This window comes from Pontibacillus chungwhensis BH030062, assembly GCF_000770675.1.
Classification (GTDB): domain Bacteria; phylum Bacillota; class Bacilli; order Bacillales; family BH030062; genus Pontibacillus; species Pontibacillus chungwhensis.
Window position 1 is genome coordinate 1 of record NZ_AVBG01000007.1, and the last position, 57,671, is coordinate 57,671.

Genomic DNA, 57,671 nt, shown 5'->3' on the forward strand with positions numbered 1-57,671 from the left:
ACTTTTTTCTCAACTAGAGCCGGTTTTCATCCTCTTGAGCCATTTGCACCCAACTTGAGCCGATTTCTTGGCTTCTTGAGTCAATTTTTGCTTAGCTTGTGTCACTTTCTCTAAACTTGAGCCGGTTCCGCGGAGCTCGAGCCACTTCCGGGCGGGCTTGAGCCACTTCCGGGCCAACTTGAGTCGCTTTACACCTTCTTGAGCCACCACCGCCCTTACTAGAGCCACTTTTTTCTCAACTAGAGCCGGTTTTCATCCTCTTGAGCCATTTGCACCCAACTTGAGCCGATTTCTTGGCTTCTTGAGTCAATTTTTGCTTAGCTTGTGTCACTTTCTCTAAACTTGAGCCGGTTCCGCGGAGCTCGAGCCACTTCCGGGCGGGCTTGAGCCGGTTCCGGCCCAGCTTGAGTCGCTTTACACCTTCTTAAGCCATTCTCCTCGCCCCAAACAAAAAACTGCCCAAACCAAGTTTGGGCAGTCCACCTAACAAACATTTAATTAATCAAAGCCTGCAACGGTGCAGGGATACGTCCGCCACGGTTCACGAAGCCTTCGCTGCTGTATGGATTGACGCCCATAACTGGAGCGCGGCCAAGGAGTCCGCCGAATTCGATCATTTCGCCTTCTTCTCTTCCTGGAACCGGAATGACGCGTACGGCTGTTGTTTTCTTATTGATCATGCCGATTGCGGCTTCATCAGCAATGATGCCAGATAATGTTGCAGGTGATGCGTCACCGGTTAGGGCGATCATATCAAGACCCACAGAACATACGCATGTCATCGCTTCAAGTTTTGACAGGGAAAGGGACCCTTCTGTTACCCCTTCGATCATGCCTTCATCCTCACTCACCGGGATAAACGCACCGCTCAAGCCGCCAACGTACGAGCTCGCCATAGCCCCGCCTTTTTTCACGGCGTCATTCATAAGAGCGAGCGCAGCGATTGTGCCGTGTGTTCCGACGCGTTCAAGTCCGATCTCTTCTAAAATACGGGCGACACTGTCGTTTAGCGCATTCGTTGGTGCAAGGGATAGGTCAAGGATACCGAATGGAACGCCGATTCGTTCAGCTACCTGACGTCCAACGAGTTCACCAGCGCGAGTGATTTTGAAAACAGTATTTTTAATAACTTCAGATACTTCTCCAAGATCCGCTTCTGGGTAACGCTTGAGTGCGCTCAATACAACACCAGGCCCACTAACCCCAACGTTCAGGACCGCTTCGCCTTCACCTGTTCCATGGAAAGCGCCGGCCATAAATGGGTTGTCTTCTACTGGATTACTGAAGATGACGAGCTTGGCACAAGCGATTCCGTTTTGATCCTTCGTTCGTTCTGCAGCGTCACTGATAACGTATCCCATTTGTTTGACTACGTCCATGTTGATTCCGGTGCGAGTGGTCGCTACAGATACAGAACCACACACGCGCTCAGTTACGCTTAGGGCTTCAGGAAGAGAGTCGATTAGAGTTTGATCGCCTTTTGTTACGCCTTTATGCGTAAGGGCGGAATAGCCTCCGATGAAATCAACGCCCAGGTCTTTTGCTGCTTGGTCTAATGATTTTGCGACTTCAACTGCTTCTGCGACCGTTGCATTACCGAGAATCTCAGATACAGGCGTAATCGAGATTCGCTTATTGATGATTGGTACGCCGTATTCTTTCTCAACCTGCTCTGCTACGGTCGTTAAGTCTTTTGCGTAGGTTGTGATTTTGTTGTAGACATTTTCTTTTAGCTTTTCAATATCTGAATCGGCGCAGTCGCGCAGGCTAATGCCGATTGTAACGGTACGGATATCAAGGTTCTCCATTTGGACCATACGTATGGTTTCTGTTATTTCATTAAATGCAATATTCATGGGGAGGCCTCCTTAAATGCGGTGCATCGACTGGAAGACTTCTTCTAGCTGCAGACTAATTTGCACGCCTAAGTTCTCGCCAGTTTCTTGTAGTACTTTTCTGATTTCATCTAAATCATGCGCTTCTTTCACATCGATAATCATGATCATAGTGAAGTATTCTTCCACAATCGTTTGGCTGATATCGAGTACGTTTAATTTATATTCTGCGAGTACGTTTGTCACGTTCGCGATAATGCCGACTTGGTCTTTTCCGATGACGCTTACTACTGCTTTACGTTTTTCCATGATGATCCACCTCTGACTTTATTTTCTGTGAACAAAAAAAGAGATCAGCTCTCGCCGATCTCAGACAAACGTACCCATACACGTATTCTGTATGTAAGTTCGTTCCTGTCCGGTTGCCTGAGATCATGAACCCTTCGGCGTCGCTTTAAAAGCGATCTCTCCAGGATTGGCTCCAGTTATAGTGTTACCCATAACCTTCACAGCCACTATTCTTTTGAATAAATGTAATGGTACCAATATGCGTATCGTTGGTCAAGGACTATGTTTCACTTACCCCGTTAGCACATCTTCTTTCGGGTATTTCACCCGGTCAATCCGGTGTTTGGCAAAAGCGAATGCGAAGGTAAGCGGACCTAGTTTTCCAACGAGCATCGTTAAGATAATCGTTATTTTGCCAATGATCGTCAAGCTACCGGTTAAGCCCATCGACAAGCCAACTGTCCCAAAGGCAGAGACGCCTTCAAATACAATATCTAAAAATGGGGCGTCTTCGGTTAAATTGAGTATGAATATGGCGACCAGGACCACGAGTACACTCCCCATCGCAAGAGACAAGGCTCTTAGTACTAATGAATAAGGAAGGCTCCGCTTAAACGTCACGACTTCCTCTCTCTGTTTATAAAACGTAAACGTGGCTAGCACAATTAAAATTGCAGTTGTTAACTTAATACCACCTGCCGTCGAGGCGCTTCCTCCGCCAATAAACATCAAGATTATCATATAAAAAAGAGACGCGTGCTCCATTGAGCCAATGTCTAGTGTGTTAAACCCTGCCGTCCTCGGGGTTACCGCCTGAAAATAAGCCGATTGAATCTGATCTGGTGTCGACATCGATGCCAATGTGTTAGGGTTGTTGTATTCAAGGACAAAAATCATAAGAAAGCTAAAGATATTAATCGCAAGCGTACCTATAATCATGAGCTTAGAATGTAAGGATACCTGGCGAAATTCTTTACTTTGCCACATATCGAACACGACGGTAAACCCAATTCCCCCAATGATAAATAAAATGGTAATAACGATGTTTATGACAGGATCCCCTACATAGCCAGATAAACTATCGGACCATATCGAGAAACCGGCATTATTAAACGCTGATATCGCATGGAAGACACTTGCATAGAGCCCTTGCCCCCACCCGAGTTCTGGTACCCAAACAAGTGAGAGGAACACAATAGCCATCGCTTCCATGATCAAACTGAAAATTAACAATCGCTTAGCCAAAGCGATGACGCCACCAATTGTATTTTGATTTAGTGCTTGTTTGATTAATAAACGCTCGCGAATGCCGATCTTTCTCCCCAAAGCAAGGTAAATGAGGACCGCGAACGTCATAATTCCTAACCCGCCGAGCTGAATTAACATCATAATGACGATTTCCCCGAAATACGTAAAAGCTGTACCTGTATCAACTACCACAAGTCCTGTAACAGTCATGGCTGATGTAGATGTGAAAAGAGCGTCAATAAAGGAAATTCCATCTGTTGTCGAAATCGGCAGAAGAAGAATCAAAGTTCCTAATAGAATAAGGCTAAGAAATGTTGTGATTAAAATCTGGGGCGGATTCCACTCCATTCGCTTCTCTCTTCGTTTCATCCTCACCCTCCCCTTCCCAAAAAACCATTATAAAAAATTCTATATAGTATACCTTATTTAACTCCTGCTCCCCCAAAAAAGCAACCCCTATAAAACTCTTTCTCACTATAAAGCACGGACGCGTGTCAGACACTCTTTATCGCTCTAAAGCACTTCCGTGTGCCTGACACCCTTTCACACTTCGCATCACTAAAGTTATGTAGTTATAAAAAACGTGAGCGCTGTTACTTGGCGCTCACGTTTTCTTTCATTTCATTTACGATTTCGTATTAGTAAAGCCACCATCAATGCGAATAACATCCCCATTAATATATTGAGCTTTAGATGTTAGTAAAAACGCCACGGTTTCTGCTACTTCTTCTGGTGTGCCTAGACGTTTTTGCGGGATGCCATTTTCGGCACTTTCTTTCATGTTCGGGTTATTCTCAAAGAATTCTTTTACCATTGGTGTTTCAGTTGGGCCTGGGGCAATCGCATTTACACGAAGGCCGTCTTTTGCGTATTCGGCTACTAAACTTTTCGTTAAGCCGATCATGGCGTGTTTTGTTGCGGAATAAGTCACAACGGAATCTTGTCCAATCACACCTGCACTTGAGGATGTATTCACAATCGCGCCTCCACCATTTTTGACCATTACTTCAGCTACGTATCGAACGCCATATAATGCACCCATTAAGTTAATGTCTACAATCTTTTCGATTTCGCTTACTTCTGTATCTAAGAAATAGCCACCACTGCCTGAGATACCAGCATTATTAAAGAAATAATCAATAGTACCAAAGTGATTGACCGTCTCATCTACATAATTCTTTACTTCATCAGGTTTTGAGACGTCTGCCTTAATAAAAATCGCGTCAACACCAGCTTCTTTTAACTGCTTGACTGTTTCATTACCGCCCTCTTCATCTATATCTACAACAGAGATATTCACATCTTCTTCTGCGAGGCGTAATGCTGTAGAGCGACCTAACCCACTACCTGCACCTGTAATTACTGCAACTTTACTCATCTCTAAAACCTCCTTAAGTAGTATCACATCATTACACTTTCCCAAAAGACCTAATACTATAAACCTGGCAACATTACCCAACCTTTCGCACTCTAAAGTAAAGACGCGTGCCAGACACCCTTTCACGCTCTAAAGCACTACCAGGTGTCTGGCACCCTTCACTTCTCTAAAGCATAAAAAAGCAAGTAGCTGGTACCAGCTACTTGCTTTTTGAGCCTCTATTTTTGGTGGTAAACGACGGCTTCGTACGGGCGAAGGGTGATGCCTTCTTTAGATGCGTCAGGTGACTCGTTGTAGTTGTGAATCATAACGGAAGCTCCATCAAAGCTTACGTCTTCTGGCCATGGACGTTTAATGGTTTCTCCTGTCCAGTTCGTTACTACAACTAGCGTTTCTCCTTCATGTTCACGCTTATAGGCATACACTTCTTCATCTTCTGGCCAAATGAGGGTGTGATCGCCGTTCACAATGACCTCATGTTCTTTTCGAAGAGCGATTAGCTTCTTATAGTAATGAAAGATCGAATCTGGGTTCTCGCGCTCTTTCTCAACATTAATCTGGTCGTAATTCGGATTGACTTTCAGCCAAGGAGTACCTGATGTGAATCCGGCGTTCTCAGAAGCATCCCACTGCATCGGTGTGCGGGCATTGTCACGGCCTTTTTCATGGATGGCTTTTAAGATTTTGTCAGGGTCATGCCCTTTTTCAACGACCATATCCTGCCACAGGTTACGGATCTCAACGTCTTCATAATCATCGATGGACGGGAAGTGCACGTTTGTCATTCCAATTTCCTGACCCTGGTATACATATGGCGTGCCTTGCATCATATGAAGCCAGGTCGCGAGCATTTTGGCGCTTTCAGAATGGTACTCTCCATCATCACCGAAGCGAGAAACCGAACGAGGCTGGTCATGGTTCTCAAGGTAAAGAGAGTTCCACCCCTTATTAAAGAGCTCAACCTGCCATTTTGACATAATCTCTTTTAACTCAGTGAGCTTCCAGTCTTTTTCTTCCCATTTCCCCATCTGACCACCAGGCTGCGCATCAACATCCATGTGCTGGAACTGGAATAACATCGATAGTACGCCTGAATCTTCATTCGTAAACTGCTTTCCTTCCTCAGGCGTTACAAATCCAGTTTCTCCAACGGTCAGAATATCGTAATGGTCAAGCACTTCTTCTTTCATCTCCTGCATAAATTCCATGAAACGAGGGCCGTTTGCGAAATAGTCGCTGCCCCACTGGAATTCATCATCAGGCTTCGTGACTGGCGCATCCGGTAGCCCTTCCACTTTTGAAATTAAGTTAATGACGTCCATGCGGAAACCATCGACACCGCGATCTAGCCACCAGCGCATCATTTCGTACACTTTCTGACGCACGTCCGGATTCTCCCAGTTCAAGTCTGGCTGCTTCTTCGTAAATAAATGAAGATAGTACTCTCCCGTTGGCTCATGATACTCCCACGCTGAACCGCTGAAGAAAGATAGCCAGTTGTTTGGCTCTTTCCCCTCTTCATTAGGTGGGCGCCAAATATAAAAGTCGCGATATGGGTTGTCTTTAGACTTCTTCGCCTCCTGGAACCAAGGATGTTCATCAGACGTGTGATTGACGACAAGGTCCATCACAAGCTTAAGCCCTTTCTCGTGCATCGTTGTAATTAACCGATCCCACGTTTCAAGGTCACCGAACTCTGTCATAATGTCCTGATAATCACTAATATCATAGCCGTTATCATCATTAGGGGACTTATAGATCGGTGAGAGCCAGATGACATCAATCCCAAGCTCAACAAGATAGTCAAGCTTTTCGATAATGCCTTCTAAATCTCCAATACCATCGCCGTTGCTGTCATTAAAGCTTCTCGGATAAATTTGATAGACGACCGAGTTCTTCCACCATTGCGTTGATTGTTCCATTTCTTAAATCCCCCTCGTTTATTCTTTTACAGCACCTGAAGTCAGACCAGATACGATTCGACGCTGGAATAACAGCACCATAATGACAAGTGGCACGGTTACAATAACCGTTGCCGCAGTGATCTCTCCCCAAGGAATCGTGTACTGTCCCTGGAACATGCCAATACCAACCGGCACCGTCTTATGACTTTCCGCTGTATTAATCGTTAAAGCAAATAGAAACTCATTCCATGCTGCTATGAACACTAAGATTGCTGTCGTAAAAATTCCCGGCACAGCAAGTGGCAAAATAATCTTGAAATACGTCTGCATCATAGACGCACCGTCCATTTTCGCTGACTCTTCTAAATCGAACGGGATCTTACGGAAAAACGTAACGAGTAACCAGATCGATAAAGGTAGTGCAAATGTCGTATATGGGATAATTAACCCGAGATAACTATTCGTTAAACCCAAATTCTTCATAAAAATATAGATCGGTGAAATCGTTGCAATTTGCGGAAACATAGAAACGGATAACACGACGCCTAGAATTACGGTTTTCCCAGGGAATTCAAGACGGGCTATCGCATAAGCTGCAAAAGCCGCTACAAAAACGGTATAAACCGTTGTAATCGTCGCTACGACAGTACTATTCCATAGGTACTTCAAAAATGGATAATTCACAAAGACAGACACATAGTTCTCAACTGTTGGATTGTTTGTAAACCAATTAAATGCTTCATCACCAAACAATTCAGCTACCGGCTTGACGGAGCTCAATAAGATCCACAGAAACGGGAACATGATGATGAATATAAACACCGCTAAGAATAGGTAGAAGCCTACCCCTGCTTTTTTCTGCATCTAGATCACTCCTTATTTTTTCGCTCCGTCTCCAAGTAAGTCTGAGCCTAAGAATTTAATGTAAATCATTGAGATAATCGCTACACAGATAAACACGATAACCGCAAGCGCCGAACCTTCTCCAAAGTTCGTTTGCCCAAACATAACTTTATAAGAAAACAGCGAGATTGTTTCAGTTGCGTTCGCTGGCCCACCGCCTGTTAACACGTAAATTAAATCAAACACACGGAAGGCATCGAGTGTACGGAACAACAAGGCAACAAGAAGACTCGATTTAAGAAGCGGAAGAGTAATTTGGGTGAACTGCTTCCATTTGCTTGCTCCATCAATTGAAGAAGCCTCATACAATGAACTCGGAATCGTCTGCAACCCTGCTAGTAAAAGAAGAGCCATATACGGGGTTGTTTTCCATACGTCTGTTAAAATAACCGCTGCCATCGAGCCAAATGGAGTGGTGAGAAGGGTACTCATTTGATCGATAATGCCTATATCAGCAAAGAATTTGGCAATGATCCCGTTCTGACCATCATACAGAAAGCTCCACATTTTAGCAGATACAGCCGTTGGAATCGCCCATGGTATTAAGATAGCAGCCCGCACCATACCGCGACCGAAGAACGCTTTATTAATAAGGAGCGCGATTGCCATACCAAGAACAAGCTCGAGTCCTACTGAGATGACTGTGAAGACCCCCGTATTCATAAGGGAAACCCACATTCTCTTCTCCGTTAAGCTATTCTTATAGTGGTCTAGCCCTATAAAGTTTGACTCGACGACCGTTTGGAGTAAGGCGTTTGAGAGACCGGTTAGCTTGTCTCCCTGTTGAAGCACTCCCTCCGCTTGCAGCGTGTTTAACTCTTCATTAATGGATTCGAACTCTTCATCAAACTCTTCACCAAATGATCGGTCAATTTCAACAAACTTAAGATCCTCACTCGGAACTTCGAAGTTAAAGAGGAGTTCGTCTACTTCCTCATAAGGTCCAGCCACGCCGTCCTGTTCTCGTAACTTCTCATCAAACTCCGTTAATTCTTCCTTCATATCTTGGAGCTGACCTTGAACCTCTGGTGGTGCATCATCGATCTCTTGGTCGAGCGCTGTGACTAAGAATGGTTGATTATTTAAGTATCGCTCAAGGTCGAGGGTATAATCTAAATGAATACTAGACTTGGTGGGTTCATTTAATCTGTAGTCAAATAAACTAAAATAAAAAGATTGCAAAACTGGCCAAATGGCAATCACCAAAATGAGGATTAACGATGGAGCAACTAAAAGAAAACCAGTTCTTCTCTCTTTCTTCTTTGCATCATTTACCTTTGTGGTGACGTCTTGCTTTGAACTCTTCAGCCGAGTCGACACGACAACCTCCTCCTTTATTGCCCTAAAGGGTCAAAAGAGTAGAAAAAGGGCACTCCTCTCCCCACGATATAAACGAATGTCATTTATAAAGTTGGAAAAAAGAGTCGCCCTTATCTTCATCTCTCTAAAAAGAACTTATTGCATCACTTCTTGTAATTCTTTTTCCATATTCGCCGCTGCTTCTTCTGGAGTAAGCTCACCAGCGATGGCTTTTGATACATTGATTTGAATAATCTCAGAAACTTCTGGATAGTTTGGTGCTACAGGGCGTGAAACCGCTGCTTCAAGACCTTCTTGGAAACCTTCTTGTTTGAAGAAAGGATTTGCCTCAAGCACTTCTTCGTCTTCAAACAATGCTGGAAGTGTCGGCGCTAATCCGCCGTGGATCGCAGAGATCTTCTGACCTTCTGGACCTGTCATGAATTTAACGAACTCCCACGCTTCTTGAGGATGCTCTGAATATTTGTTAATCGCTGTCATCCAGCCACCAAGTGCTGCTGCAGAACCTGCATCACCTGCTGGAAGTGGAGCAACTCCGATATTACCTACAATGTTTGATTCACTCTCATCATTTGCTAGATTCCATTGGTAAGGCCAGTTACGAATGAATGGAGACTGTCCTTCAATAAATGCTGTGTGAGATTCTACTTCCGTAAACGTTGTGATGTTACCAGGAACGAAGTCAGACGTTGCAACTTCAACCATTTTGGAGAGTCCTTTGATGGTTTCCGGGCTATTGACGACGATCTCTCCATCTTCGTTTAGAATAGCACCACCGTAAGAAGCGATGTATTCAATAGCGTTTGTCACTAAACCTTCGTATTGTTTCGCTTGCATTAAGTAGCCAAATTCAGTTCCTTCTGCACCTTTGTTCTCTTTAGCAGAGGCAATAAGCTCATCCCAAGTCGTTGGTACTTGATCCTCTGAGATGATATCGGTGCGATAGAATAATAGGCCTGTATCAATAAACTTCGGCAAGGCCCACTGTTTCCCGTTAAAGGTAGCAGCTGACAAGGCACCCTGGTTGTAATCATCTGTATTGATGCCATCTTTCTGAAGGAAACGATCAAGCGGTAACACGTAACCAGCTTGAGCGAATTCAGCCGGCCAGATTACGTCTAGGTCCATCACATCAATTTCAGAAGACTCAGCGTTAAGGATCGTTACGTATTGGTCATGCTGTTGGCCTGAGTCAGAAGGCATTTCACGAAATTCAACTTGAATGTTTGGATGTTGCTCATTAAAGGCTTCTACAATTTTATTTGTGCCTTCTGTGGAGTCTGCACCACGGGCATAAACTAGTGTGACAACCTCATCAGATCCCTCAGCTTCTTCTCCACTATTGTCTGATGATGTATCTGTTTCTTCTGTTGTAGAATCATCTTCATTATCCGTAGAGGATGTTGGATCATCATCTCCACTACAAGCTGCAAGAGCTAACACGAACACCAACATAAACGACAACAACCAGTGCTTCATTTTCATTAAAAGACCTCCCCTTAATTTTGAATCCGCTTTCATTAAAGCGATTTATTCAACAGCCCGGATTGGACTGACTGTTGACTCTCTGATAATTAACTCTAATGGATACTCATACACTTCTTCGTCGTTCCCTTTGTGATGAATACGGTCAACCATAACCTCAACTGCCCTCTTGGCTAAGAAGGGAATCGGTTGTTCTACAGTTGAGATCTTCGGGTCCATCAGTTTCGTAATCACCTGATTGTCAAAACCAATTACAGCTAACGCTTCAGGCACTTTCACCCCGTATTCCTTCGCCCCTGTAATGATCCCTGCTGCCACTTCATCACTTCCTGTAAAAACAGCGGTAGGTGGGTCAGGCATCTGATTGATCTGTTTAAAAATCCGGATGCCATCTTCAATGGAAAACGCATCATAGAACCCATGGCGCTCATCAAAGGATAAGTGAAATTCTTCTAAAGCAAGATCAAATCCCCTTCGCCTATGCTGCCCCACGTTACTTTTCTGGCCCCCTGTACAGTACGCAATCTTCGTATGTCCCTGTCGAATTAAATGTTTCGTCGCCACATAGCCCCCATGAACTTGATCAAACTTAACGGTCGGGATCGTTGCCTCTTCTTCAAACTCATTACAAAGAATCATCGGACCATAAGATAAATACTCTTTCACTACGTCCCATTCGTTCTCGATTGACGTTAAGATCATTCCATCAACTTGCTTCATTTTTAAAAGCTCCAGATGCTTAAGCTCCGTTTCTTTTGAGTACATCGTCTGACAGATTAATAGTTGATAGCCATGCTTCGCTGCTTGTAATTCCATCGATTCTGCCAGTTGACCGAAGAATGGATTCATGATTCGAGGAATAAGTACTGCAATCATTTGTGTTTTCTTATTTCGAAGACTCCTCGCCGATGAATTAGGAACGTATCCAAGTTCCTTCATCGCTTCAAACACTTTCTCTTTCTTCTTAATGGATACGTGTGGGTAGTCATTTATCACTCTTGAAACGGTTGACTTCGATAGCCCGGCCCGTTTCGCCACATCATCAATCGTAACCATAACCACCCCCCTTTCTTTGGGAGAAGATATTTTTGAAACCGATTTCAAAAATGACTAGATTAAAAGTTTCAAAATGCAGACATATGTACTGAACCACTTTTTGAAACCGTTTTCAATTTGTTGACTCGATTATATATCAGCCCATATGACTACGCAACCTAAACCGTACGACAAATATCTCCATATTCTGACATATACAACAAGGGATTTTCTTCTATATAAATGGCAACGGGCTGGGAGAATCTGTTATGGTAAAAATAAAAAAGTAAAGGTGATGGACAATGAACAAGATCGATAGCAAAGTAGAACATCTAATCTCTCAAAAAAATGCTCCTTACTCAATATTGATCCGCAACAACAATCGCACTATTATCTCCAAAAATGAAAACATCCCCTTCCGCGCCGCAAGTGTCATCAAGGTTCCCATTATGATGGAGGCGTTTCGCAAACATAGAGAAGGAAAACTAAACCTAGACAAATTACATACTATAAAGCCTTCTGAAGAAGTGGCTGGCGCAGGAGTGATTCACTATTTATCCGGCCAGCAAAACTATTCATTACGCCAGCTCATCGAACTTATGATCATCGTATCTGACAACACAGCTTCCAATCTTGTGTTAAAAGCAGTCGGTATGGAAAGCGTGAATTCGCTGATGTATCAACTCGGTTGCGAGAATTCTATCTTGGAACGCTTCTTCATGGATTCTGCAGCAGTCGAGAAAGGCTTCGAAAACCGCACTACTGCAGGGGATATGATAACTTGTTTACAAGCAATCAACGAACCACACCCGCTTTTCTCTAAAGAAGATCAAATAGCAATGAAAAAGATTCTACATAATCAACAATGTAAAGACATGCTCGGATCTTTCACTTCAACAGAAGAAATCGAGATCTTTCACAAAACAGGCGAACTTGAAGGCGCCCAACATGACGTGGGTTTTTTTGAATATAAAGGTCAGTCCGTCTATGCTGCTGTTTTAACTGATGATCTCACAAAAAATCAGGAAGGTCGCGAATGGATTGCCTCTATAGGGCAATTGATTGCGGAGGAGATTGTAAAGGATCATTAAGATCTTCTTTGGCCTTACGGTGCGTCGGGATTTGGGCCGTGGTGCGCTGCTTTCAAAGATCTTCGGTACGATTGGGTAACCCCGACTCATATTACCGAACTGAATCTAACAGTTATAAGACTGAGTAAAGAATGTAAAAGTGTACATACTAAAATAAATCATTAAAGGAGGTTTTCATTCATGATTACTGAACACTCTTCTCCTTATCTTTGTCCGAATTGCAAAACGAACAAGACGCGTTTCAATCTTATTGAACAAGTCGTTACCCCAGTGAAGAAAAATCCCCAAACAGGGGAAATCGTTGAAGAATATGAGGATCTCTCCTCCCAGCCTATGCATATGCAATATCGCGGGCCAGAGATTCGCGTTCAATGTGCAGCATGTGGAGTGATCGAAGAAGAAATATCGTTCATTAAACGAGCCGAATACAATAAAAGTTCGTAAATTAAAGAAGGATCGCGTCTCAAAAGAGATGTTGATCCTTTTTTATTATTAATTTCCGAACTATAATAGGGATTCCCTTTTGACATTCGTACAAAAATGCGTTACATTACATAATGTACGAACGATAACGATTCAAGCGAATTTAAATATTCGCTTTTAGGAGTGTATATGATGGAAAATGTGTTTGATTATGAAGATGTTCAATTAATTCCGGCAAAATGTGTCGTAAATAGCCGCTCAGAATGTGATACAAAAGTGACGTTAGGCAACCATACCTTCCAATTACCTGTCGTGCCCGCCAATATGCAAACCATAATAGATGAAACAATCGCAACGTTCTTAGCTGAGAAAGGTTACTTCTATGTGATGCACCGCTTCGAGCCTGAAACTCGCCGTACTTTCATTCAAGATATGAAAACCCGCGGGCTAATCTCTTCTATTAGTGTCGGCGTGAAAGAAGAGGAATACGGATTTATTGAAGAACTTGCAGCAGAAGGACTCGTTCCAGATTACATTACAATTGACATTGCTCATGGTCATTCCAACGCAGTCATTCAAATGATTCAACATATCAAGAACTACTTACCTTCCACCTTCGTCATCGCAGGAAACGTTGGTACACCTGAAGCCGTTCGGGAATTAGAGAATGCCGGCGCCGATGCTACTAAAGTTGGCATTGGACCAGGAAAAGTATGTATAACAAAGATTAAAACAGGCTTTGGTACAGGTGGCTGGCAACTAGCAGCCCTTCGCTGGTGCGCGAAAGCCGCTTCAAAACCAATCATCGCAGACGGCGGAATCCGTACACACGGTGATATCGCAAAATCCGTACGTTTTGGCGCAACGATGGTGATGATCGGTTCTTTATTCGCTGGTCATGAAGAATCCCCTGGTGAAACTGTCGAGCGCGATGGGAAGCTTTACAAAGAATACTTCGGCTCTGCCTCTGAGTTCCAAAAAGGCGAGAAGAAAAACGTCGAAGGTAAAAAAATGTTCGTCGAGCACAAAGGCTCCCTTGAAGACACGCTAGTCGAAATGCAACAAGACCTTCAATCTGCTATCTCCTATGCTGGCGGAACAGATCTTGATGCGATCAAACACGTAGATTACGTTGTCGTGAAGAATTCGATCTTTAACGGAGACAAAGTCTATTAAACTACAAAAGCGATAGCGCCCGGTTAGCAACGTATAGACTGGACTGAACCGCAGTGAGATCAAGGAAACACGAGGAGCCACTGGCGAATCGATGTTGACTGATCGACCGGAGGTGAGGGAAGTCTACTAGTTGCTGGGCGCTGGAGCTGGATGTAACAAAAGCAGAAGCGCCAGGTTAGCAACGTATAGACTGGACTTGAATACAGAAAAAACGAGCCGGGGCGGCTCGTTTTTTTTAGTTTATAATCAATTCTATTCTTTTTAGTAACTTCTCTACTCTCTTTGGTAAATTCTACGCTCCCTTTCGTAAATTCTACGCTCTCTTTCGTAAATTCTACGCTCTCTTTCGTAAATTCTCCGCTTCTTTTCGTAACTTCCCCCTCTCTTTCGTAAGTTCCCCACTCTCTTTAGTAACTTCTAGGACCAGGCACGCAAAAAGAGCGGAACCGCTACCGGTTCCGCTCTTCGTTCATGTTCGGCCCTATTCAGCCCAAACGTCTTTTGCATATATTCCTTTTTGCTGTAAACCATCTAACCAATCTGCTGCTTCTTCACGAGTGGCAGAATGAATCGTTTCGTAACTTTCCATTAAGACTTCTTCAACAGCGGGTGCCATCTGACTACCGTCGCCGCACACGTATAGACGAGCGCCACTGTCTAAGAGTTCAATCACATGCTTACGATCTTCACGAAGCAAGTCCTGCACATACGTTTTCTCTTCGCCTGCTAAACGAGAGAAAGCGGTATGAAGATTCACGAGTCCTTCTTCCTGATAAGATTCGAGCTCATTTTGATATAAATAATCTTGTTCAGGATGACGGCACCCGAAATATAGATGTGCCTCACCTAGCTTATGACCTGATTCTTCGAGTGCCTTACGAGCTTGTAAGAATCCACGATACGGCGCGACACCTGTACCTGGCCCAATTAAGATCACTGGCGTTTCACTGTACTCAGGAACCTGGAAGTTCGACTGAGGTGTACTAATGAAACAAGCCACTTCATCGCCTGGTTCTAAGGAAGCAAGATAGTTACTTGCTACTCCTTTGTACTCACCATCGCCACTCCATGAAGGGCCGCGTACAATACTGACGGTAATGCTTGGCATCCCTTCTTGCGCACTAGGTGAGCTCGAAATAGAATAATAGCGAGCTTTTAGTGGTGGCAATAAGGCAACAAATCGATCAAACGGCAGTTCACACGCCATATATTTTTCAAGTAACTGAAGCATGGTTGTGCGCTTGGCAAGTATTTCTGTTTTATATACCTCATCTTGCAAGAGGTCTTCAAGCTCCACTTTGTGAGGAGGGCACGTTGTGTTTGCCGCGAGTTCACGAATTTGAGCACGAGTTGCCGGTTCTTGTAGTTCCACGTAGTGCGTCATTAAGTCAGAAATACTAACAGGATGATCTAATGGAAGATGAGCGGTCTTGCCACCGCTTCCGCTTAAGACCATAAACCGATTGCCATCAAGAGAGAAACGGCGAAGGACGCGGTCGACTAGCTCTTGATTGTTTTGCGGGATGATTCCAAGATGATCCCCCTCTTTATAAGAGACGCCCGCTGGCAACTTGATATCTAAGTGACGTGTACTTCGTTCACTTGTTCCCCCTTGCAACTCTTTATTTTGAGAGACACGTGCCGTGAAGGCTTTGTGGTCTTTCGCAAGAGGTGTACTCGTAACTCCATCGACAAATTCAACCGTTAAGGCATTGGCGGTTTGGCCTGTACCCCCTTTAAAATCGAGATCAAATGTTTCAGCAAGCTTGTTCCATAGATCTTCTTCCCATGCTTCATACTGGCCTTCGAAGTCATCACTCGCATCCCCTTCACCGCGGGTAGCGATGGATATAGCTCCTTTATTAGTCATCTGCTCATCAATAAGCTTCGGTATGCTTTGATACGTATTGGCCCAGTTACGGTCGCCACAACCAAACACTGTATAACAAACACCTTGTAGCTCATTGTCACCTGCTGAATCGAGCCAAGCAACGAACTCGTGGGCATTGTCAGGTGGGTTTCCGTTATAAGAAGCTGAAACGATAATCACTGCTCCTTCTAAAGGCATGAGGCCTGCGTATTCATCAAGGGAGTCAATATGAGTTGAAAACCCTTTCGCTTCTCCGATCTCAGCCAATTCACGAGCAACACCTTTTGCCGTTCCTAAATTCGATCCGTATAAAAGAAGAAGTGGCGTCCCGTGTTTTGGAACAGTAGCTTCTTTTTTACTTTCTTTTTGGTCACTTTCCTGCTTAGGCGCTGTCATTTGAAAGGCCATTTGCGAGCGGCGTGGCTGGACTCTCATCGTTAGACCTTCAGGTTTTAACGTTAAGGTTTCTTTTACGTCTAACTGGTAGTTGTCATGGTCGATGAACTTGAAGTTTTGTAAAAGCATTCCTAACACAAGCGTTGCTTCGTGCATGGCGAATTGCTGACCGATGCAAGCTCGCTGACCGTTCCCGAATGGTTTGAATGCATGCTGTGGAATGGATTTCATGTCCTCAAAGCGCTCTGGCTTAAAGGCTTCCACATCTTCTCCCCAAACGGTAGGATCTCGGTGTAGTTGAGGAAGAAGCACCATAACCGTTTGACCTTTTTCAATCGGAATATCTCCCCCGATAACGGTATCTTCTTTCGCATGAAGGCCGAATGCAGGGGCTGTTGGCCATAAGCGAAGCGCTTCATTTAAAATCATACGTACATATTTGAGCTGCTTTGTTTGTTTATAGGATGGAACACCACTATCGCCTAATACTTCGTCCACTTCAGCATAAGCTTTTTCTAAAACATCAGGGTTCTTCATTAAATAATGAAGGGCAAACGATAACAGGCCACTTGTTGTTTCGTGTCCTGCAATTAAGAACGTAATAATCTGAAAGCGAATATTCTCATCACTTAGCTTCTCCCCAGTCTCAGGGTCACGTCCTTTTAACATATGAGATAGGAGATCGTCTTCCCCTTGGTCTCCTTGTTCTTTACGATCTTGAATCAGCTGGTCGACAAGTGTGAACATCCCTTGAATATCTTGCTGGAACTGACGTTTTTTTCGAAGCATTAATTTATCCTGCAGTCCTACGCGTTGCAGTTGATTCATAGCCTCATCTAAACCACGGACCATATTCTGCACAAAGGGATGAAGTTCTTCTCGATAGAAACTGTTAAATCTGTAATTAAATCCACATAATCCGATGGTATCAAGAGTAAGTCGTGTCATGTCGTCTGTCACTTGAATACTTTCGTAATCATTCAGACGGGACCATTTCTGCACAAGCTGCACAGCAATATCAGCCATCTTATCATGATAGCCTTTCATCGCCTGCTGGCTAAAGCTTGGAAGTAAGATGTTATGTGCTTTTTTCCAGTTTGGCTCTGACGTTTCACTTGTGAATAATCCGTCCCCTCCAAAAGCTTTTACATTTTGTAAGGCGGGTCCTACAGTTTTATCAAATCTTGATTCATCACTAACTTCTGAAACTAAAGCATGGTTCGATACGATTGTACTCACTCGACTTGGAAACTGAAACTGAAAGATCGGCCCGTATTCATCAGCAAGTTTCATAAAAGATTGCATCATTTTTTCTTTATCAATTAGAGGTAGACTCCCGAGCGGTCCATACGTCTTCGGGGATGGAATCTGTCTAGCATTTGTCATACTCGATCATTCCTTCTTATATAAATTAATAGGAAACATAGGTGTAAGAGATGTAATAGAGGGTTTGGTGCGGAATGAACATTCATTCCGTTTTCGGTAAAATGCAGACTAGAGCCATTAATGAGCCCTAACTGCATCCCAGCAACTTTCTTCATAGTCTCGTAACAACTCTCTCGTTTCATCCACTGCACCTTCACGCACAAGTTGATGCAGTTGAATAAACGCACCAAATACAATGGCAATCAGTGCATTGGCAGGCATCTTCCGTATCTCATTTGTTTCTTTACCCGCTTCGAAAAAGTCACGCGTAAAGTCTAGTAATTCTTGGTATAAGGCCAGACTTTCCTCGTCGAGCACCCGAGGTCGGTTATGCGTTTTAATAAAGTACAGTGCATGTTCGTTATCAAGCGTGAAGCGAACCATACTGTTAAATATATGACTGAACTGTTGCCTACATGTTCCGTTACTCGGAAAACCATTTCGTAAAGTATCGAGGAATCGTGTTACGTACTGTCTGAAAAGCTGGTTCATAAGTGTCTCTTTGTTCACAAAATAGCGGTATATCGTACCCGCTCCAACATTGGCTCTTGTTGCAATCATTGGAATTGTTGTCGCATCAAAGCCTCGTTCTGCAAAAAGCACAAGAGCTGCGTCTAAAATATCTTCACGTTTGTTTGTCGCTGCTTCCATAATGGTTCCCTCCATTACATCCCAGGCGGAATGAACATTCATTCCCCTCTATGGTAAGTATAAAAATGATCGTGTTTCCTAGTCAATTTATGGTGAAACGAATCTAACAAAATCCATCCATAGCACTAGAAAACCCGGGACCAATAGCCCCGGGTTTTTCCCGAAAATTCTATTTATTCTTCTCAACTGCTTCTTTCATTTGTTCAAGGTGACGAATCTCATGCCAACCGATAAACTCCGCCCACTGTTCAAGGGACATCTCCCCAAATACAGGATGCGGGAAGGAATAGTTTTGAAGGGTGTCCTCTTCTTTATTGTGAAGGAGGAATAACGTAGCTTCACGAGATCGCTTCAACCCTTCAAGTGCATCTTGAATGGTTTTGAAATCGCCCTTCGGCTTCAAGCCTTCAGGTGCATCGACTTTGTGGGAACGATCAGGTGTATGATGGATCGGCTTCTTAGTCGTCTCAACACGCTCGCCACCGCGGATCGTTTTATCAATCTTCTGGATGATGAACCCTTCCATTAAATAAAGGTGTTCCGCTACCTCAAGCACGGACCAAGTATTCTCATCTGGCTTTTGTGATGCTTGCTCATCTGACAGGCTATTTAAATAGTCTAACACTTGCTGACGCTTTTCTTCTAAACCGTACATCCAATCATCCTTTCATCTTTTCCCCTCCCACTTTACCACATCCTCCTCCCCCAATCACGCAGAAACCCCTCCCCTATCTCGATTCAAAGATAATCACTGACAATATGTATGAATTACCAAACAATGTAGAAGCTAACAAGAAAAGCGAAAGCGGCCGGTTATCCCAGACAAGCTTAAGACAACCCTCGGTGTGGAGACATTTGCCACAAAGAGGTTTGTCTTAAGCTCTAGGGGATGGGCGCTGGAGCTGGATCATGAAAAGCGAAAGCGCCCGGTTATCCCCGACAAGATTAAGACAGAACACGCCGTGTCGCTTCAGCCAACTAAAGCGTGTCAGACACCCTCTTACCCTTCAAAGCACTAAAGGGTGTCTGGCACCTTGTGTCACTTTAATGCACTGAAGGGTGTCTGGCACCCTTCAGTCCTTTACATCACCAAAGTATTTAATAAGTCAGCCTTTTATGAGGGATGGTTATGAAAAAGTTATTTCGTTTATTTACGAAAAAAGAGAATAGTGAACAAGCCGAGGAGCGCCCTACACTTATTGATCAAGATCTTCCTCAAAACCTTACCTTCATTAAGAATTCTTTGGGGGAGAGTACGGATCTTGTTATACGTAAGTTCAAAATTGGAGAAAAGCGAACGGTAAAAATGGCACTCGTTTATACGGATGGACTTGTTAATGAGAGTACAGTCCATGAATCTCTCTTAGAAACGCTCATGTCTGACGTTCGTCAAACTCAATTAAGTAAGCAAGCTTTAGACAAAGGTATGTACTATACTGTGCGAGATCATGTACTAACTATCGGAGAACTAGACGAACTTGAAACTTTAGACGACGTACTCCTGCACGTTCTATCCGGAGACACCATTTTGTTTTTAGAAGGTGAAACGAAAGCTCTCTGTGTTAGTACACGTGGTTGGCAGGACCGTGGTGTGGAAGAACCAAGCACCCAGGCTGTTGTTCGAGGTCCAAAAGATGGCTTCACAGAAACACTAAGAACCAATACCGCTTTACTCCGTCGTAAGATCAAAGATCCAAACCTGTGGATTACCACTCAAGCCATCGGTACCAAGACCAAAACGGATGTTGCTGTTGTTTACATGAACGGCATAGCTAACGACAAAATCGTTAAAGAAGTTCATAAGCGGTTAAACCAAATCAATATTGATTCTTTATTAGACAGCGGTTATGTAGAAGAACTGATTCAGGATGAGACATATACCCCTTTTCCAACAGTATATAATTCAGAACGCCCTGATAGTATTGCAGCTGGTCTCTTAGAAGGGCGCGTCGCCATCATTGTAGATGGATCACCATTTGTATTACTCGTCCCTGCTCTATTTATGCAATTCTTTCAGTCACCAGAAGACTATTATCAACGATCAGACTTTGCAACGCTCGTTCGCATCATACGCTTTATCGCTTTCTTTCTAGCTCTTTTAACGCCTTCCGCCTACATCGCGCTTACAACCTATCACCAGGAAATGATTCCAACGTCTCTACTCATTAATCTATCTTCACAACGAGAAGGCGTTCCATTCCCTGCTTTAGTAGAAGCGCTAATTATGGAAGTCACATTTGAGATTTTACGAGAAGCTGGAGTAAGGCTCCCAAAAGCGGTTGGATCGGCAATCTCCATTGTAGGCGCACTGGTGCTAGGGCAAGCAGCCGTTGAAGCTGGTCTCGTTTCAAGCGCGATGATTATTGTGGTAAGTCTGACCGCGATTTCAAGTTTTGTATCTCCAAGCTTTGATTTCGCTATTTCGATTCGCATGCTCCGCTTCCTATTTATGGTTTTGGCCGCAACGTTTGGTTTATTCGGAATCTTACTAGGTTTAATTGTGCTCGCTTTACACCTTGCAAGTTTACGTTCTTTTGGGGTTCCATACTTAAGTCCTTTAGCTCCATATATCACGAGCGATCAGAAAGATACCATTCTTCGTTTTCCTCGTTGGGGGCTATTTACACGCCAACGCCTTATTAACCAGAAGAACATAGATCGAGAGGACATGCATAAACCAACTGCAACATCACGACCACCAAAGGGTGATTCATCATGATAAGACGATGGTTTCTCTTATGCTTTACTCTTTTGTTTTTACTCACTAGTTTAACGGGTTGCTGGAGCAAAAGAGAACTAGACGAAATAGCTATCGCTACCGGCATTGGCCTTGATAAGACAGAGAATGGTTATAAATTTACGGTGCAAATTATTAACCCAGCAGAAGTGGCAGCTAAGACGATCTCAACACGAACTGCGGTTACCACTTATACAAGTGAAGGACGTTCCATGTTTGAAGCCTTAAGAGGACTCACAGACAAAGCACCCCGAAAAGTGTATTTATCTCATATCAGGAAAGTTGTTTTTGGAGAAGAATTGGCACGAGAGGGAATTAGAGAGACACTTGATTTCCTAACTAGGGATCACGAATTAAGAACGGACTTCCATATTGCAGTAGCAAAAGGAATGGAAGCTCATGATTTGCTGACGATTTTAACACCAATGGAGAAGATCCCTGCCAACAAGATGTATTTCTCTATGCAAACGTCAAGAGAATACTGGGCCCCTTCTCTCGTTATGAAAATACAACAATTAATCTCAACCATCCTTGAAGATGGAAAAGAACCTGTAATAAGTGGTGTGTACAATGTCGGTAATCTCAAAAAAGGGAGTAATCTCGATAACGTAGAAGATGTTGGGGCACCTACAGATGTACGCGTTGACTCTCTTGGCGTTTTCAAAGGAGATCAATTAATTGGCTGGATGGATCAACTTCAGAGTACAGGCTACAATTACATTATGGGAAATGTAAAGAACACCGCTGAGTATTTCAAGTGTAAAGACGAAGAAGGCAGTATTACCATCGAGGTCATGCAAGCAACAAGTAATAAAACCGTAACCATTAAAGATGGAGAACCCCATTTTAACGTTCAAGTGTCAGTTGAAGGAAATATTGCTGATGTTGAATGTGAAATAGAATTGATGAAAGTAGACACGATTAAGCGGTTAGAAAAGAACTTCAGCGATCAACTTTCAACCCTTTTAAACGACACTGTATCAGATGTTCAAGAAGATTTCCAAAGTGACGTTTTTGGTTTTGGGGATCTCATTTATCGGACAAAACCAAAGTATTGGAAGACGATTAAAGAGGATTGGGACAGTCGTTTCCCTGATGTGGACGTCTCAGTTGAAACAACCGTTAAAATTAATCGAACAGGAACCATTTCAGATCCTTATGAACTAAAAAAGGAGTAGTAGCCGATGTGGGTCATATTATACGGGGTTATTATAGCAATCAGCTGGATTCAAATACGAGGGTTATGGAGTCAATCTAATAAGCGAGATTCACTTATCTACATTGTAACCATGAGTTTCTCGTTAACCATATTGATTCTTTTTCAACTAGGGGTCCCGATTCCAAACCCACTTGAGTGGATCTCAGTAGTGTATGATCCTGTTCACAGCTTCTTTCAATGACCTTACCGGTAAACTTGATAACACATGAGGAAAGGAGAGAGTTTTATGAATGGAAAAGAAGAAATTAATGTAAGACAGTTTATGGTGTTCTTATTTTTATTTGTGATTGGCACCTCCATTCTACTCTCTCCTGCTACCTTGGCAAATATAGCTAGAGAAAGTGCTTGGATAAGTGTTGTTAGTGCATTAATCATTGGTACTGCTTTTATCCTCTTCTTCCTTTTAATCAGTATATGGCACCCGGAACAAAACATCGTGGATTTGAATCGTCTTCTATTTGGAAAATGGGTCGGAACGGTATTCTCACTCTTATTCATTCTATTTGCGCTCGTTAGCTCTGCCACAGTACTATGGACCATTGGCCACTTTATGGTCGTCCAAGTGTTACACGAAACGCCTCAGGCTTTTATTCATATCTTGTTCATGTTCGTCGTCATTTATGGAACTTATCTAGGGATTGAGACCGTTGCTAGAGCAGGCGAACTTTTCTTTCCATATGTGGCAGTTTTATTACTAATTATATTAGTTTTTAGCATACCTAGCATTGACTTAAACTACATCAAGCCTTACTTCGAAACAGGAATACAAGAGATTTTCAAGGGGGCTTGGTTTGATTTGAGTGTATCAACATTTCCTCTAATCGTTTTATTCATGGTATATCCTAAGCTTGTTCAAGATAAGAAAAAGGTAGTAAAAAAAGTAACGTTAGCTTATATCCTTGGGATGTTAACCATTTTAGCAGCTACTTTTATCACGACTTCTGTATTAGGAGTAGCGTACATATCACACCACCTCTATCCAACTTACGTATTAGCAAAAACCTTGAACATAGAAGGTTTGATTCAAAGAGTCGAAGTCATCATCGCTGTCTCTTGGATATTGACGATCTTTTTCAAATTATCTTTATACTTTTACGCTGCTGTTACCGCTCTCTCCCAAGTTCTTAAGGTGAAAAGTTACAGATCGCTTACCTTTCCATTGGGGATTTTCGTCATTGCACTATCGCTAATTGTTTACCCTAGTAGCATCTATGCAACGGAGTGGAATGAGACGACCTGGATCTATTATTCAGCAACGTTTGGGGTTCTTTACCCCCTTCTTATTGGAGTCGCAACATTCATCAGAAAAATGTTCAAGCGTTCTTGAAAGGAGTCCCACGATGAAAGAATCCATCACACGCTATCAATTCTTGTCGCTCGTTATTCTGTTTGAATTCGGAAGCTCTATCATCGTGGGTCTTGGATTTGAAGCGAAGCAAAATGCCTGGATTGTTATCTTATTGAGCATGATCGGCGGAGTTTTGCTTTACTGGCTTTTCACTCGATTCGTTACTGCTTATCCTGATACCCCTTTTCCACAAGTTCTTCAAAAATTGGCGGGACCTTACTTAGGGTATATATTGATATGGATGTATATAGCCTATTTCTTATATATAGCAGCACGTGTGTTACGAGATTTTACTATGTTAACCGCTCAGACCATCTTGCATGAAACACCTTTATTAGCGGTTTCCCTTTTGTTTATGTTTGTCGTTTGTTTTGCTTGCTACCTTGGGATTGAGGTTATTGCCAGAACAAGTGAACTATTTCTCCCATTTGCATTACTGATGGGAGGACTGTTTTTGATGTTTGTATTCATCATGGATCTACCTAAAGTCCATCACCTTCAGCCTTTTTTCAATCAAGATATAGGAGAAATTCTATCATTCGTCTTCCCAACGGGGATTACATTCCCTTTTGGAGAACTAATCGTTTTTGCAATCATCTTCCCCCATCTGGAACATCCGTTAAAAAGCTTCCGGTATGGAGTAATGGGTATACTCATTAGCGGGACGATCCTATTGATCATAAGCGTAACAATCTTGATGGTGCTTGGGCCTGCGATTGCTATGAGGTCGGTGGTGCCGCTCCTTGATACAATTTCGCTCGTAAACTTACAAGGGTTTATACAGCGAATGGACCCAATCGTCATCATTATTATGGTAATTACAGGCTTTTTTAAGATTACGATTTTCTTTTATGCGGCGATTGCCATGCTTCAATATTTGTTTAGACTCCCGAGAACACAAAGCAAAGGATTAATTGGGTTTATGGGCATTCTTGTTGTCATTCTCTCCATTCTAATTAGTCCAAATTTCGTCGAACATATAAAGGAAGGATTGGATATTGTGCCTCTTTATGTACACGTTCCCTTTCAAATGATCATACCTAGCATACTGTTCGTCCTTCTTCTTATTAAAAATAGAAAAAACACAGCATAAAAAATAGGGGGAAAGGCACGATTTACTCTTTCTATGCAGTAAACCGTACCTTTCCCCCTATTCCTTTCCTTTAGACAATTTTCTTAATGAGACGGCCAAGCATTCTTGGGATAAATGTAACAATGGCAACAATCTTATCAACTAGTTTATGCAACATTTCTAGTCCCTCCTTTTGGTTTGTTAGTTATTCTTTTCACGCAAATGCACAGCCCTAAACGCTGTTCCTTTAATATGAGTCATAGGTTGCACGTTTCGACTATTTCCCCGGTAATATTTCTACGTCATTAGACACCTTTCGTTGTGTGGGTTGTTAGTTTAGCCTAAGAAATGACGAAAAAGCAGCCACCTGCATTGCAAGTGGCTGCTCAATCATACACCTTGTTTAGCTTGAAACTCTGCTTGAACTTCTTGTAACAAGGCATGGTTCGTTAACAAATCGATGCCCGTTAAGGCCAACGCTTTCGCTCCTGTAATGAGTGCTTGGTCGCCTCGTTCTGATTTTGCCGCTTCTCTAAAGGCATCTGTATGCGGAACGAGGTCAGAGGGTCCTATTTTTATATAAGGGTGAATGGTCGGGACGACTTGGCTAATATTACCGGCGTCTGTAGAGCCAATTCCTTCACGGCCCTCGTTTACGTAGTCCTCTCCAAGGGCTATAGCTTTCTCGCGGAAAGCAGTGTCAAATCGTTCATTTAACACAAGGTTATCTACCCCGTTTTGAATAGGTGTTACCTTCACCGTCGCTCCTGTTGTGAGGGCTGCTCCTTCTGCGATCCGTTTCACTTTCGCTGTTACTTCATTACAGGCTTCACGGCTAGCTGCTCGAACGAAGAAGCGGGCTCTGGCGTAATCAGGGACAATGTTTGGTGCGACTCCGCCGTCTAAGATCACTCCGTGAAGACGAACGTCGTCTGTAACGTGCTGGCGAATCGCATTTACCCCATTAAAAAGTTGGATCACGCCATCTAAAGCGTTAATGCCATACTCTGGTTTAGCAGCCGCATGAGCCGATTGACCGAAGAACTCAAAGTCTAGCGGGTCAACAGCTAGAGACGCTGATGTTCCGTTTGTCTGATTTGAAGGATGAACCATCATGCAAGCATCTAAATCCTGAACAAGTCCGTGCCTGACAAATGTCCCTTTAGCACTGCCATTTGGTCCCCCTTCTTCAGCAGGAGTTCCAAGTACAACGACTTCACCTCCAGTTTGGTCGAGAACTTTACTGAGCGAGATCGCTGCCGCAACGCTCGTTGTGCCGATAATATTGTGACCACACGCATGACCGAGGCCAGGCAATGCATCATACTCAGCGAGGAACCCTATTTTAGGACCCTTGTCTCGTCCTTTTTTACGGGCAATAAAAGCTGTATCGTGTTCTGGAATTTCCCGGGTAACTTCAAATCCTTCTTGCTCTAGCAATCCACATAACGTTTCGCTTGCGTAATACTCTTCATTACCGATCTCTGGATTCTCATGGATTCGGTGACTTACGTCTAGGTATACAGCCGCTTGGGCATCCACATGCCGCGTAATTTCTTGTTCTACTGTTGTTCTAAAAGTGCTCATGCGACTCACTCCTTATTTGAAATTACCAACCAATCTTCTCAAGTGGTACGAAAGTTGGGATTAGAGAATCGTTGTATGTTTCACGGATATGCTCTGCAATTTCTTCTGTTTGATAGATTTCTACAATCTTCTGATACGCTTCTTTATCGGTTTCATCTGCTCTTGCTGCAATAATATTGATATAAGGTGTTGCAGTATCTCCTTCAATGAAGACCGCATCGTCGACTGGTACAAAGCCTGCTTCTACAGCAACTCCATTGTTAATTACACTCGCTGCCACATCCGGTAGCACACGAGGCGTTTGAGCCGCAACAACTGGTGTGAATTCTATATTTTTCGGATTCTCTTTAATTTTGTCTAAAGAACCATTTCCATCGAAGTCATCCGGAAGTCCAATTAAACCTGACTTTTCAAGTAATAGAAGCGCTCTTCCCATATTTGTTGCCTCTTTTGGAATCGCGATGGTACTTCCTTCTGGAATATTCTCAAGATTATCGTATTCTTCTGAGTAAACGCCCATCGGTGCAATAAGTGTCGTTCCTATTGGTTCAAGATCAAGATCATGCTCTTTAATAAATGAATCGAAGTAGGACACCGTTTGGAAGGCATTTAAATCAATATCACCATCAGCTAGAGCTAGGTTTGGTCTTACATAATCCGAAAACTCAACAAGCTCAATCTCGATGCCTTCTTTTGCAGCTTTTTCTTTAATCGGCTCCCATAACGGAACTCCAGAACCATTTAAACCGATCTTAACGGTCGTTGTCTCTCCTTCTCCTTGAGCCTCTGTACTACCACACCCTGCTAGAGCGGCTCCTACTGTTGCTAATAATGCTATGAATAGAATAACTTTTTTCTTCATATGTAATCTCCTCCTTTATCGTCTGCGTACAGCTTTTGAAATGTAATTTCCTAACGTCTGAACCGTTTGAACAATGACTACGAGTAAAATGACGGTTACAATCATGACGTTTGTTTCAAATCGTTGATATCCATAAGAGATAGCCAAGTCACCAAGACCACCACCTCCAACGAAGCCAGCCATCGCTGATGCACCAACTAAGCCAATGGTTGCGATCGTAATGTTTAAGACTAGAGAACTTAGTGCTTCTGGTAAAAAGACGCGGTAAATGATTTGCCAAGGCGTTGCCCCCATGGATTCTGCTGCTTCCACAACACCTGGATTAACTTCTAGTAAACTACTCTCAACAAGCCTAGCAATATAGGGGGCTGAGAAGAATACAAGAGGCACAACGGCAGCTGCTGTACCGATTGAAGTACCCACGATAAACCGTGTGATCGGTAAGATCGCCACTAATAAGATAATGAACGGGATCGAACGAAAGAAGTTCACTATGCCGTTTAATACTTTAAATAAAGGACCATTTTCAAGAAGCCCATTCTTTCTCGTTACGACAAGAGAAATCCCAAGCGGTAAGCCAATTAGAATTGCAAACAGTAAAGCGATGGCCACCATAACGATTGTCTCTTGTGTCGCTTCTAAAATCTTGGGCCAAAATGTGGCTAAATCAACTTGCATCGCGCGTCACCTCTTTCACTGTCACTGATTGCTGGATGGAATGTAGAGCTTTAAAGATCTCTTTCTCTCCTCCAATAAATTCGACGATCAGACTTCCGAATGGTTCACCTTGCAGTTCGGTAATTTGCCCGTACAACACGTTCACTTCAACATGATGCTGAGTAGCAGCCCGATAAAGAATAGGCTCTGAAGCTTGTTCTCTTAGGAACGTCACCCTGTATACGTGCCGTGTACTATCTAAGGCTTGTAGAATCGATTCAGGAATCTTATCGTTCATAACCGAGCTGACGAAATTCTTCGTTGTCTGATGCTTCGGACTTGAGAAGATATCAAAGACGGTGCCTTCCTCAATCACTTTTCCATCTTCCATAACAGCCACCCTGTCGCAAATCTCACGAATGACCTGCATTTCATGCGTGATCATTAGGATTGTAATGTGGTACTCTTCACGAATTTGTCTCAAAAGATCTAAAATCGAATCGGTTGTCTGCGGGTCAAGAGCTGAAGTGGCTTCATCGCAAAGAAGCACCTCAGGAGATCGAACGAGGGCTCTTGCAATGCCCACTCGCTGCTTCTGTCCTCCGGAAAGCTCCTCAGGATACTTCCCTGCTTGATCTGCTAACCCGACAAACTCAAGCAGCTCCTTCACCTTTCCTTCCACTTGCTTTCCTTTTTGTCCATCTAGCAAAAGTGGAAAGGCCACGTTTTGGTAAACGGTTTTCGATTCCAGCAAGTTAAAATGCTGAAAGATCATTCCTATTCGACGTCTCTCTTTCCGTAGCTTTGATTTCGGTAATTGAGTCAGGTCCTCACCGTCTAGCTTCACTTCTCCTGATGTTGGCCGTTCAATTAGGTTTACGCACCGGAGAAGTGTACTCTTACCCGCGCCACTAAATCCAATGACGCCATATATTGCTCCTTTATCGATCGATACATTGACGCCGTCAACCGCACGAATGGTTTGATCATTCTTTTTGTACACTTTCTCGATATTGTGTAATTCGATCATGTTGTCTGCCTCCTTTATTATCTTAAAAACAGATTGGAATACTTGGTTCACGAATAAAAAATGTCCTGCTTCTCTTCTCTTGCGACAACAAAAAATCCCCTCTTCTTAAAATAATAAGAAGAGGGGATTTACGTATATGTAGATCCGTCTCTTCTCATCTTTCAAGCCGAAGCTTGAAGGAATTGGCACGGTGTTCTAACTTAATAGAATCCGTTGCCGAGGTTTCAAAGGGCCAGTCCCTCCACCTCTCTGGATAAGAAGATTGTTTTCATATGTGTTTTTCGTTAATCCATATACTACAAGGGTAGGTTAGAATTGTCAAAGGATTTTAACAATTTAATAGTTAAAAATTTTAACATTAGCCCCACATAAACATCAGATAGCCATTAAATACAGCTAATCCAACACTTAACAGAAGCGTTAAAATCGGAATAATCTTGCCTTTCCCTTTCTCTTGTATGACTCCTACAACCCCAACAATTAGTCCAATAATGGCTGTATATCGTGTTAAATAAGAGAAAGTCACAATGGTTAACAGCCCCTCCATAGACACTACTATAAGGAGAGCAAGCAGCTGCCCTACAAATATGGCTAACATAAATAATGAAATCTTTCCTGATAATGCTTTTGGCACCGGTATTCCCTCCTATATTGGTTTATGTAAGGGAATACCCTTATCCGTTGAAATGTATTCCTTAAGATAAATGTTTGGTGTTGTTCCTATATGATTACTCCCGAATGCTCAAATCGATGATGTTGCCTTCCTTTGTAATAATCGATACAATATGATGTATGAAAATACCTTATCAGCCACCAATAGAAAGTGTTACATTTACAAAAGTTTTGCAGGCCCTTAGTGAACCAAACCGTGCAAAGATTATTCGGTGTCTGCGAGATACAGAAGAAAACAATTGCACCCATTACACGCTGCAACTTCAACTACCAAAGTCAACGGTATCTCATCATATAAAAGTTTTAAGAGAAGCAGGATTAATCCAGGCCCGAATTGTAGGAAAGGAGCATTTTTACTCCATACGAACGGAAGAAATCGAAGGAAAATTTCCTGGATTACTCGATGCGATCGGAAAAGTAAATGAAGAAGATTTGTAGCGTAACTTGAGAACCTCCTTTTTGGTGGTTCTCTTTTTTTATTTGCATTCCCCTAACCGAGGTGCTATAGTTTTAACAGTTCGATGGTTTTCGAACAATAAAACTATTAAACAAAGGATGTTAATCATGAACAATATTTTAGTTATCAACGGGCACGAACCATACCCAATCGCAGAGGGCCGCCTAAACAAAACCCTTTTCGATGAAATCGTAACGAAGCTCTCTACAAAATATGATGTGAAAACAACGGTTGTAAGTGAAGGATATGATGTAAAAGAAGAGCAAGAAAAATTCAAGTGGGCAGATACCATTGTTGTCCAAACGCCAATGTATTGGTTCAGTCTACCGGGTGGAACGAAGACCTATATGGATTCTGTCTACGAACCAGGCGTTTTCTTCGGTGGTGGAGAAAAGTATGGAGAAAGCGGCCTTATGACAGGGAGAAAGTACATGTTCTCAACGACATGGAACGCTCCAAAAGATGCATTCAGCAATCATGATGAGTTCTTTAAAGGACAAGATCTTGAAGAAGCAATTGATCACCTTCATAACATGCAAAAATATGTAGGTATGGAACCACTGAAAAGCTTTGGTGCCTTTGATGTCATCAAAAACCCTGACATTGACACGTACATGACAGAACTTCGCCAGCATCTTGCTGAAGTATTTGATGTTTAATTTTTGATATATAAAAAGGAGAGAGGTCGCGTAACCTCTCTCCTACACATTTACTATTTTACATAAGCGCCTTTCTTGGCTTTTTCATATGCTTCTTGTCCCATCCGCTTCACTTAATCGGGTTGTTCAGAAATCCTTATAAGACTACCACGGCTCATGAATAAAGGATCAATAAGCCTGACTTTCCCTTTTCTATGTAGATCATAATACATATCATTCTGTGTAACATAAACAGATTATGAAGTGGATCTATCCATTTACGCACACTTTATTGAAGTAGATCCAAAAACTCGATCTGTCTTTTGTGAATCATCGAGTGTCGCTTTATTTACGATTAGATTCTTCCAATAATTGATCGACCTTCTTCTCTAAACGATCTAAACGCGCCTCAATATTACGAGTGTGATCTTGCCTCTTCAGGATCTTCTTCATAAACAATGAAAAAGATACCACAAACATCACGATCAATAACACTACAACAAACACCATCATAAGCCCAGGCAACCCCACACTAGATATCAATCTAACCCTCCCCTTTCCTTATTATATAATACCACACCCTCACATTAACTTTACCACTGTAAAGACCCACAGCGTGCCAGACACCCTTTAGTGCTGTAGAGGACCACCGGGTGTCTGGCACGCTTTAGTATGATGAAGGGGATTTGTAGTTTAAATGTAAGGATATTGGTGAATATATATGAGGATACCGTCGGTGCGAAACTCGTTATTTACTAAATATGTAAAAATAACCTTTGATATTACGTTAAAAACATGTTAAATTTTTGTAAGGTCATAGATTTAAAATCGTGACAATTCTATGAATAAAGGGTACATTTCATAGTCATTTTGGCTAATTTGAGTACTGTTCCCATTGACCTTTTTCAAAATAAATCTATAATTAAATTCTAAAGAATTTGTAAATGTAGGATCTCAAGCACTTTGACTATACAGATAGAAGCACGATATCCTCAATCACAATCAATCATGGAACCAGCAATCAAAGGAGGATCACACATGAATAAAAGAGTAGACCGGTTGCTACAAAGTGGACTATTCTTCTTTCTCATAGCTACCGTATTGCTATGGGCCAAATCTTATTTAGCATTTAGATTTTCGTTTTCCTTAGACTTAGAAAATACAATCCAAGAATATATCCTGGCTCTTACACCACTAGGGTCGATTCTATTCTTCTTATCTCTAAGCTTCATTTTTCCAAAGGCGAAGCGAATTAAAGCATTTCTAACCTTATACTTCATCATGACGTTTGTTCTGTTTGCAAACGTTGTGTATTACCGATTCTTTAACGACTTTATTACCATCCCGGTATTAATGCAGTACAAGAACTTCGCTCAGCTCGGGGGAAGTGCAAAGTCTCTTATGAGTGTCACAGACCTCTTGTTCTGGGTTGATGTTGTCGCTCTATTCGTTTGGGCCCGAATGAAAAAAGGCCAACTTTCACTAAGCGTGAAAAAACGTACGATGGGTGCCATTGTTGCTACATCTCTTTTAGCGATTTCGTTGAACCTGAACTTAGCTAACGAAGAGCGTTCTGAACTTTTAACACGTACATTTGACCGTGCCATGTTTGTTAAACTTATGGGAGTCTACAACTTCCACCTATACGACACGGTTATGACGGCAAATACCCAGTCACACCGCGTATTCGCAGAAAGCGATGAGCTAACAGAAGTACGTAACTACTTGTCTAGTCAAAAGGATCCAAAAAGCGAAAACTTTGGCGCCTTAGAGGGCAAGAACGTTGTGCTTATATCAATGGAGTCCTTACAGAACTTTGCTATTGATTACAAAGTAAATGGTAAGGAAGTTACGCCATTTTTAAACGACTTAATTGACGATAAAAACTCTGTTTACTTTAATAATTTCTACCACAACACAGGTCAAGGGAAGACATCAGACTCTGAGTTCCTCCTTGCGAACTCCTTATACCCACTACCACGTGGCGCTGTCTTCACAACCAATGCTGGTAACGAATTTAATGGAACTCCTGAAATTCTAAAAGAAAAAGGGTATACATCCGCTGTGTTCCACGGTAATAACGATAGTTTCTGGAACCGTGATGTCATGTACCCAGCTCTTGGGTACGATCGTTTCTTCTCTAAGAAAGATTATGACGTAACGCCTGAAAACTCAGTAAACTATGGGTTAAAAGACATGGAGTTCTTTGAACAATCCATGCCAATGATTAAGAGCTTAGAGAAGCCTTACTACACGAAATTCATTACACTAACGCACCACTATCCATTCGTTCTGAACGATGAGGAAGATGTAATGATTGACCAGACGCAAACTGGAGACGGTACAGTCGACCGTTACTTCCAAACAGCGCGCTATATGGATGAAGCTTTCAAGAAATTCTTTGAAGATATGAAAGCAAACGGTGAGTATGAAGATACGGTCTTCATTATGTACGGAGACCACTACGGCATCTCTGAAAACCATAACCGAGCAATGTCTGAAATTATGGGCACAGAGATTCGACCATTTGAGCACACTCAATTACAGCGTGTTCCTCTTATTATCCACTCCCCTGGTTTAGAGGGTAAAACAGTGGATACAGTCGGAAGCCAAGTTGACTTAAAACCAACCATCTTAAACCTTTTAGGTGTTAAGAACGAAAATGACATTCAATTTGGTACGGACCTGCTTGCAAAAGATCGTGAAGACCTAGCTATTCTACGTGATGGTTCCGTTATAACAGATAAATACGTCTATGACGGCGATTCCGAGAAATGCTATAACAAAGCGACAGGCCAAGAAGTAGAAGGTTCAGAATGTGATGATATTGCTCAAAAAGGACAAACAGAATTAAACTTATCTGACAAACTTGTGTACGGTGATTTACTTCGTTTCTTAGAAGACGAAGAAGAGCCACTTACCAACTCACCAAATAAAGAGAAATAATTTTATTAGTAAGCCGCATAAACCATTGTTTATGCGGCTTTTTCTATAGATACGATCCCTTCTTCCTCTCTCCCACCCCCTAAAAAGTTATATCACAATAGAATGTTTCACTCCTATCAAATTAGGTTATAGAAAATAGATAGCCCACAACCCCAGAATATCGATCATGAATCATTACATATAAAGGAGAATATTCATGTTACAAACGGGTAGCCCATATTTGCTTCATAAAGAGGATTTTGAAACTTCTAATCATCTTCCAAGTTGGCTTATAGAAGAATACAAGACGTTTAGTCAAATCGTAACGGAACCAACTTTCCCATGTTTTTTTGGCATGAAAGCTCAGAACAAGGGGGAACTTCGTTATTCCTATATAAGTCATGACCAGTGGAGTCATTTACCGGAAGCTGTTGAGAGTTTCTTAAGTTTGTTTAAAGAGCCAAATGCACCAAGGCATGGACTGTTTATTTTTGTGGAACCAGAGTCAGAGGAACAATCAGTGGATTATTACCGAGAGTATTTCTGGAATGTCTTACAGTACCTTCATGACCATGACCGGTTTTCTTGGCCGGAAGAAGCACCGAGAGATCCAGAACATTATTTATGGGATTTTCACTTTGGAGGCGAGCCGATTTTCACGTTTGGCAATGCTCCTGCATACAAACAACGCAAAACTAGAAATTTAGGGAATAGTTTAATTTTAGGGTTTCAGCCCCGTGTTATTTTTCAAGGTTTAGAGGGAACCGAAAAAGGGGGCATTATGTCACGCGAGAAAGTGAGAGCACGTGTAGAAAAGTGGGATCAATTGCCGACGCATCCGGACATTAGCCACTTTGGAGATCCTACACACAACGAATGGAAGCAGTCATTTATCGGAGACGACATCAAGCCTATTGAAGGACAATGTCCTTTTCATCATAAGCAACGTTAAATTCATAAGAAAGAGGTTACAAGCATGAGAGGAACAGGAATAGAAACAGCCAGCAACATTCATTGTAAGTCAGAATACACATCATTACACAAAGTCCTTGTCGTGAAGCCTTCCTTTATGGAGATTACTGAAGTGATTAACGAAACACAGAAACATTATAAAGACCAAAATATTAACGTCCCACTTGCCTTAGAGCAACATGAAAATTTCGTTCATGTGTTAAGGGAGCAAAATATAGAGGTCGAAGAGCTACCTGCTGATCCTGCCTTGCCTGAACAAGTCTTCACAAGAGATATTGCGTTCACCTTAGATGAGCGATTGTATATCGCCTCAATGAGCGAAGATGTACGAAACCAAGAAACAGAAACTTTAAAGAGATGGCTCCTAGACCACAACATCTCCTATGAAGATGGTCTTCCTTCTTCAATCGAGGGGGGAGATGTCGTTGTGAATGGTTCCACGATTTACGTAGGTGAGAGCGGCCGAACCAAACGCGAGGCTATACAAGCCTTACAAGAGCGCCTCCCGTCCTACACCGTCGTTCCATTACCCCTCGATGAGTCAATTCTTCACCTGGATTGCGTTTTTAATATAGTGGATAATAATACAGCTATTGTTTACCCTCCTGCCTTTACTCCAGAGGGGCTAGGCATGATCGCATCTACCTTCAACCTCATTAGGGTGACACGTGAAGAGCAGTTTCAAATGGGGCCAAACGTACTAGCGATTGGAAACAAAACCATTATCAGCCTTCCTCAAAACAAACAAGTTAACCGCGGGTTAAAAGCAAAAGGATTTAAGGTTATACCTGTAGATTTCTCTGAGATTATTAAATCAGGTGGGTCATTTAGATGTTGCACCCTTCCTCTTAGAAGAGAGTAAAACAACCTCCCCCTTCAACTGAGAAGGGGGAGGTTGTTTTGGGATTAGATTATTTATGATCTTTCCTCTGCCGGACTAGTTCCAAAGCCAACTCTACGAACTGTTCGTGCGAGATTTCTCCTAATAAACTTTTCCGAACAAGCTGTTCGTGCTCTTCTGTAATGTGGGATCCTTCTAGCTCAATCGACGCCTTCGCACTCTTCATTGCTTTCTCTATGGATTGTTGATCATGATTCATGTCATCACCTGCTTTTATTCATTATCCTGGCGCATTTGCTCCATCTTGTCTTTGACCTAATTCCTGATCAATAACTAAGAGAGCAGCAGGATTATTGGATGCTAATTTTAGTCTTTGGACAATGGTAAGCGATTGAGCTTCTTCGTCAATCTGTTCCCTTAAGAAATCTTGAACAATGACGCCTGTTTGAGGATCGACAGGATTGATATATTCATAGGCTTGACGATAAGCATTCGTAACAAATTGCTCATGCTCTAAAACCTTTTGAAACGTTTCAAGAGGTGTTCCGAAGTCACTTGGTTGAGCAGGCACCTCTGCAAGCTTCACTTCCCCATCTTTCCCCGCTAGATAATCAATTAACATGAGCATATGAGTACGTTCTTCATTAGACTGAAGCCTCAGCCATTTTGCCATTCCTGTGTAATCCTGACGATCCATGTAAGCTGACATAGCTAAATATAGAGTTGTAGATACATGTTCGATTTCGATAAGGTAATTCACTAGTTGTTGCACTTCTTCTTTTACCATATTATACACCCCTCATTAGGCAATTACCCTTATAGAATATGAGAAGAAGATGACAGTGTTCATAAAACAGAATCCCTATCTCCTCATTTCTGCATAGTATAAAGAAAATTGTCTTCACAGGAGGTCAGCATCTATGAAACAACCAAAGTCTCCCCTGCTCCCCTTAAACAAAGGAGAGAAAACATTCGAGGGTGACGCTTTTTGGAACGGCTACCCATTTCGAGGATTTCCCTTTGGCGCAACTGGCGATATCTTCTGGGGTGTATACGATGCCCTATTTTTCTATCCACCCTTCTACTCTACTACATTCCCCTACTCCCCAAAATGCCCAGGCCCTTACCCATATGGATATCCACCTAACGAAGGAGAAGGCCCCGTCTTCGTCATAGGCGGCCCACCCCTCGGCCAACAAGTTGCTCCCATACCACCAGTACCGCCCATACAAATTAACGCTGATGTGTAGGGTAAAACGTAACGTTTCCATTAGCTCTGGTTGAGTATAAGGTAGACCGGGAAACCACTCAATAAACGTAACGGCCCCTCCATACTAAAATGTATCAGCTTGAAGTCTTCAAGCTAAGACCAAATAAAAAACGCAATCCACACTCATGGTGGATTGCGTTTTTTTGCATCTATAATAAGGGGGAGATGCATTTTTTACAAAGTCTATCTATTTATAATTAATCCACATGGTCAATCCAATGCGAATAATCATGTATCGCTGTGCCTCCAAAGCCTTTATTCCCTTTGTAGGCGTCTTCTAAAACCTTTAATTCCTGGCTCATTGTTCCTGGTTTATCACCGTGGAACGTGGTGTGAGTTCCTTCTGCAGTATCTATAACATTGACACCGACTATAACGGATTTACCTTCTTTACTAGCTTCATTTACAATCGGTTGTGAAATAGATCGGATACCATTTGGCCCTTCTGACTTATTCCGATAGGCCATCAACGTCATGGAATCGTAGTGTTCGATCATCCACTCACTTAACGTCTGATCCTTATAAGGAACTTTTTTCTCGTGAATCCAGAAAGGAAAATCGCCACTGACTGTCAGGTGATCCTGCTCCTTCGCTTCACTAATCAAATGGACGCTGTTCATCATCCATTGATTGATGACATTGTCAGCATCCTCTTTCCATTGTGATAAGAGGTACGGCTCAATATCAACATGAACGCCAGCGAATCTCTGATCCTCACCAACCGTATTATTGTAATCATGGACGATGGAGACAAATCGATCGAGGCTATCCCGATTTTTAATGAGCGCCCAGTTCGGGTCTCCACCTAGCGCATAAACATCAATGTCCGCTTTACTGGCTTGTTGAATAAAGGAACGAAACGGGCCTGGTCTAAAGGTTTCAAAATCAATATGAAGATACACCAGATTCACCTTTTCTTCTTTCAAAAAGGAAACCGCTTGTGCAGGATCTTCCTCTATTTTAGAGACGTCCCAAATCCAAGTTGCTTTTTTCGATTGATTTTGATCTTCACTCAAGATCATGTAACCCACTCCTAAAATAATGAACACACTCAAGATTATAGCGGAGATCTTGTACGTTTTGATAACCCTAACAAGCTTGTTCACAATTGTTTCGCCCACCCTTTATGAATGAATAGGGATTTTACAAATATCATTGGTCATCGAGAAATTCTGAACTCTTGTTTTGTCCCGAACTTCAAGGTCTTTTAAATCAACATCAGGTCCAATCACACAATAAGAACCAATTACCGATTTCCCTCGTATATGAGCGCGAGGCTCAATCAGCGTATCTTGGCCAATCTTCACATCAGCCTCAACATAACTAGAAGAAGAATCTATGAAAGAAACCCCATTCTTCATGTGACGCTCAATGATCCGCTGCTGCATGATTTCTTCTGCTTTAGCAAGTTGGATGCGATCATTGACACCAAGCCCTTCGGCTACATCCTCTGTTGAGGTAGCTGAGATCGTATATCCTTGCTCTTTTAAAATTTCGATTACATCAGGCAGGTAGTATTCGCTTTGATTGTTGTTCGTTCCAACTTGATTGAGAGATTGGAATAGTAACTTATTATCAAAACAGAAGATGCCTGTGTTCACTTCTGTGATAGATTGTTCTTCAGGTGTGGCATCTTTTTGCTCCACAATACGTTCTACGTTTCCGTCTTTGTTCCTTACGATTCGTCCGTATCCTGTTGGATCCTCAGGTAGCATCGTTAAGATCGTCGCTGCTGCATTTGTTTCACGGTGGTGGTCGAGCAAGTTCTGAACGGTGTTGCTCGTAATAAGAGGGGTGTCTCCTGTGATGATGACCGTCGTCCCTTCCTGATGAGCAAGCTGGTCTGCACTCATTTGAACAGCATGCGCTGTCCCTAATTGCTCAGACTGATGAGCATACGTAACAGACTCTCCCAACTTCTCCTTAACCATTTCGCTCTTATGACCCACAACAGTTACAATTTCGTTCATCTGTAGTTCCTTTAATAAATCAGTAATATGTTCAACCATCGGCTTTCCGCAAACAGGATGAAGCACTTTCGGAAGATCCGACTTCATTCTAGTTCCCTTACCAGCAGCTAACACAACTGCGTATGTACGTTCCATATCCTTCACTCCTCACTTTCATATGTACTTTAGTGAGGTGAAGGGTGTCTGGCACGCTTCACTTCACTAAAGGGTGTCTGGCACGCTTTATCTTGCTACACGAGTAAAGCGTGTCTGTTAGAGTATGTTATTCGTTGCCTGCTTGATGGAAATGGGGGCGCAGGTCGTTAATTAGTTTGTTTAAGATTTGGCCATCTTCTGAGATGGTTTGGTCGTTAATCTTTTCTTGGATGCTTAGCATAATCGTCTTCAAGTTTGATTCATCGAGCGTTGTTTGGTGACGTTCCTTTTGCAAGAGGGAACCTCCTTTTAGAATTATTCTACCGTTACACTCTTAGCCAGATTACGTGGCTTGTCCACATCGTTTCCAAGCGCTAGAGATGTGTAGTAGGAAATCAGCTGTAGAGGGAGAACAGATAGTAATGGCGTAAATAGAGAATATGTTTCTGGAATGAAGCACGTCTCATCAACGTATTGTGTTACTTTCACATTCCCTCTCATCGTAACCCCTAAAACATTCGCTCCTCGTGCACTCACTTCTTTGATGTTTCCAAGCATCTTATCGTACAGCTTCTCCTGAGTAAGCAGGGAGATAATCGGTGTCCCTTCTTCAATCAAGGCAAGCGTACCATGCTTTAACTCCCCAGCAGCATAAGCTTCAGAATGGATGTATGAAATCTCTTTTAATTTCAATGACCCTTCAAGTGCGACTGCGGTATCGATTCCACGTCCCAAGAAGAACACACTCTTCGCATCTTTAATGGATTCGCCGTACTCTTTAATCTCATCGTTATGGAACAAGATCTCTTCCATTTGCTCCGGTACTTCCTGAAGAGCTGCCATGTATTGAGCATTTTGTTCTGGTGTGATTTGCTTCTTCTTCTGAGCTAAGTAAATACCTAGTAGATAGAACGATAATACTTGAGTCGTGTATGCTTTCGTTGAAGCAACGGCAATCTCTGGTCCTGCTAGTGTTAAAATAACGTCATCGGCTTCACGAGAGATCGAGCTCCCTACAACATTCGTAATGGATAACGTTTTTGCGCCCAGTTCCTTACTTTGGCGTAGTGCCGCTAATGTGTCGGCTGTTTCACCTGATTGACTCACCGCAATGACAAGCGTATTTTCATTTACGATTGGATTGCGGTAACGGAATTCTGAGGCTACTTCTACATCAACCGGTGTACGCGTTAATTCTTCAATAGCTGCTTTACCTAATAGTCCAGCGTGGTAAGCTGTACCGCATGCTACAATATGAACTTTATCCCACTTCGCTACTTGTTCTTCTGTCCAAGCAAGCTCAGGGAAATCAACTTCGTTTGTTTCTTTATCTACTCGACCAGCCATTGTCTTTTCAAGAGCTTTCGGCTGTTCGAAGATTTCTTTTAACATAAAGTGGTCGAAGCCGTTCTTCTCCGCTTGTTCCATATCCCAATCAACTCGGAATAGGTCGCGAGAGATGCTGTTACCTGTACGCACATCCATTAAAGAAATGCTTTCTTCTGTTAGTACAGCCATTTCTCCATCTTCTAAGATATACACATCACGCGTATGCTCTAAGACTGCTGGGATATCTGAACTAATGAAGTTCTCCCCGTTTCCTGAGCCAATAATAAGTGGACTTGCTTGTCGAACAGCGTAAAGTTTCCCTGGTGTATGACGAGATACAACACCTAACGCATAAGCACCGTCTAATTTCTCAACGACTTTCTGGATGGTTGAGACAACATCGCCATCATATAGCTTCGTAAGTAAATGCGCGATGACTTCTGAGTCTGTTTCAGATGTGAATGTTGCGCCCTCTGCAACAAGTTCTTGCTTTAGCTCGATATAGTTCTCGATAATTCCGTTGTGAACAACCGCGAATTCTGTCTCTTCACTGTCAGTATGAGGATGAGAGTTCTCATCAGAAGGACGACCATGCGTCGCCCAACGTGTATGACCAATTCCGATAGAACCTTGAAGTGGTGCGTCTTCTAGACGAGACGCCAGGTTATCTAAGCGCCCTTCTGCTTTCGTTACTTGAACCGCTTCTCCGTCGTGGATTGCCACCCCAACAGAGTCATAGCCGCGATATTCAAGCTTCTTAAGACCGTTTGTTAAAATTTCTTGTGTGTGCTGCTGTCCGATATACCCCATGATTCCGCACATGTTTCTCATCTCCCTTGTCTTGTGTGTTTTTGTAATGGTTACGTCAAATAAACGTTCTTATAATGCAATAGAATGATCTTTAGTGTGTACTTTAGAAGAAGTTCCGAGCTTGTGAATGTGATCGCGGTCGAATTCTTCAAACGCGTTACGAGTATCTACAATTGGTACTCCAAGATCAGCAAGTTCTTGATAATCAAAGTCAGAGTGATTTGTTACAAGCACCATGCAATCGTATTTCTTAAGCTGCTCTCTGTTGTAAGGAACCGATCTTACAATCTCTCCGTCGTCATCAATGAAGCTATGAGCATGTGGATCGCAATACTCTACGTTAGCACCGCTCTCTTTGTATAGCTCATATAGATAAAGGCCTGGAGATTCACGAAGATCACTGATATTTGGCTTGTACGCCATGCCAAGAATCAAGATGTTTGAGCTATTCACTGAACGGCCGTAAACGTTAAGAACTTGTGATGTTTTAGACACAACAACGTCAGGCATGTTGCTATTAATGGATTGCGCCAGATCTATGAACTTGCTGTAGAAACGGAATCCTTTTGCCTTCCAAGAAAGGTACATTGGATCAAGCGGGATGCAGTGGCCGCCGATTCCAGGTCCCGGTTGGAATTTCATGAAGCCGAATGGTTTCGTCGCTGCTGCATCAATGACTTCCCAAACATCGATATCCATTCGTTCACACATCATCGCAATTTCATTCACAAAAGCAATATTCACACTACGGAACGTGTTCTCAAGAAGCTTCGACATCTCTGCAACGCGAGGAGATGAAACAGGAACAACATTGCCTACGTAGTTCTGATACAGGCTTGCACCAAGTTCGCTACATTTCGGCGTCACACCGCCAATAACTTTCGGCATGTTCTTCGTGTTAAACGTGTCGTTACCTGGGTCTACACGTTCAGGCGAGTAGCATAGGAAGAAATCTTCACCAGCTTGGTAGCCTAACTTATTAAACTCACTAAGAATGAGTTCTTCTGTTGTCCCTGGGTACGTTGTACTCTCAAGCGTGATCAAAGTCCCTTTTCTCATGCTCGGCTTCACTTTCTCGATGACGCTTGTGATATAAGACGTATCAGGATCTTGGTTCTCACTTAAAGGAGTTGGAACACAGATGCTGATGGCATCTAGTTCATTGACAAGATCATAGTCTGTTGAAGGACGGAAACGACCGGATTCAAGTGCTTCTCTAAGATCTTCATCTGTAATGTCCTGAATATAAGAGTCTCCTGCTTTTAGTGCGTTGATTTTATTCGGGTCAAGGTCAATTCCTGTTACGTTGAAACCGGATTTCACCATTTCAACAGCTAGCGGAAGTCCTACATACCCCATACCGATTACACCGATATTTGCTTTTTTCGCTTCAATTTTTTGCGCTAAATGATTTGCATATTTCATGAATAAATCCCCCTAAATAAATTATGAATGAACTGCTTGTAACAACTGAACCATTCGTGACTCGAGTTCCATTAAGGAAAATGGCTTCGTGATATAATCGGATACCCCGTATTCGAATGTTCGCTTAACATCTTCTTCTAATTGCTTATTCGTTAACACCATAATAGGCGCAGCCTTTATAGCCTCTACATGTTGAATATGATGAATGAACTGATAACCACCAAGAGCCGATAAATTAATCTCTGTAATCACAAGGCTTGGATGATGCTTCTCGTATTGAGCTACACCCTCTTTACCATCTGTAGCGGTGTGAACGGTGTACCCTTTATGAGTGAAATACGAGGTAACCAGTTCCAACACTTTTTCATCACTATCCACAATTAAGATCGAATCTTGCTTCTTTTTATTTTCTTTCTTGAAGACGCGGATCTCACCTTGAGGTCCGTTCTCTGAAATAATTTCAGATACCATATCGAAGAGCATCTGCTCAGCGTATGGGCTGCTTTCAGGAAAACTCCCAACCAATATGGATCCCGAAAGATAGCCATTCTCTTCTAAGAAGTCTTTCACATATAAGGAATAAAAGTGAGAATACCCAATCGTACGGTTGTCTAGTAAAATCCCAACCAACCCTTCTGTCTGATCATGACTAAACTGAACACCAACCTCTGGCTCGAGGCGTTCCATATGAGTTTTTAGCTTCTCAAGCTCTTTGGCATTAAGATCTGCGCGAGCGATAATCATTCCACAAGCTAAGTTACTTTCCTGATAATACTCTAGAAAATGATGAAACGTCTGAATAATCCGTGAACCCACTTGCTGTTCCACAGCTCTCTACCCCCTTTTTGCATTAAGCTGATTTCTTATCTTCATTGAAACTTGTTCGGACCATCGTTCCCCAAGAGGTCTTCTTACGGAAGAAGTCGATGTGACCTAAGAACCTCCATAGAATGCCAAGCTGTCTATATCCAAAGAACATGAGTACTGTATAGATCAACATCTTAAAGAAGTCTCGAATTCTCGGATAACGTTGGAAAGCAATTTCTTCAAGAAGCATAGATCCAATTCCGAGTAGTGTTCCGTAGAGAATATTGATTAAGCTAAAGACGAGTAAAATCTTCCACCCAGACATGTCCATAAGTGCATATCCAATTAGAGCAAGTAATCCTGTAATTCTGAAATAAGGACTTAATGTTTCGAAAATGATGTTATAGGGAATGGTAAGCCAACCCATGATCTTATATTTCGGTCGCATAAACATAAAGCGCCCTTCCTCGATCATGTTCTTCAAGTTACCGCGACCCCAGCGCTTACGTTGGCTTCCAAGGATTTTGAATGTATCAGGTGCCTGCGTCCAACAAACAGCGTCAGGACAAAAGGCAACTTTATACGGTAAATTGTTCTCAAGCATATGACGGTGAAGTTTAATAATGATATTCATATCTTCACCTGGGTAACCACCTCGGTAGCCCCCAACTTCGACCACATAATCTTTACGGAATACTCCGAACGCACCAGAAACGATAATAAGGCCATTTACAGAACTCCAGCCAATACGTCCACCTAAGAAGGCTTTCATATATTCAACTAACTGCCACATTGGCAATAGCTTTTTAGGGAGCTTTACGTTTTTCACGACGCCATTTTCAATCTTGCATCCGTTCGCAATGCGGACATTCCCGCCAATCGCAACGTATTCTTCGGGCTTTTCCATGTACATGCGAGCAATGCGGATCAACGCATCTTCTTCTAATAACGAGTCAGCGTCAATAGACGAGATAAGCGGATAACTCGATAAGTTAATTCCTGCGTTTAATGAGTCCGCTTTACCGCCATTCTCTTTATCCACAACATAAAGATTTGGATAATCTGGGTTATAGTAAAGCCCTCTCACCTTCGCCGTTTTAATGACATCTTTAATGGATGTTGGTTTGTAATACTGAAGTTCAAATTCTTTAATCAAAACACCGACCGTGTCGTCACTTGATCCATCATTCACGACAATAACTTCGTGTTTCGGATAGTGTAGAGCGAGAAGTGAACGAACGTTTTCGATAATCGTTAACTCCTCGTTAAAGGCTGGTACTAGTATCGAAATCGGTGGTACATTGTTCGACCCTGATAACGATTTGTATTTTGAGAAGGTCGTGCTTTTTAGAATTTTAGAGATTTCTTTAAATGAGAATAAGATAATCCCGAAGTAGATCGTGTTGATAGTTAAGACATAATACATAGCGAATATGCCGTAACCGAGTAATATTTCTCTCATGCCTCTCCCCTTTCTACCAATTACATGGCGTCAATAAGCTCTTGGTCTTTGCCGAAATAAGTTTCATAAATCGATAGTTTACGGTGATAATCAGCTACTTTTCGATTCGTAGAATATCCAGCAGCGCTTTCTTTCAAATATTCATGGATCATTTCAAAAGCAATTGTTTCATTTCGTAAATTACTAACAGCAAGCTTACAAAGAGTTCGGAATCCAGAATCACCTAACTGAGAAAGGCTTCTAGCACTCTTCCTTGCAACCTGTTTATCTTCATCTTGAACACCTAGCTCAAGTACTTCTTGATATTTCTTCACGCCAGTCTGGCCAATCCATTCCGCTGTAAACAAGCGAACTTCTTCATCTTTAAAATTCATGAACTGTTCCATCTGTTGTGCTGTTGAACCTCCAGAGGCAACCATTAGCTTCGCTGCGTTCGTACGAATATCGTAGTCCTCTGAATTGAGGTGAGGCCTTAGAATGGAATGCATTTCAGCATCAGGCTGATCTCTTAGCCCAAACAGTCCCACTTTCGTTAGCTCTGGATTTGGTTCCTTTAATAAAGAGATGAATGGCCCGCGTAAATCCAAATCAGACTCTTTGGCAATATCGACAATTAATGGATAGTTATTCTCCTGGTCCTTAGCTAAATAATGAATCATATCATTGATTTGCCCTGTGGATGTTGCGGTTTGAGCAATAGATCTGGCTACGATAAAGCGCGTTGAGTCTTTCTTATTCTTGTAGAGCATTTTGCAAAGGGTAGGAACAGCCTCCTCGCATCGCATAGCTCCTAAGTTATAAGCAGCTTCTAAGCGAACGTAATGTCGTCCACTCTTCAAACGTTTTAAATTAAATTCCGTGAGGCCAAGATCTTTGCAAAGCTGTATGAGCTTCCCCCGCTGAGCCCCTGATAGACGCTCGATTCGTTCTACTAACTCACGTTGGAAGACCTTCTTCTCAAATGTTGTTAGTTCTCTTTTTGGAGTTTGTAACGATTCCCTCGCATCCAATTGTTGAGTAATGTACGTAAAGTAACTTTTATGGTGGTGCATGACTTGTTCTGTTTTCTTACGGGTTTGTTTCTTCCTCACTTTAATGCCGATAATAATAGATGACATGATTGCCATGAGTCCAGCCAGTACATAAATGACATAAAAAGCCGCTTCTAAATTGAAAAACATACTCAGTCCTCCTTTAGTTTGATAAAGCTTCTTTCATATAATAAAAACTACTCTTCTTTCGTTCTGAATAATTTACTTTGCTCCACTCATCCCATGTGTAGGAGAACGATGTTTCATGCTCTTCTCCAATGAGCGGGAGGAATTCGATTGATTTAACTGATTCAGTCGTAATGCTTGAAGATTCCTTTTGATCTGGATAGCTGACAACCTTTCGCTGACTAGGATCAGAAAAGCCAAGTAACGCCCAAGGAATCTTCATCTCAATGACGTTTCCTTTCATTTCCCAAAAAGCTTGCGGATCGTAATCCTTACTTTTGAAAGCTCCTGCGTCTCCTCTCTTTAACCCTCCAACGCCCACATCTTCAAACGGATGGGCATGTCTTGTGTTAGGAGGTTCAAATTTAAGACTTACAGGTAACTTCCATGGAACGAACTTTTGATCTGGTGACGGTTGAGCAGCTTGCTCGTCTTTATACAAACGGTGATGAGGGTCATAGCCTGATGAAAGCTTAACCTCACCCTCTTCACCACTTAACGTAATGAGCGCCTCGACTCCTATTTCAGAAGAAGAAACATCTGAGCCTCCAGGCAATGTATTCACACCTAAGCGAAATGGCTCACTAGCTATTTCATAATCTTCCGAAAATCTAGCGTTCATGTAGACAAACCCTTCATCATGTGTGAAAGAAATAGTTTCTATAGGGCCATTCTCTACATCGTGTGTTTGAACTTTCTTAAGCTCGCCCCACTCCTCATTGCTACCGTCAATTCGAATATCATCTTCTAGGCCTGGGTACATGCCAATAAGTCCGTAAGATGTTTCGCTAGATAAATAGTTAAACCAATACGCTCGCCGACCTTGTTCCACATAGGGCATGGTGTTCCATGTTTTTTTAAACCATTCATCCTGCCATGTGAAAAGGGCAACTCCTGCATAGCCTTCATCGGCGATCAGCTCGTACAGCTCTGCGTTCATCTTCCCTTGCTCTTCTTCGCTATGCCCTCCCTGGTCACGATTGTACCGACCTAAGTGGGCGACACCGAGCGAAGATGGTAAACCGAACTCGGTAATCATGATGGGCATTTCCTTATGATACTCTTTCAATTCTTTAAGGTAGCCTTTATAAGCGTCTGGTTTGCCCTCTTCATTTAACACATTCTTATAGGCCTTCCCCAGTCTTAAAAAATCGGGGTAGTAAGGATAGGCATGGAAGGAAGCAAAATAGCCCCCGTCCCAGTCCTGCTCCTTTATATGAGTTGCGTCAACGCTCACCCTGTCTTCCATAATGAGTGGTTCTTCAGGGTGTTCTAGCGGATCTGTCGTCACCCAATTTGTAAACGTCATCGGATGCTGCCACCCTTTTTCCTTTTCCAGTTGAGCTGTGTAATCTAAGAGTTCCGAGAGCCAAGATTCAAATGGGTTCGCCTCGTTTGTTGCTCTGAACGACTCCCCCTTAAATACATCCTCACCTTCGTGAGTTTTGTTTGTGTTTTGAACCATTTTTGGATCCCACTCTGTTCCTAAATGCCAGGCGAGCAAATACGGCGCTGCATTTGTATCAAATGTCCCGCTTGCTTTCCCTGCATTTTCTTTGATCGTAGTCTCTCCGTAGACTGCTCCAACCGCTCTTTCAATTTCCTCTTTAAAAGCAGCTGTTACTTCAGGGGCTCGTGCATCATCTGTTTCACGTAGTTGCTCTACCGGTGACCATATCCCTTGAATGAAATAAAGAGGATCTTCAGGATGATTTTGGTTGAATTCTACTAGTGATTCATAAAACACCGGTTCGTGAATGGTGTAAATGCGGACGGTATTGACTCCCATATCCTTCATGCTTTTAAACCAACGTTTATACGTCTCTTGATCAAGAGGGAGTGATCCGGGATAGTAGCCCGGAAGAGTTGCTCCCAGGTTCACCCCTTTAACAGTAAGAGGCGACCAGGATTCATTTTGATAGATTTCGATTGTTTGTTGTTGGGTACGAAATTTCATCTTTGTACCGTCTTGCATTGTTTTACTCTCTACGGGCTTACTCGTTGACAACAACGTATAGCTAATCGTTAAAACAACTGCAAGAAGGAAAGTACCCACCCCGATCTTCTTTCCTGAGATAACTCTTGCCCCCTCCTGTATAAGAAGTGTAGTTACATTTCCTTGTTTTTCTTTGTCTGTTGATTTGTTCTTGAAAATTATCTAACAAACATTTAACTTATAATTGCTACTTGCCTTAGCACAGTTAATAACGTAACACGGTTCGACACTCACATCTTCGAAAACCCGGTTTCGGAATCACGAATTTACGTTGCGTTGCCCCCCTGATTCGGGTTTCGGCACTCGAATAAGAAGGGATCACGCATGCAGCTTAATCCCTTGTCATTACTGGATTAAGTAGTTTTTGCGGGGGCTGTAAATGGTTCCGAAATGCGGGGTTTTGAAAATGGGAGAACGATTCCAGAAGTGAAGCGCTTTCAATAAGATGTACCGTTTTACGACATTATTTGCGGGATGGAGGAACACAATGAGAAAGTCTTTTTATTTGTTTTTGTTAACAGGGGTCGTCTTTATTTTACTTGGGTTTAAGCATTCACCAGACACAGATCACGCAATGTATGTTCACAAAGAGCAACTTGCCTCAGAAGGAGATCAAGTTCTTAAGGCAGCGAAAGATCAGCAAGTCACCGTTCTATACGTTGAACTGGATCAAACCAAATCTGATTCTTTCTACCAAAGCTTTATTAGACAAGCTAGCGAAGAAGGAATTGCTGTATACGCATGGGGCGGGAATCCTTCTTGGGGGCTTACGACTCATCAGGACATGGTCACAGAATTTGCACAATGGGTTAAATCTTATAACTCACAATCAGAGAAAAATTCCAAGTTCAAAGGGGTTAATATCGATATTAAAGCGTACCACTTACCTGAGTGGGATGCGGACCAAGAGCGCGTTTTAAAAGAGTGGAAGGAAAATGTAAAGGCTCTTACCGAGGAAACAAGTGATTCGGAATTAGACGTTACAGCGACCATTCCTTTCTGGCTTGATGCACTTGTAACACCAGGCACGGATGGGCAACCTTTTCACGAATGGATGATCCGTCAATTTGATCAAACAACGATTCTAGCTTTCAGGGAAACACTTGAAGGAGACAATGGCATTATGTCGCTCATTGAAACAGAATTAGCGACAGCGGATGAGATTGGACGTCCTCTTTTGATTGGGGTCACCTTAGAGGACACTGGCCTTGATTACGTTTCGTTTGCAGAAGAAGGAATTGCAGATATGAATATGCACTTAGGGGTCCTTGAAGAGCACGCAGGAGACTATTCAAGTTACAGTGGGACAGCTTTTCAGAGCTATCAACATGTGAAAGATCAATTGAATCTCGATCCTGAAGAACCAATAGAGTCAGAAGAAGGACATGAGACTGTGCGAGGAACTTATATATGGGAAGCAGAACGTTTAATTCAAGAAGAAGACGAGATTTTAGCGTTTGCGAAAGAACAAAACATCAACTTTATATACGCGCGTCTCGACTTACGTGAATCCTTTTCTTCCTATAGCGGATTCGTTCAGAAGGCAGAAGAAGCAGGCATTGAGGTACACGCAATGGGCGGTCATCCAACATGGGCCAAGGAGAGCGAACGCTTTCGAATAAAGAGATTAACTGACTACGTGAAAGCCTACAATCAAAATGTATCAGAAACATCTAAATTCCAAGGCATCCATTTAGATATTGAGCCATACGTCTTAGACGAGTGGGATCAAGATAAGAAAGATCTATTAGCGCAATGGATCCGTAACTTAGAATTCTATGTTGAAGAAACAAGGCGCGACTCAAACCTTGAAGCAAGCATGGACCTTGCGATGTGGTTTGACGAAGAACCAGCACCAGGCAAAGGGATACCATTCAACCGATGGGTTATCCGGACGATGGATCACACATCTGTCATGGCCTTTCGCGACTTCACCGAAGGCGCTGGGGGTATCATGTACATGGCAGAGGAAGAACTTCAGCACGCAGCTGAATTAAACAAAGAAATCTTACTCTCGGTTGAGATGAAAGAAAATCCGTACGTGAACCACATTTCATTTTACGAAGAAGGCGCAGCCTATATGGAACAAGAAATCGATCAACTAAACTCAAAGTTATCAGACCATCCAACCTACAACGGCACACTCGTCCACTCCTACAAATACTGGACCACCGCCAAACCATAAGCTTCACCCAACTAAAGCGTGCCAGACACCCTCTGTTGCTTTAACGCACTGATGGGTGTCTGGCACGCTGTGTTGCTTTAACGTAAGAAAGAGGGACAGGCACCTGCACGGTTTTACTGTGCGACCCGGTGCTTGTCCCTCTTTTTTAAGGTTTTTTTATTCGTTTATCTCTTCATCCGAAATAATGCCAAGTTGTTTAGACTTTAATACGGCTTCAGCTCTTGATTTCACCTGCAATTTCTTAAAGATCTCAGTAAGATTGTATTCAATGGTACGCTGGCTTTTAAAATGATCACTTGCAATTTCCCGGTTGCTTTTACCTTTAGCCACTTCAATTAAAATTTTCTGTTCTCTCGAGTTTATGGACACATCTTCCTGAATCTCTTCTTGTTCTTCTTCTACTTGCTCTTCCTTACCACCTTGGTCCACTTGCACTTCCATTCGGCGAAGCTGTTTGAACAATTGAATCGGCAATATAACCTTCCCTTTTAATACCGATCGTATAGAAAGAATCAACTGATCCCTTGGTTCTGTTTTATTTATGAACCCAGAGGCTCCTGCCTCAATGAGCGTGTTAAAGTATGGCCCAATATCATACCCTGTGTAAATTAAGATCGGCGCCTCTTTCCCAAGAGCACGAACTTCTTTAACAAGTTCAATGCCATTCATCCCTCGCATACGAAGGTCAAACAGCATAACATCAAATTCCTGTTCCTGCACAAGCGGCAATGCCTTCCCAGCGGCATCAACAATGGTCACTTGCATATCTTCTTCTTTTTCAATCATCACTTTTGTACCTTCCCCAACAGAAGGATGGTCGTCTACTAGTAATATACGAATCATGTACGTCTCTCCCCACAAGTTAAGCTTAAATTGTCTATATATTTATTAGGTCTCCGTTTATGGATGTTGTAGCTGAGGTAATTACAGATGGGCCGTTACGACGAAGAGTGCTAGGGCAGGATTGGGGACCACTCGCTTTCCTGCGGGGAGCTGGGGAGCCTCCTCAATCGCTTCGCTCTCTGCGGGGTCTCCCCTAGGCTCCTTACCCCGCGGGAGTCTCGCAGTCCCCAATCCTGCCCTGACATAAAGTGGGTTAACGGCCTCGCAACTGAAATGGTGCTTGGAATCCCCTACCACTCAATATGGTGATGTTTTTGTTTCTCCCAACTAAGCAAAGGTGGACCGGGGAAAATGCGAGACTCCCGCGGAAAAACGGGCTTCCGAGATCCCGCAGAGAGCGCATGCGAACGAGGAAGCTCGGGAGTTCGTCCGCAGGAAAGCGAGTGTTTTCCCCGGTCCACCTTACTCCCCTCTCAAGCAAACAAAAACATCAGACTAATAAACTTACCTCACCTATCATCCAACAATACTATTCCATAAACAAAGCCATCGAAAGTTCTAACCCACCTTCTTCAGAAGATAGGAACTCGACGTGCCCTTCTAAGCTTCTCACACGCTGCTTGATTCCGGTGAGCCCCATACCTTTCGATAAATCTTGCTTGTTTTGATCCGGTAAACCAACACCATTATCTTTATAATTCAACACAATCATACCTCGATCACTCTTCAACTCAAATTCTACAAAACTAGCACCAGAGTGCTTAGAGGCGTTATTGAGCAGTTCCTGAACGACGCGGTAGATGGCGAGGGAGTGCTCATGATCAAGGGACGCCCTAAATCCTTCTGAATGGAAATCGACTTGGTAATCAGACCTCATACGGTAGTAGTCCATGAGCTGACTTAATGCTTCTACTATTCCTGTTTCTCTTAAAAACGGAGGTCTTAGGAACGTACACGTTTCCCGGATCTGTTGAACAACACCAAGCAATCCTTCTTTCACTTCTGATAATTCCTTCTCAAATTGATCTGGCATCTCTTTATCATCCATCATCGCTTCTATTTTCCGGTACCACACGAGCTGTTCCTGAAGCGCTTCATCGTGCAGATCAGAGGCTAGGCGGGCACGTTCTTTCTCGGATAAATTAAATAACAAGCGAGATAACCAGAGAGGTGCATCGGTATTTTGATACATCGAACGCTTTAACTCCTCTGTCACCCCTTCAATGAGCTGGAAGTTTTCATACACGATACTTGTATAATGAGCAAGCATTTGAAGCCAGTGCCGTTCATCTTCGTTGAAAGGAGTATGGTTCACTTTCTGATCCACCCACAACAAGTAAAGCGCATCGTTACTCTCACTCACAAGAAAGCACATGCCTTGATGAATCTTTACAAAGTCACCAGGCGCTTTCATCCGGATTCGCTTATCGACATTCTCACGTAAAGCAATAATGGAGATCGTCTCATCCCCTTTAATCTCCTTCACATCCCATGTGTCTTTGCCATATTTCACAAGCGATACCCGATTGACGGGCAGAACAGACTTGACTTCCTCAATTAAACGGTCATCAAGCTCATCCCGATTTAACAATTTCGATAAATCTTTAGAGAATCGATCAAGGCTAACCTGATAATTGAACTTCTCCCCAAACAACTTAGGGCGTATATGTAATTTATCCTCGAGGTAAAATAACAAGCCAAAGGATACATATAGCAAGATCGCAATACGAATCCACTGCACGACTGTAAACGAAGTGGCGACAACGAGAATACCAAGTATGAGTACAGTAAAGACAAGCGATAAAAAGGAATAATAACGAATTCTACTATTGATAAAATCAATATCAAATAACCGATTCGATAAAATAAGATATAAGAAAAATAACGGTAAAAATAACAAGAACACCGATGTAATCGAAGCTGGTATAATATCGATTCCAATAATCGCACTCGGCATCGCTGTCAACAAAATAAAGGGAAGGAAAGAGATCACAAGCCCAAAAATCATATTTTGAAAAACAGCTTTATGAGTCGTCTTCCGGTAACTAATGTAACGTGTAATTAAAATATATAAACACAAAAAGATCCCAAATGAAAAACCAAACAGCTGCAGCTGCCTAATCAGCGAGTACTGATCCCCAACCGGGATAAAGATCGAATAGGTATCAATCAAAACGATAAGTAAATTAATCGTATAAAGAGATACAAGCATTCTTTTACTGACTAGCTTAATCGCATATCGTTTAAAATAATGACTTAAAAAATGCAAGAATACAGCTGGAACTAATAATAAGGACAGGCCATTAATAAAGCGAGCCAAATCATCTGTTCTGGCCGAAGCTCCGGCACTTATATACCCATATCCCACAACAAGCAGAAACGCCGAAAACATCAACGCTGCCCGATCATCCCTCTTTTTCATGTAAATAAATGCACTAAACGTAAAGAGCACAATAAACACAAGAGCCGGTATGACCGTATGATAAAGAAGCGTACTTGATAATAGGAGCTCTTGATTGTCTGCCTCATACTTCACTGAACCGTCCTCTTGCCCCACTGTAATTTTGGAGAAGTTATCAATAACTCCGAACTTTCGGATTGAGCGATGGGCGCCAGGGGAAATCCCATTTAGACCTACAATTTTATCCCCCTTTTCAATGCCCTCTTCACTTGCCCAACCAATTGGATCGACATTTGTTACAACCCACTCGCCCTGATCATTTTTCTTAACATTTAAACCAACATAGGGTTCTGTTATCGTTACATAGGACAGATAGAACGCTACAGCAACGATGGCGATCCCTACTAATAGAATGGTGCGAGTACTCTGACGATGAATTTGCATAGAACCACCTTTTTAACGAGAAAAAATAGCCAGAGCATCCCTGGCTATTCCTTCTACAAAATCGATTGTTTCCTTTATTTCCAGAATGACATCTTCATTATTTCGCCTGTATTTTGAGAATCAAACACGTCCGCTAATGCAAGTTCTTCTGTCTGAGAAAGACCCTCAAAGCGAACCGCTCCTTCTTTCCATTGCTTAAGAAGATCCGGATTTCCCACTAATTTCTCCACCACTGTTTGTAACATGACACATTCCTCCTATTAATTCCCCTATATTTTATTCAACTCACGAAGCATTCTTCATGAGGTATTCCTATATAGACTGCATAAACTCAACCAGCTGGGCTTTGATCTCTTCTTCTCCATCCACCTGCTGCACCTTTTCAACTGCGCTTAATTGGTAAACCCGCTTTTTCACCATTGAATAGGTTATAGCAGACGATCTGGAAGCCCACTCAAAGATCTCTTTTTTTCTCTCTAAAAAAGCATCTTGCGTAATCGCCCCGTTATAATAGTGCCGAAGCCAGTCTGCTTCGGCTCCCTCATGTTCCAACAACTTTAGTGTGGGAAGTGTTCGCTTCTTGTGCAACATATCATTTGTGGAGTCGAGCCTAAGAGCATCTTCGATATCATTAGCCAGCTGCGCCGCACAGCCAAACTCAATCGAGTAGACTCCCACACGCTCATCATCTTCCCCTTTAGACAAGAGTGTTCCAACCTTACATGCTAAGGCCATAAGAGAACCTGACTTATGCTCAACCATTCGGAAATACGTTTCCTCAGAGCGAATCGATTCTAGCAGATCATGATGCTGACCTTTTACCGCTCGCATTCCTGATTGAGATAGAAGCGCAACCGCTTGTCCTTTAGAATCCACTCTTTGAAGTATAGAATGAGCGAGCATAATAAGACCTGTCGATCCATTCATTGAAATGGCCATGGGCTCTTCCATCCAACGCTTCTCTGACCCGTCCTGGTCCTCTAAATCATCCAATATATCCAAAGCCAATATAAATGCCTCAATCGCAGCAACAGATTGAAGAGCCACTGAACGGTCCTGACCACCGAAGAGTGCATAATGAAGATGAAGCATGCGACCAAAGGGAAATCCTTCTTCTTGCTTCCAACTCACGAAAGTACTCAGTAATTCAACTAAGTCAGCATCCCCCACGTCTTCATTAATGATGTTAAGAAGATGCTCCCCAATCTCCTCATCTGTAAATAGGTTCATTCTTTATCTTTTCCTTCCTTAAAAAAGGAGCTTGTTGATCCCTGTTTCATATTCTTAAAATTCAAAAATAGATTACCACACCTGTCGAATCGTTGAATAGGTATTAAAGTAACAGGGGGTAGCATGAGGGAATATATTCCTAGTTAATTGTAAAGAAACCGCTCACACCGCTATTACGAGCATGCCAAACTAAACTCCCCCCTCAAAAGGTATCGCTTACATTACAATTGTATTTCGAAAAAAAGTACTATTTTCCGAGTTCATTCGATTTAGATTGTCGAATTTTTTTGTGTCAATTCTCTACTCTCTAGTCCACACCAAAAAGTAGACCTCTTATTTATAATAGGTCTACCAGCTATTTGGAGTTTATGTAAAAAATCAGAAAGTAATGGATCGCCATTTCCACATCATCTGAAATTTCCCTCTAAAAAACCCAGACCAATCAGGCCTGGGCTTTCCGCTATGAAGACCGCACATTATACGAATAAGCTTGATCCTCATCAATCATTTTTTTCGCTGCATAGATTAAGACAAATTGAATGATAATAACCGGCAGCCCCATCAAGCCTGAGACCACCTCAAGAGGCGCCAATCCCCCAATTCTCATTAAAACGAGTGCTAACGTCGTAATAACAGCGGCGATTATAATACGAAGGTTTTTCGGAGGCTCGTATTTACTCATATCTCTTGTACTTGTGTAAGCTGCTACTGTGTACGTCGTTGAATCAAGAGTAGTGGTTAAGAATACAAGAGCTACAATCATAAAGATTGCAATCGCCACTTCCCCAAATGGAAGAGTGGATAAAATCTCTGGTATCGCAGCCATTCTCTCTTCTTCTTTTACAAGATTCAGAACTTCCATGTTTTCCTTTAAGTAGCGATGCACCCCGAGACCTCCTAACACTCCAGTAGCTACCCAAGAAATAAGAGTCGGAGCTAATAAGTAGGTTAAGATCATCTCTTTAATTGTACGCCCTTTCGAGATCTTGGCAGCAAAAACACTATGAAGCATTGCCCAAGTAGCACTATACGCAAACCAGAAAACCGTATTGCTCTGAATATGGGAAGCCTCTCCCTGGTGAACAGAATCTGTGTTCAATGATATATTAAGATAATGGGACAGCAAGAACGAGACGCTATCAGAAAAGTAGTTAAGTATAAAGACACCTGGCCCTGCCACAATAATAAACACAGCAAAAAGACCTGCTAAATACATATTAAAGGTACTCAAACGCTTGATCCCTTTTTCAATTCCTAAGTATGCACTGAGCGAGAACAAGAACACCCATACAATCGTAACGATAATGGTTAATCCAAATGTAACATCCACCCCGAACAACGCGGACAAATTATGTGTGATAATCGGGGCACCAAGCCCTAATGTGACAGAGGCGCCGGCTAGTATACTAATGAGAAAAAGTGCATCAAGCATTTTCCCACCGAAACCGTCTGTAAACCGATCGCCAAACAATACTCGGCAAGCCTCTGAAATTCGCATAAGCGGGCGCTTCTTCACGTGCAAGATGTAGCCCATCGCCGGAGCAATCATAACGAAAATGGCAAAGACCTGAAACCCCCACAGAAACATACTGTACGCGTTCCCCCAAAGGATTGCCTGAGCCGATCCAGGCTCCACCCCGGCTGGCGGATCGTTCGCAACAGAGGTCCACTGCAACATCCCTGTACGCATAATCGTTGACCCCACTCCCATGGCGATCAGGATTGATGCATACTCAAATAGGGTAAACCTTGGCTTCTCTTTCGGATCCCCTAAGACAACTTGACCATATTTCGAAAACGAGAAATATAATCCCGCCCCAACTAAAAGAATGCCATACCAAAGATACCCCCAACTAAACATATCAACAATAAATGAAAAGATTGAGTTCAGCATGCTTAGTGATTCCTTTTCGTAAAGAGCAAACGGAATGCTAATCGCTACAATAATAAGTAATGATGGAATAAAAATGCTGTAATCAATCAACTTTCTCCGATTCATATAAATCCTCCTATATAAACGTATTCCTAACCCTCTACCCCAAACAAAAACCAATTAAAAGGAAAATTTACTATTTTTAAATAATTTATAAAAAAATCCACTTCTATATACTAAAGCGTGCCAGACACCCTTTAGTACTTCACCGTAGCACAGGGTGTCTGGCACGCTTTATTCTGTTAAAGTAGTTAGGGAGAAAATGGATAGTCTAGAAAAAATAAATAAAGCACCCCCCTTGAAATCTTCTCCCTTACCTTGTAATATAGAGAATACAAATTGATCCCCTCGCTCAACGAGGGAGCCGAGCCCTGCCATGTACGTCATTTCAGTATGTCTCAAACCGATGCTTGAACACAGGGATCTTTACATTTCATACTTGCCAACACGCCCAATGACTTGGGAAGTTGAATGGTATGATGCGAGAACCCACCTGCCTACGCGGGTTTTGAGGCAACAGAAAGACGGCAGAGCGGGACGGCTACATAACTTCGACCTTTACAACCTCTTCACTTTTGGTGGAGAGGTTTTTTGTATGTGGAAATACTAGAATAGGTAGCTGCTTGAGCCGGTTTCAGCTTAGCTTGAGCCATTTCCTTTCAACATGAGTCGCTTGAGGCTATTTTTAAAACAACTTCTGGCATACTTTGGCTGCTCTCATAGCTTGAGCCGCTTCTGATCGACTTGAGTCACTCCCGGCCCAACTTGA

At 42.5% G+C, this 57,671-nt stretch carries 49 protein-coding genes, 1 other RNA gene and 2 riboswitches; of the genes, 16 read left to right on the forward strand and 34 right to left on the reverse strand.

Annotated elements, in window-relative coordinates:
* Positions 1-494: 494 nt before the first annotated feature.
* The 9 genes from N780_RS10125 to N780_RS10165 form a co-directional block, all read right to left on the reverse strand.
* A complete protein-coding gene (locus tag N780_RS10125) occupies positions 495-1,856 on the reverse strand; it encodes a PFL family protein (RefSeq protein WP_036783398.1) in 1,362 nt (453 codons plus the stop codon).
* A gap of 12 nt (positions 1,857-1,868) precedes the next feature.
* Entirely contained in the window at positions 1,869-2,144 is a 276-nt protein-coding gene (locus N780_RS10130) for an ACT domain-containing protein (protein ID WP_036783399.1), read from the reverse strand.
* A gap of 95 nt (positions 2,145-2,239) precedes the next feature.
* Positions 2,240-2,318, reverse strand: a riboswitch (glycine riboswitch).
* Between the two features lie 96 nt (positions 2,319-2,414).
* Entirely contained in the window at positions 2,415-3,740 is a 1,326-nt protein-coding gene (locus N780_RS10135; protein ID WP_036783401.1) for a TrkH family potassium uptake protein, read from the reverse strand.
* Between the two features lie 256 nt (positions 3,741-3,996).
* Positions 3,997-4,749, reverse strand: a complete 753-nt coding sequence (locus tag N780_RS10140; RefSeq protein WP_036783404.1) for an SDR family NAD(P)-dependent oxidoreductase — start codon at positions 4,747-4,749, stop codon at positions 3,997-3,999.
* A 218-nt stretch (positions 4,750-4,967) separates the two neighbouring features.
* On the reverse strand, positions 4,968-6,671 hold the full coding sequence (locus tag N780_RS10145) for a glycoside hydrolase family 13 protein (RefSeq protein ID WP_036783406.1): 1,704 nt from the start codon (positions 6,669-6,671) through the stop codon (positions 4,968-4,970).
* A gap of 18 nt (positions 6,672-6,689) precedes the next feature.
* Entirely contained in the window at positions 6,690-7,517 is an 828-nt protein-coding gene (locus N780_RS10150; protein ID WP_036783408.1) for a carbohydrate ABC transporter permease, read from the reverse strand.
* Positions 7,518-7,529: 12 nt separating this feature from the next.
* Positions 7,530-8,864, reverse strand: coding sequence for a carbohydrate ABC transporter permease (locus N780_RS10155; RefSeq protein ID WP_036783798.1), 1,335 nt, complete (start codon positions 8,862-8,864; stop codon positions 7,530-7,532).
* A 147-nt stretch (positions 8,865-9,011) separates the two neighbouring features.
* Positions 9,012-10,361, reverse strand: a complete 1,350-nt coding sequence (locus N780_RS10160) for an ABC transporter substrate-binding protein (RefSeq protein WP_036783410.1) — start codon at positions 10,359-10,361, stop codon at positions 9,012-9,014.
* 45 nt (positions 10,362-10,406) lie between these two features.
* Positions 10,407-11,417 carry a LacI family DNA-binding transcriptional regulator gene (locus tag N780_RS10165; RefSeq protein WP_036783411.1) on the reverse strand — a complete coding sequence of 337 codons (1,011 nt, stop codon included), beginning with the start codon at positions 11,415-11,417 and terminating at the stop codon, positions 10,407-10,409.
* 281 nt (positions 11,418-11,698) lie between these two features.
* On the opposite strand from N780_RS10165, the gene N780_RS10170 reads away from it, so the two are divergent.
* The 3 genes from N780_RS10170 (at position 11,699) to guaC (ending at position 14,086) form a co-directional block, all read left to right on the forward strand.
* Positions 11,699-12,487, forward strand: a complete 789-nt coding sequence (locus tag N780_RS10170; RefSeq protein ID WP_036783412.1) for a serine hydrolase — start codon at positions 11,699-11,701, stop codon at positions 12,485-12,487.
* Positions 12,488-12,667: 180 nt separating this feature from the next.
* Entirely contained in the window at positions 12,668-12,931 is a 264-nt protein-coding gene (locus tag N780_RS10175) for a hypothetical protein (RefSeq protein ID WP_036783413.1), read from the forward strand.
* 171 nt (positions 12,932-13,102) lie between these two features.
* The gene (gene guaC, locus N780_RS10180) at positions 13,103-14,086 is read left to right on the forward strand and encodes a GMP reductase (RefSeq protein WP_036783416.1); all 984 of its coding nucleotides are present in this window, start codon (positions 13,103-13,105) and stop codon (positions 14,084-14,086) included.
* Positions 14,087-14,567: 481 nt separating this feature from the next.
* On the opposite strand, the gene N780_RS10185 is transcribed toward guaC, so the two are convergent.
* From N780_RS10185 to N780_RS10195, 3 genes are all read right to left on the reverse strand, one after another.
* A complete protein-coding gene (locus tag N780_RS10185) occupies positions 14,568-17,738 on the reverse strand; it encodes a bifunctional cytochrome P450/NADPH--P450 reductase (RefSeq protein WP_036783420.1) in 3,171 nt (1,056 codons plus the stop codon).
* Between the two features lie 117 nt (positions 17,739-17,855).
* Entirely contained in the window at positions 17,856-18,428 is a 573-nt protein-coding gene (locus N780_RS10190) for a TetR/AcrR family transcriptional regulator (RefSeq protein ID WP_036783423.1), read from the reverse strand.
* Between the two features lie 169 nt (positions 18,429-18,597).
* Positions 18,598-19,083, reverse strand: a complete 486-nt coding sequence (locus N780_RS10195) for a DinB family protein (protein WP_036783426.1) — start codon at positions 19,081-19,083, stop codon at positions 18,598-18,600.
* A 474-nt stretch (positions 19,084-19,557) separates the two neighbouring features.
* On the opposite strand from N780_RS10195, the gene N780_RS10200 reads away from it, so the two are divergent.
* Genes N780_RS10200 through N780_RS10220 form a run of 5 tightly spaced genes read left to right on the forward strand, consistent with a single transcriptional unit; the run spans position 19,558 to position 24,825 of the window.
* Complete coding sequence (locus tag N780_RS10200) at positions 19,558-21,147, forward strand: spore germination protein (protein WP_232299522.1); 1,590 nt, start codon at positions 19,558-19,560, stop codon at positions 21,145-21,147.
* Complete coding sequence (locus N780_RS10205) at positions 21,144-22,343, forward strand: Ger(x)C family spore germination protein (RefSeq protein WP_036783430.1); 1,200 nt, start codon at positions 21,144-21,146, stop codon at positions 22,341-22,343. Before N780_RS10200 ends, N780_RS10205 begins: the two co-directional genes overlap by 4 nt.
* 6 nt (positions 22,344-22,349) lie before the next feature.
* On the forward strand, positions 22,350-22,565 hold the full coding sequence (locus N780_RS10210; protein ID WP_036783433.1) for a hypothetical protein: 216 nt from the start codon (positions 22,350-22,352) through the stop codon (positions 22,563-22,565).
* A 45-nt stretch (positions 22,566-22,610) separates the two neighbouring features.
* The gene (locus N780_RS10215) at positions 22,611-23,711 is read left to right on the forward strand and encodes a GerAB/ArcD/ProY family transporter (protein WP_036783434.1); all 1,101 of its coding nucleotides are present in this window, start codon (positions 22,611-22,613) and stop codon (positions 23,709-23,711) included.
* A 13-nt stretch (positions 23,712-23,724) separates the two neighbouring features.
* Positions 23,725-24,825, forward strand: coding sequence for a GerAB/ArcD/ProY family transporter (locus tag N780_RS10220; protein ID WP_036783436.1), 1,101 nt, complete (start codon positions 23,725-23,727; stop codon positions 24,823-24,825).
* Between the two features lie 369 nt (positions 24,826-25,194).
* On the opposite strand, the gene N780_RS10225 is transcribed toward N780_RS10220, so the two are convergent.
* The 5 genes from N780_RS10225 to N780_RS10245 form a co-directional block, all read right to left on the reverse strand.
* On the reverse strand, positions 25,195-26,391 hold the full coding sequence (locus N780_RS10225; protein ID WP_036783438.1) for a M20 family metallopeptidase: 1,197 nt from the start codon (positions 26,389-26,391) through the stop codon (positions 25,195-25,197).
* A 22-nt stretch (positions 26,392-26,413) separates the two neighbouring features.
* Entirely contained in the window at positions 26,414-27,253 is an 840-nt protein-coding gene (locus N780_RS10230) for a MetQ/NlpA family ABC transporter substrate-binding protein (RefSeq protein WP_036783443.1), read from the reverse strand.
* Positions 27,254-27,268: 15 nt separating this feature from the next.
* A complete protein-coding gene (locus tag N780_RS10235) occupies positions 27,269-27,931 on the reverse strand; it encodes a methionine ABC transporter permease (RefSeq protein ID WP_036783446.1) in 663 nt (220 codons plus the stop codon).
* A complete protein-coding gene (locus N780_RS10240; protein ID WP_036783451.1) occupies positions 27,921-28,940 on the reverse strand; it encodes a methionine ABC transporter ATP-binding protein in 1,020 nt (339 codons plus the stop codon). The genes N780_RS10235 and N780_RS10240 overlap by 11 nt, the downstream gene beginning before the upstream one ends.
* Positions 28,941-29,091: 151 nt before the next feature.
* Positions 29,092-29,200: riboswitch (SAM riboswitch) on the reverse strand.
* Between the two features lie 98 nt (positions 29,201-29,298).
* A complete protein-coding gene (locus tag N780_RS10245) occupies positions 29,299-29,574 on the reverse strand; it encodes a hypothetical protein (RefSeq protein WP_036783454.1) in 276 nt (91 codons plus the stop codon).
* Positions 29,575-29,732: 158 nt separating this feature from the next.
* Here N780_RS10245 and N780_RS10250 point away from each other — a divergent pair, with 158 nt between their 5' ends.
* Complete coding sequence (locus tag N780_RS10250) at positions 29,733-30,050, forward strand: ArsR/SmtB family transcription factor (RefSeq protein ID WP_036783455.1); 318 nt, start codon at positions 29,733-29,735, stop codon at positions 30,048-30,050.
* Positions 30,051-30,176: 126 nt separating this feature from the next.
* Entirely contained in the window at positions 30,177-30,728 is a 552-nt protein-coding gene (locus N780_RS10255; RefSeq protein ID WP_036783456.1) for an NAD(P)H-dependent oxidoreductase, read from the forward strand.
* A 324-nt stretch (positions 30,729-31,052) separates the two neighbouring features.
* Here the strand turns inward: N780_RS10255 and N780_RS10260 are convergent, their stop codons facing one another.
* Positions 31,053-31,250, reverse strand: a complete 198-nt coding sequence (locus N780_RS10260; protein WP_036783459.1) for a DUF4083 family protein — start codon at positions 31,248-31,250, stop codon at positions 31,053-31,055.
* Positions 31,251-31,745: 495 nt separating this feature from the next.
* Here N780_RS10260 and N780_RS10265 point away from each other — a divergent pair, with 495 nt between their 5' ends.
* The 3 genes from N780_RS10265 to N780_RS10275 all read left to right on the forward strand — a co-directional run bounded on the left by N780_RS10265 (position 31,746) and on the right by N780_RS10275 (position 35,466).
* Entirely contained in the window at positions 31,746-33,653 is a 1,908-nt protein-coding gene (locus tag N780_RS10265) for an LTA synthase family protein (protein WP_052115003.1), read from the forward strand.
* Positions 33,654-33,849: 196 nt separating this feature from the next.
* On the forward strand, positions 33,850-34,584 hold the full coding sequence (locus N780_RS10270; protein ID WP_036783468.1) for a YqcI/YcgG family protein: 735 nt from the start codon (positions 33,850-33,852) through the stop codon (positions 34,582-34,584).
* 24 nt (positions 34,585-34,608) lie between these two features.
* Positions 34,609-35,466 (forward strand): dimethylarginine dimethylaminohydrolase family protein, encoded by an 858-nt coding sequence (locus N780_RS10275; RefSeq protein ID WP_036783469.1) that lies wholly within the window; start codon positions 34,609-34,611, stop codon positions 35,464-35,466.
* 49 nt (positions 35,467-35,515) lie between these two features.
* Here the strand turns inward: N780_RS10275 and N780_RS10280 are convergent, their stop codons facing one another.
* A complete protein-coding gene (locus tag N780_RS10280) occupies positions 35,516-35,704 on the reverse strand; it encodes a hypothetical protein (RefSeq protein ID WP_036783473.1) in 189 nt (62 codons plus the stop codon).
* 21 nt (positions 35,705-35,725) lie between these two features.
* Positions 35,726-36,232 (reverse strand): ferritin, encoded by a 507-nt coding sequence (locus N780_RS10285; protein ID WP_036783479.1) that lies wholly within the window; start codon positions 36,230-36,232, stop codon positions 35,726-35,728.
* 133 nt (positions 36,233-36,365) lie between these two features.
* Between N780_RS10285 and N780_RS10290 the strand changes: the two genes are divergently transcribed.
* Positions 36,366-36,695: a hypothetical protein gene (locus N780_RS10290; RefSeq protein WP_036783481.1), complete on the forward strand. Its 330-nt coding sequence runs from the start codon at positions 36,366-36,368 to the stop codon at positions 36,693-36,695.
* A 217-nt stretch (positions 36,696-36,912) separates the two neighbouring features.
* Here the strand turns inward: N780_RS10290 and N780_RS10295 are convergent, their stop codons facing one another.
* From N780_RS10295 to N780_RS10330, 9 genes are all read right to left on the reverse strand, one after another.
* On the reverse strand, positions 36,913-37,737 hold the full coding sequence (locus N780_RS10295; RefSeq protein ID WP_052115004.1) for a hypothetical protein: 825 nt from the start codon (positions 37,735-37,737) through the stop codon (positions 36,913-36,915).
* A gap of 102 nt (positions 37,738-37,839) precedes the next feature.
* Positions 37,840-38,820, reverse strand: coding sequence for a sugar phosphate nucleotidyltransferase (locus N780_RS10300; protein ID WP_052115005.1), 981 nt, complete (start codon positions 38,818-38,820; stop codon positions 37,840-37,842).
* A 127-nt stretch (positions 38,821-38,947) separates the two neighbouring features.
* A complete protein-coding gene (locus N780_RS19820; RefSeq protein ID WP_156969141.1) occupies positions 38,948-39,115 on the reverse strand; it encodes a hypothetical protein in 168 nt (55 codons plus the stop codon).
* 20 nt (positions 39,116-39,135) lie between these two features.
* Positions 39,136-40,971: a glutamine--fructose-6-phosphate transaminase (isomerizing) gene (glmS, locus tag N780_RS10305; RefSeq protein ID WP_036783484.1), complete on the reverse strand. Its 1,836-nt coding sequence runs from the start codon at positions 40,969-40,971 to the stop codon at positions 39,136-39,138.
* 57 nt (positions 40,972-41,028) lie between these two features.
* A complete protein-coding gene (locus N780_RS10310; RefSeq protein WP_036783489.1) occupies positions 41,029-42,384 on the reverse strand; it encodes a nucleotide sugar dehydrogenase in 1,356 nt (451 codons plus the stop codon).
* A 21-nt stretch (positions 42,385-42,405) separates the two neighbouring features.
* Positions 42,406-43,212 carry a response regulator transcription factor gene (locus tag N780_RS10315; protein ID WP_052115006.1) on the reverse strand — a complete coding sequence of 269 codons (807 nt, stop codon included), beginning with the start codon at positions 43,210-43,212 and terminating at the stop codon, positions 42,406-42,408.
* 22 nt (positions 43,213-43,234) lie between these two features.
* On the reverse strand, positions 43,235-44,653 hold the full coding sequence (locus N780_RS10320) for a glycosyltransferase family 2 protein (RefSeq protein ID WP_084599517.1): 1,419 nt from the start codon (positions 44,651-44,653) through the stop codon (positions 43,235-43,237).
* Between the two features lie 20 nt (positions 44,654-44,673).
* A complete protein-coding gene (locus N780_RS10325; protein WP_036783492.1) occupies positions 44,674-45,834 on the reverse strand; it encodes a HEAT repeat domain-containing protein in 1,161 nt (386 codons plus the stop codon).
* Positions 45,835-45,847: 13 nt separating this feature from the next.
* Positions 45,848-47,926: a hypothetical protein gene (locus tag N780_RS10330; protein WP_232299523.1), complete on the reverse strand. Its 2,079-nt coding sequence runs from the start codon at positions 47,924-47,926 to the stop codon at positions 45,848-45,850.
* A 427-nt stretch (positions 47,927-48,353) separates the two neighbouring features.
* Between N780_RS10330 and N780_RS10335 the strand changes: the two genes are divergently transcribed.
* Complete coding sequence (locus N780_RS10335; protein WP_036783493.1) at positions 48,354-50,051, forward strand: hypothetical protein; 1,698 nt, start codon at positions 48,354-48,356, stop codon at positions 50,049-50,051.
* A 156-nt stretch (positions 50,052-50,207) separates the two neighbouring features.
* On the opposite strand, the gene N780_RS10340 is transcribed toward N780_RS10335, so the two are convergent.
* From N780_RS10340 to N780_RS10360, 5 genes are all read right to left on the reverse strand, one after another.
* Complete coding sequence (locus N780_RS10340) at positions 50,208-50,894, reverse strand: response regulator transcription factor (protein WP_036783494.1); 687 nt, start codon at positions 50,892-50,894, stop codon at positions 50,208-50,210.
* Positions 50,895-51,423: 529 nt separating this feature from the next.
* Positions 51,424-53,739, reverse strand: coding sequence for a sensor histidine kinase (locus tag N780_RS10350; protein WP_036783506.1), 2,316 nt, complete (start codon positions 53,737-53,739; stop codon positions 51,424-51,426).
* Between the two features lie 74 nt (positions 53,740-53,813).
* Positions 53,814-53,984: a competence pheromone ComX gene (comX, locus tag N780_RS19825; RefSeq protein WP_156969142.1), complete on the reverse strand. Its 171-nt coding sequence runs from the start codon at positions 53,982-53,984 to the stop codon at positions 53,814-53,816.
* Between the two features lie 67 nt (positions 53,985-54,051).
* On the reverse strand, positions 54,052-54,969 hold the full coding sequence (locus tag N780_RS10355) for a polyprenyl synthetase family protein (protein WP_036783513.1): 918 nt from the start codon (positions 54,967-54,969) through the stop codon (positions 54,052-54,054).
* A 460-nt stretch (positions 54,970-55,429) separates the two neighbouring features.
* Complete coding sequence (locus N780_RS10360) at positions 55,430-56,968, reverse strand: BCCT family transporter (protein WP_036783514.1); 1,539 nt, start codon at positions 56,966-56,968, stop codon at positions 55,430-55,432.
* A gap of 299 nt (positions 56,969-57,267) precedes the next feature.
* On the opposite strand from N780_RS10360, the gene ssrS reads away from it, so the two are divergent.
* A non-coding RNA gene (ssrS, locus tag N780_RS19510) (6S RNA) lies at positions 57,268-57,445 on the forward strand.
* The last annotated feature ends 226 nt before the right edge of the window (positions 57,446-57,671 follow it).

Bases quoted from the DNA above. Each gene is read 5' to 3' on its own strand.
- N780_RS10320 (WP_084599517.1), bottom strand. From the start codon at position 44,653: ATGAGAGAAATATTACTCGGTTACGGCATATTCGCTATGTATTATGTC.
- N780_RS10175 (WP_036783413.1), top strand. From the start codon at position 12,668: ATGATTACTGAACACTCTTCTCCTTATCTTTGTCCGAATTGCAAAACG.
- N780_RS10295 (WP_052115004.1), bottom strand. From the start codon at position 37,737: ATGATCTTGAGTGAAGATCAAAATCAATCGAAAAAAGCAACTTGGATT.
- N780_RS10350 (WP_036783506.1), bottom strand. From the start codon at position 53,739: ATGCAAATTCATCGTCAGAGTACTCGCACCATTCTATTAGTAGGGATC.
- N780_RS10190 (WP_036783423.1), bottom strand. From the start codon at position 18,428: ATGGAAGCAGCGACAAACAAACGTGAAGATATTTTAGACGCAGCTCTT.
- N780_RS10230 (WP_036783443.1), bottom strand. From the start codon at position 27,253: ATGAAGAAAAAAGTTATTCTATTCATAGCATTATTAGCAACAGTAGGA.
- N780_RS10225 (WP_036783438.1), bottom strand. From the start codon at position 26,391: ATGAGCACTTTTAGAACAACAGTAGAACAAGAAATTACGCGGCATGTG.
- N780_RS10130 (WP_036783399.1), bottom strand. From the start codon at position 2,144: ATGGAAAAACGTAAAGCAGTAGTAAGCGTCATCGGAAAAGACCAAGTC.
- N780_RS10145 (WP_036783406.1), bottom strand. From the start codon at position 6,671: ATGGAACAATCAACGCAATGGTGGAAGAACTCGGTCGTCTATCAAATT.
- N780_RS10360 (WP_036783514.1), bottom strand. From the start codon at position 56,968: ATGAATCGGAGAAAGTTGATTGATTACAGCATTTTTATTCCATCATTA.
- N780_RS10270 (WP_036783468.1), top strand. From the start codon at position 33,850: ATGTTACAAACGGGTAGCCCATATTTGCTTCATAAAGAGGATTTTGAA.
- N780_RS10165 (WP_036783411.1), bottom strand. From the start codon at position 11,417: ATGGTTACGATTGATGATGTGGCGAAACGGGCCGGGCTATCGAAGTCA.
- N780_RS10235 (WP_036783446.1), bottom strand. From the start codon at position 27,931: ATGCAAGTTGATTTAGCCACATTTTGGCCCAAGATTTTAGAAGCGACA.
- N780_RS10150 (WP_036783408.1), bottom strand. From the start codon at position 7,517: ATGCAGAAAAAAGCAGGGGTAGGCTTCTACCTATTCTTAGCGGTGTTT.
- N780_RS10265 (WP_052115003.1), top strand. From the start codon at position 31,746: ATGAATAAAAGAGTAGACCGGTTGCTACAAAGTGGACTATTCTTCTTT.
- N780_RS10285 (WP_036783479.1), bottom strand. From the start codon at position 36,232: ATGGTAAAAGAAGAAGTGCAACAACTAGTGAATTACCTTATCGAAATC.
- N780_RS10210 (WP_036783433.1), top strand. From the start codon at position 22,350: ATGTGGGTCATATTATACGGGGTTATTATAGCAATCAGCTGGATTCAA.
- N780_RS10135 (WP_036783401.1), bottom strand. From the start codon at position 3,740: ATGAAACGAAGAGAGAAGCGAATGGAGTGGAATCCGCCCCAGATTTTA.
- N780_RS10310 (WP_036783489.1), bottom strand. From the start codon at position 42,384: ATGAAATATGCAAATCATTTAGCGCAAAAAATTGAAGCGAAAAAAGCA.
- guaC (WP_036783416.1), top strand. From the start codon at position 13,103: ATGGAAAATGTGTTTGATTATGAAGATGTTCAATTAATTCCGGCAAAA.
- N780_RS10275 (WP_036783469.1), top strand. From the start codon at position 34,609: ATGAGAGGAACAGGAATAGAAACAGCCAGCAACATTCATTGTAAGTCA.
- N780_RS10280 (WP_036783473.1), bottom strand. From the start codon at position 35,704: ATGAATCATGATCAACAATCCATAGAGAAAGCAATGAAGAGTGCGAAG.
- N780_RS10335 (WP_036783493.1), top strand. From the start codon at position 48,354: ATGAGAAAGTCTTTTTATTTGTTTTTGTTAACAGGGGTCGTCTTTATT.
- N780_RS10195 (WP_036783426.1), bottom strand. From the start codon at position 19,083: ATGTACGGTTTAGAAGAAAAGCGTCAGCAAGTGTTAGACTATTTAAAT.
- N780_RS10220 (WP_036783436.1), top strand. From the start codon at position 23,725: ATGAAAGAATCCATCACACGCTATCAATTCTTGTCGCTCGTTATTCTG.
- glmS (WP_036783484.1), bottom strand. From the start codon at position 40,971: ATGTGCGGAATCATGGGGTATATCGGACAGCAGCACACACAAGAAATT.
- N780_RS10290 (WP_036783481.1), top strand. From the start codon at position 36,366: ATGAAACAACCAAAGTCTCCCCTGCTCCCCTTAAACAAAGGAGAGAAA.
- N780_RS10215 (WP_036783434.1), top strand. From the start codon at position 22,611: ATGAATGGAAAAGAAGAAATTAATGTAAGACAGTTTATGGTGTTCTTA.
- N780_RS10300 (WP_052115005.1), bottom strand. From the start codon at position 38,820: ATGGAACGTACATACGCAGTTGTGTTAGCTGCTGGTAAGGGAACTAGA.
- N780_RS10325 (WP_036783492.1), bottom strand. From the start codon at position 45,834: ATGTTTTTCAATTTAGAAGCGGCTTTTTATGTCATTTATGTACTGGCT.
- N780_RS10240 (WP_036783451.1), bottom strand. From the start codon at position 28,940: ATGATCGAATTACACAATATCGAGAAAGTGTACAAAAAGAATGATCAA.
- N780_RS10250 (WP_036783455.1), top strand. From the start codon at position 29,733: ATGAAAATACCTTATCAGCCACCAATAGAAAGTGTTACATTTACAAAA.
- N780_RS10205 (WP_036783430.1), top strand. From the start codon at position 21,144: ATGATAAGACGATGGTTTCTCTTATGCTTTACTCTTTTGTTTTTACTC.
- N780_RS10160 (WP_036783410.1), bottom strand. From the start codon at position 10,361: ATGAAAATGAAGCACTGGTTGTTGTCGTTTATGTTGGTGTTCGTGTTA.
- N780_RS10255 (WP_036783456.1), top strand. From the start codon at position 30,177: ATGAACAATATTTTAGTTATCAACGGGCACGAACCATACCCAATCGCA.
- N780_RS10200 (WP_232299522.1), top strand. From the start codon at position 19,558: ATGAAAAAGTTATTTCGTTTATTTACGAAAAAAGAGAATAGTGAACAA.
- comX (WP_156969142.1), bottom strand. From the start codon at position 53,984: ATGTTACAAACAGTGGTGGAGAAATTAGTGGGAAATCCGGATCTTCTT.
- N780_RS10340 (WP_036783494.1), bottom strand. From the start codon at position 50,894: ATGATTCGTATATTACTAGTAGACGACCATCCTTCTGTTGGGGAAGGT.
- N780_RS10125 (WP_036783398.1), bottom strand. From the start codon at position 1,856: ATGAATATTGCATTTAATGAAATAACAGAAACCATACGTATGGTCCAA.
- N780_RS10140 (WP_036783404.1), bottom strand. From the start codon at position 4,749: ATGAGTAAAGTTGCAGTAATTACAGGTGCAGGTAGTGGGTTAGGTCGC.
- N780_RS10185 (WP_036783420.1), bottom strand. From the start codon at position 17,738: ATGACAAATGCTAGACAGATTCCATCCCCGAAGACGTATGGACCGCTC.
- N780_RS10355 (WP_036783513.1), bottom strand. From the start codon at position 54,969: ATGAACCTATTTACAGATGAGGAGATTGGGGAGCATCTTCTTAACATC.
- N780_RS10170 (WP_036783412.1), top strand. From the start codon at position 11,699: ATGAACAAGATCGATAGCAAAGTAGAACATCTAATCTCTCAAAAAAAT.